This is a genomic window from Pseudomonas sp. B19125, assembly GCF_044218855.1.
GTDB classification, from domain to species: domain Bacteria; phylum Pseudomonadota; class Gammaproteobacteria; order Pseudomonadales; family Pseudomonadaceae; genus Aquipseudomonas; species Aquipseudomonas edaphica.
The window spans coordinates 4,073,449-4,131,119 of the sequence record NZ_CP162589.1; the positions used below are offsets into that span (position 1 = coordinate 4,073,449).

47 protein-coding genes (1 of these 47 running past the window's edge) are annotated in these 57,671 nt (G+C 59.8%); 25 read left to right on the forward strand and 22 right to left on the reverse strand.

Translation table 11 applies throughout. The features are described 5' to 3' along the window. The 9 genes from AB4P96_RS18370 to AB4P96_RS18410 all read left to right on the forward strand — a co-directional run. Nucleotides 1–2,480, forward strand: partial view of a dermonecrotic toxin domain-containing protein gene (locus AB4P96_RS18370; protein WP_395599904.1) — the 3' portion only. It extends 1,858 nt beyond the left edge of the window; 2,480 of the gene's 4,338 nt are visible here — the last part of the coding sequence; its start codon lies beyond the left edge, outside the window; the stop codon is at nt 2,478–2,480. Nucleotides 2,481–2,797: 317 nt separating this feature from the next. After that, the gene (locus AB4P96_RS18375; RefSeq protein WP_395600987.1) at nt 2,798–4,081 is read left to right on the forward strand and encodes an ABC transporter substrate-binding protein; all 1,284 of its coding nucleotides are present in this window, start codon (nt 2,798–2,800) and stop codon (nt 4,079–4,081) included. Between the two features lie 166 nt (nt 4,082–4,247). Further along, nucleotides 4,248–5,138 carry a carbohydrate ABC transporter permease gene (locus AB4P96_RS18380; RefSeq protein WP_017135054.1) on the forward strand — a complete coding sequence of 297 codons (891 nt, stop codon included), beginning with the start codon at nt 4,248–4,250 and terminating at the stop codon, nt 5,136–5,138. Nucleotides 5,139–5,148: 10 nt separating this feature from the next. Further along, nucleotides 5,149–5,979, forward strand: a complete 831-nt coding sequence (locus tag AB4P96_RS18385) for a carbohydrate ABC transporter permease (RefSeq protein ID WP_056859282.1) — start codon at nt 5,149–5,151, stop codon at nt 5,977–5,979. Nucleotides 5,980–6,001: 22 nt separating this feature from the next. Beyond that, the gene (locus AB4P96_RS18390; protein ID WP_138453615.1) at nt 6,002–7,105 is read left to right on the forward strand and encodes an ABC transporter ATP-binding protein; all 1,104 of its coding nucleotides are present in this window, start codon (nt 6,002–6,004) and stop codon (nt 7,103–7,105) included. A gap of 16 nt (nt 7,106–7,121) precedes the next feature. Next, nucleotides 7,122–8,603 (forward strand): mannitol dehydrogenase family protein, encoded by a 1,482-nt coding sequence (locus AB4P96_RS18395; RefSeq protein ID WP_395599905.1) that lies wholly within the window; start codon nt 7,122–7,124, stop codon nt 8,601–8,603. Between the two features lie 169 nt (nt 8,604–8,772). Further along, nucleotides 8,773–10,254, forward strand: a complete 1,482-nt coding sequence (gene xylB / locus AB4P96_RS18400) for a xylulokinase (protein WP_395599906.1) — start codon at nt 8,773–8,775, stop codon at nt 10,252–10,254. A gap of 12 nt (nt 10,255–10,266) precedes the next feature. After that, a complete protein-coding gene (locus AB4P96_RS18405) occupies nt 10,267–11,205 on the forward strand; it encodes a carbohydrate kinase (RefSeq protein WP_395599907.1) in 939 nt (312 codons plus the stop codon). A gap of 100 nt (nt 11,206–11,305) precedes the next feature. Next, the gene (locus AB4P96_RS18410; protein WP_099548257.1) at nt 11,306–11,566 is read left to right on the forward strand and encodes a DUF2790 domain-containing protein; all 261 of its coding nucleotides are present in this window, start codon (nt 11,306–11,308) and stop codon (nt 11,564–11,566) included. A 73-nt stretch (nt 11,567–11,639) separates the two neighbouring features. On the opposite strand, the gene AB4P96_RS18415 is transcribed toward AB4P96_RS18410, so the two are convergent. Continuing rightward, on the reverse strand, nt 11,640–11,906 hold the full coding sequence (locus AB4P96_RS18415) for a DUF1652 domain-containing protein (RefSeq protein ID WP_017135047.1): 267 nt from the start codon (nt 11,904–11,906) through the stop codon (nt 11,640–11,642). A 223-nt stretch (nt 11,907–12,129) separates the two neighbouring features. Then, nucleotides 12,130–13,152, reverse strand: coding sequence for a threonine ammonia-lyase, biosynthetic (gene ilvA / locus AB4P96_RS18420; RefSeq protein WP_177034847.1), 1,023 nt, complete (start codon nt 13,150–13,152; stop codon nt 12,130–12,132). Nucleotides 13,153–13,427: 275 nt separating this feature from the next. Here ilvA and AB4P96_RS18425 point away from each other — a divergent pair, with 275 nt between their 5' ends. Then, entirely contained in the window at nt 13,428–13,628 is a 201-nt protein-coding gene (locus AB4P96_RS18425) for a ParD-like family protein (protein ID WP_017135045.1), read from the forward strand. After that, nucleotides 13,628–14,377 carry a type I methionyl aminopeptidase gene (gene map, locus AB4P96_RS18430; protein ID WP_017135044.1) on the forward strand — a complete coding sequence of 250 codons (750 nt, stop codon included), beginning with the start codon at nt 13,628–13,630 and terminating at the stop codon, nt 14,375–14,377. The genes AB4P96_RS18425 and map overlap by 1 nt, the downstream gene beginning before the upstream one ends. Before the next feature lie 256 nt (nt 14,378–14,633). Here the strand turns inward: map and AB4P96_RS18435 are convergent, their stop codons facing one another. Continuing rightward, nucleotides 14,634–15,572, reverse strand: coding sequence for a magnesium transporter CorA family protein (locus AB4P96_RS18435; RefSeq protein ID WP_170038443.1), 939 nt, complete (start codon nt 15,570–15,572; stop codon nt 14,634–14,636). Between the two features lie 6 nt (nt 15,573–15,578). Further along, the gene (locus tag AB4P96_RS18440; protein ID WP_395599908.1) at nt 15,579–17,165 is read right to left on the reverse strand and encodes a RimK family protein; all 1,587 of its coding nucleotides are present in this window, start codon (nt 17,163–17,165) and stop codon (nt 15,579–15,581) included. 94 nt (nt 17,166–17,259) lie between these two features. On the opposite strand from AB4P96_RS18440, the gene AB4P96_RS18445 reads away from it, so the two are divergent. Beyond that, entirely contained in the window at nt 17,260–18,360 is a 1,101-nt protein-coding gene (locus AB4P96_RS18445; RefSeq protein ID WP_169988523.1) for a GNAT family N-acetyltransferase/peptidase C39 family protein, read from the forward strand. Here the strand turns inward: AB4P96_RS18445 and sfnG are convergent. After that, nucleotides 18,344–19,429, reverse strand: a complete 1,086-nt coding sequence (sfnG, locus tag AB4P96_RS18450) for a dimethylsulfone monooxygenase SfnG (RefSeq protein ID WP_395599909.1) — start codon at nt 19,427–19,429, stop codon at nt 18,344–18,346. The genes AB4P96_RS18445 and sfnG overlap by 17 nt on opposite strands. Nucleotides 19,430–19,698: 269 nt before the next feature. Between sfnG and AB4P96_RS18455 the strand changes: the two genes are divergently transcribed. Next, entirely contained in the window at nt 19,699–20,937 is a 1,239-nt protein-coding gene (locus AB4P96_RS18455; RefSeq protein ID WP_138453614.1) for an acyl-CoA dehydrogenase family protein, read from the forward strand. A 127-nt stretch (nt 20,938–21,064) separates the two neighbouring features. Here the strand turns inward: AB4P96_RS18455 and AB4P96_RS18460 are convergent, their stop codons facing one another. Continuing rightward, nucleotides 21,065–21,850 carry a sulfite exporter TauE/SafE family protein gene (locus tag AB4P96_RS18460; protein WP_017135039.1) on the reverse strand — a complete coding sequence of 262 codons (786 nt, stop codon included), beginning with the start codon at nt 21,848–21,850 and terminating at the stop codon, nt 21,065–21,067. Between the two features lie 82 nt (nt 21,851–21,932). Then, nucleotides 21,933–22,712 (reverse strand): class I SAM-dependent methyltransferase, encoded by a 780-nt coding sequence (locus AB4P96_RS18465; protein ID WP_017135038.1) that lies wholly within the window; start codon nt 22,710–22,712, stop codon nt 21,933–21,935. A 135-nt stretch (nt 22,713–22,847) separates the two neighbouring features. On the opposite strand from AB4P96_RS18465, the gene AB4P96_RS18470 reads away from it, so the two are divergent. The 3 genes from AB4P96_RS18470 to AB4P96_RS18480 are packed head-to-tail and all read left to right on the forward strand — an operon-like array spanning nt 22,848 to nt 24,628. After that, nucleotides 22,848–23,369, forward strand: a complete 522-nt coding sequence (locus AB4P96_RS18470; protein ID WP_017135037.1) for a DUF3455 domain-containing protein — start codon at nt 22,848–22,850, stop codon at nt 23,367–23,369. Between the two features lie 60 nt (nt 23,370–23,429). After that, nucleotides 23,430–23,957 (forward strand): sigma-70 family RNA polymerase sigma factor, encoded by a 528-nt coding sequence (locus tag AB4P96_RS18475; protein WP_395599910.1) that lies wholly within the window; start codon nt 23,430–23,432, stop codon nt 23,955–23,957. Then, on the forward strand, nt 23,954–24,628 hold the full coding sequence (locus tag AB4P96_RS18480) for an anti-sigma factor domain-containing protein (protein WP_017135035.1): 675 nt from the start codon (nt 23,954–23,956) through the stop codon (nt 24,626–24,628). The genes AB4P96_RS18475 and AB4P96_RS18480 overlap by 4 nt, the downstream gene beginning before the upstream one ends. Here AB4P96_RS18480 and AB4P96_RS18485 read toward each other — a convergent pair whose 3' ends face one another. Then, a complete protein-coding gene (locus AB4P96_RS18485) occupies nt 24,629–25,930 on the reverse strand; it encodes an ATP-binding protein (protein ID WP_099548239.1) in 1,302 nt (433 codons plus the stop codon). A 3-nt stretch (nt 25,931–25,933) separates the two neighbouring features. Next, on the reverse strand, nt 25,934–26,635 hold the full coding sequence (locus tag AB4P96_RS18490; protein WP_017135033.1) for a response regulator transcription factor: 702 nt from the start codon (nt 26,633–26,635) through the stop codon (nt 25,934–25,936). Between the two features lie 351 nt (nt 26,636–26,986). Here AB4P96_RS18490 and AB4P96_RS18495 point away from each other — a divergent pair, with 351 nt between their 5' ends. The 3 genes from AB4P96_RS18495 (at nt 26,987) to AB4P96_RS18505 (ending at nt 32,025) form a co-directional block, all read left to right on the forward strand. Further along, on the forward strand, nt 26,987–28,141 hold the full coding sequence (locus AB4P96_RS18495) for an efflux RND transporter periplasmic adaptor subunit (protein WP_026013522.1): 1,155 nt from the start codon (nt 26,987–26,989) through the stop codon (nt 28,139–28,141). A gap of 6 nt (nt 28,142–28,147) precedes the next feature. Next, nucleotides 28,148–31,240 (forward strand): efflux RND transporter permease subunit, encoded by a 3,093-nt coding sequence (locus tag AB4P96_RS18500; RefSeq protein ID WP_017135031.1) that lies wholly within the window; start codon nt 28,148–28,150, stop codon nt 31,238–31,240. A gap of 143 nt (nt 31,241–31,383) precedes the next feature. Continuing rightward, nucleotides 31,384–32,025 carry a DUF1345 domain-containing protein gene (locus AB4P96_RS18505; RefSeq protein ID WP_017135030.1) on the forward strand — a complete coding sequence of 214 codons (642 nt, stop codon included), beginning with the start codon at nt 31,384–31,386 and terminating at the stop codon, nt 32,023–32,025. A gap of 114 nt (nt 32,026–32,139) precedes the next feature. Here the strand turns inward: AB4P96_RS18505 and AB4P96_RS18510 are convergent, their stop codons facing one another. After that, nucleotides 32,140–34,098 carry an autotransporter outer membrane beta-barrel domain-containing protein gene (locus AB4P96_RS18510; protein ID WP_017135029.1) on the reverse strand — a complete coding sequence of 653 codons (1,959 nt, stop codon included), beginning with the start codon at nt 34,096–34,098 and terminating at the stop codon, nt 32,140–32,142. 241 nt (nt 34,099–34,339) lie between these two features. On the opposite strand from AB4P96_RS18510, the gene AB4P96_RS18515 reads away from it, so the two are divergent. Continuing rightward, nucleotides 34,340–34,480 (forward strand): hypothetical protein, encoded by a 141-nt coding sequence (locus tag AB4P96_RS18515; protein ID WP_158235122.1) that lies wholly within the window; start codon nt 34,340–34,342, stop codon nt 34,478–34,480. A 150-nt stretch (nt 34,481–34,630) separates the two neighbouring features. Here AB4P96_RS18515 and AB4P96_RS18520 read toward each other — a convergent pair whose 3' ends face one another. Both AB4P96_RS18520 and AB4P96_RS18525 read right to left on the reverse strand, forming a co-directional pair. After that, nucleotides 34,631–36,649, reverse strand: coding sequence for a hypothetical protein (locus tag AB4P96_RS18520; RefSeq protein ID WP_395599911.1), 2,019 nt, complete (start codon nt 36,647–36,649; stop codon nt 34,631–34,633). A 135-nt stretch (nt 36,650–36,784) separates the two neighbouring features. Further along, nucleotides 36,785–38,758: a hypothetical protein gene (locus AB4P96_RS18525; protein ID WP_099548231.1), complete on the reverse strand. Its 1,974-nt coding sequence runs from the start codon at nt 38,756–38,758 to the stop codon at nt 36,785–36,787. Nucleotides 38,759–39,004: 246 nt separating this feature from the next. Between AB4P96_RS18525 and AB4P96_RS18530 the strand changes: the two genes are divergently transcribed. From AB4P96_RS18530 to AB4P96_RS18550, 5 genes are all read left to right on the forward strand, one after another. Beyond that, nucleotides 39,005–40,063, forward strand: coding sequence for a LacI family DNA-binding transcriptional regulator (locus AB4P96_RS18530; RefSeq protein ID WP_170038455.1), 1,059 nt, complete (start codon nt 39,005–39,007; stop codon nt 40,061–40,063). A gap of 87 nt (nt 40,064–40,150) precedes the next feature. Further along, complete coding sequence (locus AB4P96_RS18535; RefSeq protein ID WP_176992308.1) at nt 40,151–40,933, forward strand: sugar phosphate isomerase/epimerase; 783 nt, start codon at nt 40,151–40,153, stop codon at nt 40,931–40,933. Next, nucleotides 40,926–41,867: a sugar kinase gene (locus tag AB4P96_RS18540; RefSeq protein WP_170038457.1), complete on the forward strand. Its 942-nt coding sequence runs from the start codon at nt 40,926–40,928 to the stop codon at nt 41,865–41,867. The genes AB4P96_RS18535 and AB4P96_RS18540 overlap by 8 nt, the downstream gene beginning before the upstream one ends. 45 nt (nt 41,868–41,912) lie before the next feature. After that, on the forward strand, nt 41,913–43,205 hold the full coding sequence (locus AB4P96_RS18545; RefSeq protein WP_176992309.1) for an MFS transporter: 1,293 nt from the start codon (nt 41,913–41,915) through the stop codon (nt 43,203–43,205). Further along, the gene (locus AB4P96_RS18550; RefSeq protein ID WP_176992310.1) at nt 43,202–44,176 is read left to right on the forward strand and encodes an NAD(P)-dependent oxidoreductase; all 975 of its coding nucleotides are present in this window, start codon (nt 43,202–43,204) and stop codon (nt 44,174–44,176) included. The genes AB4P96_RS18545 and AB4P96_RS18550 overlap by 4 nt, the downstream gene beginning before the upstream one ends. Before the next feature lie 377 nt (nt 44,177–44,553). On the opposite strand, the gene AB4P96_RS18555 is transcribed toward AB4P96_RS18550, so the two are convergent. The 10 genes from AB4P96_RS18555 to AB4P96_RS18600 form a co-directional block, all read right to left on the reverse strand. Further along, a complete protein-coding gene (locus AB4P96_RS18555; protein ID WP_395599912.1) occupies nt 44,554–44,709 on the reverse strand; it encodes a hypothetical protein in 156 nt (51 codons plus the stop codon). 527 nt (nt 44,710–45,236) lie between these two features. Next, nucleotides 45,237–46,940: an AMP-binding protein gene (locus tag AB4P96_RS18560; protein WP_099547839.1), complete on the reverse strand. Its 1,704-nt coding sequence runs from the start codon at nt 46,938–46,940 to the stop codon at nt 45,237–45,239. 31 nt (nt 46,941–46,971) lie between these two features. Beyond that, nucleotides 46,972–48,270, reverse strand: coding sequence for an acetyl-CoA C-acetyltransferase (locus tag AB4P96_RS18565; RefSeq protein WP_395599913.1), 1,299 nt, complete (start codon nt 48,268–48,270; stop codon nt 46,972–46,974). Continuing rightward, entirely contained in the window at nt 48,267–49,157 is an 891-nt protein-coding gene (locus AB4P96_RS18570) for a MaoC/PaaZ C-terminal domain-containing protein (RefSeq protein WP_395599914.1), read from the reverse strand. The genes AB4P96_RS18565 and AB4P96_RS18570 overlap by 4 nt, the downstream gene beginning before the upstream one ends. Before the next feature lie 3 nt (nt 49,158–49,160). Next, nucleotides 49,161–50,504 carry a 3-oxoacyl-ACP reductase gene (locus AB4P96_RS18575; RefSeq protein WP_395599915.1) on the reverse strand — a complete coding sequence of 448 codons (1,344 nt, stop codon included), beginning with the start codon at nt 50,502–50,504 and terminating at the stop codon, nt 49,161–49,163. A gap of 168 nt (nt 50,505–50,672) precedes the next feature. Next, nucleotides 50,673–53,198 (reverse strand): acyl-CoA dehydrogenase, encoded by a 2,526-nt coding sequence (locus AB4P96_RS18580; protein WP_395599916.1) that lies wholly within the window; start codon nt 53,196–53,198, stop codon nt 50,673–50,675. 272 nt (nt 53,199–53,470) lie between these two features. After that, the gene (locus tag AB4P96_RS18585) at nt 53,471–54,916 is read right to left on the reverse strand and encodes an outer membrane protein transport protein (protein ID WP_017136808.1); all 1,446 of its coding nucleotides are present in this window, start codon (nt 54,914–54,916) and stop codon (nt 53,471–53,473) included. A 123-nt stretch (nt 54,917–55,039) separates the two neighbouring features. Next, nucleotides 55,040–55,552 carry an alkane oxidation protein activator PraB gene (praB, locus tag AB4P96_RS18590; RefSeq protein ID WP_017136809.1) on the reverse strand — a complete coding sequence of 171 codons (513 nt, stop codon included), beginning with the start codon at nt 55,550–55,552 and terminating at the stop codon, nt 55,040–55,042. 134 nt (nt 55,553–55,686) lie between these two features. Beyond that, nucleotides 55,687–56,181, reverse strand: a complete 495-nt coding sequence (praA, locus tag AB4P96_RS18595; RefSeq protein ID WP_017136810.1) for an alkane oxidation protein activator PraA — start codon at nt 56,179–56,181, stop codon at nt 55,687–55,689. Between the two features lie 134 nt (nt 56,182–56,315). Then, nucleotides 56,316–57,596: an alkane 1-monooxygenase gene (locus AB4P96_RS18600; RefSeq protein WP_395599917.1), complete on the reverse strand. Its 1,281-nt coding sequence runs from the start codon at nt 57,594–57,596 to the stop codon at nt 56,316–56,318. Nucleotides 57,597–57,671 lie beyond the last annotated feature (75 nt).

Here is a 57,671-nt window from a genome sequence, read left to right on the forward strand (position 1 = left end):
GCCGCAGCTACAACAGCGGCATTGAGGACATTCGCAGTTTTGCGCAGCATCGATTTGACAGCCTGCCCGAAAACCAAAAGCTGACGGCGCACGCGGCCGCCAACCTTGAGGTGGTCTTCAAAGTGCCTTATGGAACGCTGAACTCCGGCTTCATTGACCGGCAAACCATGAGCCTGACGGACATGCTCCTCAATAACTTATCGGGGCTGCCTAATGGCCAGATAGAAGTCTTTTTCAAGACAGGGCTCAAAGATGAGAACGGTGCAGAAATAAAAGTCAGAGTGCCCACACTGGAAAAAGAAGGTGTGCTCAAGCAGCTAGTTGACGAGCTCGATATTGGCAAAACCTATACGGATTTGCTCAAAAAACAATTGCTCGACGACCCCAGCGAAAAAGCGCAGCGCCAGTCACTTTTCGCTCAGCAAGTGCCGCTCGAACTACAGTTCAAAGCCCTGGAACTGAGCATCAAGGGAGCGTCCGGTTTCAACGCAACAGGTTTCAGGTACATCCAGGAAGTGTTCAAGCCTGGCCTTGGCCCCAGGGTCGTTGATGGCAAGGAAATCGTCATCCGACCGCTGGCGTTTGATAATCAAGCCAATGGAAAGCCCGATGGGGTGGAAGGTGCCTATCTGATCGAACCCAAAGACACTACGACCGGCCCGCATATTCTGTATAGGCCGCTGATCAGCGATGCTCCGCTGCTGCAATTTCCAACCCGCCAGGCACTGCTGGAAGCCATACAGAACAAAGGCAAGCTGCAAAATGACATCCTCGCCTGGCTCCCGGATGAAAACACTCGAAAACTCTACAGCGGCGACGGTTTCAAGCATCCCAACCTGGTGATATTCGGTTTGAACCTGGGGTCCGTTCCCCTTAACAAGGCCCACCCTCTGGCCATCGATACCCGACTGCAGCAAACGTTACAGGAGGGAAAATTGCTGGAGCATCTGTACGAGGCCAATGCCCGGAACTTGATCACCCTGGCTGAGCACCAATCAACAACAGACGCTCAAAGCCGGTGGGCATCCCTCAAGGAGGGTGGTTTCCTGCTGCTCAATTCAGTGCTGCCTGTGCTGCGCGGCCCCGGCGCCATACTCGGCTTGATGATGCAGGCTCAAGGCATTATCAGCGACTTGGGCATCCTGCTCGACGATGACGCACAAAAGAAACAAGCAGCCCTGACCGATCTGCTGGTCAACCTGGCAACGTTGTTTATCCACTTCAAGGCACGCTCATTGTCGGAGCCCTCTTCCGTTACGTCGACAAGCCCGGCAACCGGCGCCAGCGTGATGGTAGATGAAGCAGTACCGCTCACCCCGCCCCTACAGCGCTTTCGGATGGGGGGGCCGCTGGAAAGGATCATACCTGTGGACGGGGAAATCCAAACCAACGTAGACACTTACAATCGTAAAGGCCAGGAAGTGAAGCGGCTGAATATCATTGGTCATGCCGCTAAGCCTGAGGGAGAGCAATCAGCGGTGATTGTCGCTGAAGGTGAACAAGTCTATACGGCTGAAAAACTCGATAATGAACTCTTTGGGCGGGGCATTAATATTCGAGATTACCCGGAAGTTCGCTTGCTGGTGTGCTACTCCGCCAAAGGGGGTGACAACTCTCTGGCGGCACAACTGCACTCGCTCACTGGCGTCCCGGTAAAGGGATATGAAGGCACAGTCGACGTAGGGTATATATCTGGTGTAGGCGTGGACCCGGAAGATATATACAAAACAGCCCTTGAAAAACTCAGAACCCAGCGTCCAGAATTTTCTGAAGCCGCCAGGAAAGAACTGGCAGAGATAGCGCTGAACAACCAATTAAGAGACATTGATATTTTTAACCATGTGGAAAAGAAGAGTGGTAAAAAAGTAAAAGTAAACTGGGGAACGATTCAAAATCCAATCTATGAAGAGGTGTCAGTCGACTACCGTCCCAAGCGCTTCGGACCGTCAAAGACCCGAACAATTGCGGGCACTGCAGAGGTTCAAGACACCTCAAAAGAACTGCATAACATGGGTGAATATAAAGCCTTCAAGGCGTTGCCCGAGGCTGACAAACTGAAAAACAGCATTGCTTTTACGACCTCGGAAGACGGTCAGTATGAGTACTTTCTGGACCGGACAGTGGGCAGCACGGAAATCAGACTAAACATCATCGGGCATGGTGATAAAGGCGGCGCTACATTCAAAAGCGATCTGAAAGGCGCAGCGTCCCACTCGCCTGAAGCATTTGCAAAATTGATTGCCCCCATGCTGAAAAAGACCGGGGCTACCCATATCAGGATGATCAGTTGCAAATCAGGCAGCACCGGCTTTTCGGAAGAACTCTCAAAACGCTTGAACGTGCCCGTCAAAGCGCCTGTGGGCACCGTCACTCAATTTGAAGTCATGAAAGACAGGTACTGGATTCTGGAGAAATTCCCGAACCCACGTCGCCCGCACGATCATGAGTGGAAGACATTTACACCTGCCACACCGGCCTAGTAGACCTCAACGCGCCAGTCCCCACTTATGCCAAGCCGTTGAATCACCCGGTTCAAGCCCCTGGTGGTTCAGCGGCTGACCAGGCCGGGCGTTGCTGAAAGGTTTCATGCAATCGATTGCCGAGTGCAAAAAAGTATCAGCTCAAGTGTGCCCAAGGATTTGTCACACGCCCATTTCAAGGCTGTAATCAACGCACACTCTTCCTGACACCTTGTGGGAAGACACAACAACAATAACTGTCATTCTGTAGCCCTCTGGGCACGGAAATGGAGTGCGCGATGAAGTTCACAGCAAAAGCACTGCTTGTCTCCACCTGCATGACCACCTGCATGACCCTCAGCGCCGTCAGCTTTGGCGCGCAAACCCTGACCATTGCCACCGTCAACAACAGCGACATGATCCGCATGCAGAAGCTCTCGAAAACCTTCGAGACCGAGCACCCGGACATCAAGCTGAACTGGGTGGTGCTTGAAGAAAACGTACTGCGCCAACGCCTGACCACCGACATCGCCACCCAGGGCGGCCAGTTTGACGTGTTGACTATCGGCATGTACGAAGCTGCACTGTGGGGCGCCAAGGGTTGGCTGGAGCCGATGAAAGACCTGCCGGCGTCCTACGACCTCGACGACGTGTTCCCTTCGGTGCGTGACGGCTTGTCGGTCAAAGGCTCGTTGTATGCCCTGCCGTTCTACGCCGAAAGCTCGATCACCTACTATCGCACCGACCTGTTCAAGGGCGCCGGGCTGAGCATGCCCGAGCACCCGACCTGGACTCAGATCGGTGAATTCGCCGCCAAACTCACCGACAAGAGCAAAGAGCAATACGGCCTGTGCCTGCGTGGCAAAGCCGGTTGGGGTGAGAACATGGCGCTGATCACCACCCTGGCCAACGGCTACGGCGCGCGCTGGTTCGATGAAAAATGGCAACCGGAATTCAACGGCCCTGAATGGAAGGACGCGTTGAACTTCTACGTCGACAACATGAAGAAATCCGGCCCGCCGGGTGCTTCCAGCAACGGTTTCAACGAGAACCTCGCGCTGTTCAACAGTGGCAAGTGCGCGGTCTGGGTGGACGCCAGCGTGGCCGGTTCGTTCGTCACCGACAAGTCTCAGAGCAAAGTCGCCGACAGTGTCGGCTTCACCTTCGCGCCGCACGAGAAGACCGACAAGGGCACCTCGTGGCTGTACTCCTGGAGCCTGGCCATCCCGACCAGTTCCAAAGCCAAGGATGCCGCCAAGGTGTTCACCACCTGGGCAACGTCCAAGGAATACGGCGAACTGGTAGCCAAGACCGACGGCATCGCCAACGTACCGCCTGGCACGCGCAAATCGACCTACAGCGACGAATACCTCAAAGCCGCACCGTTTGCCAAGGTGACCCTCGAATCGCTGAAAGTCGCTGACCCGACCAAACCGACGCTCAAGCCGGTGCCGTATATCGGTATCCAGTTGGTGACCATTCCTGAATTCCAGGCGATTGGTACCCAGGTCGGCAAGTTCTTCTCGGGCGCGCTGACCGGTCAGCAAACGGTGGACCAAGCCTTGACCGCCGCGCAGACCACCACCGAGCGTGAGATGAAGCGGGCGGGTTATCCCAAATAACTCAGCATCACCGCGATAAATGCTTTGTGTGGGAGCTGGCTTGCCTGCGATGCGGGCGACTCGGTCTGTCAGCCAGACCGATGTGATGCCATCGCAGGCAAGCCAGCTCCCACATTGAGCGCGCTCCGATTCTAGTTTTGCATGCCCCCGACTGGTCTTGATCCTAATGAATACAACACCCAAAAACCGCCTGGCCAACCCCGGCTGGTTCCTTGTCAGCCCCTCGGTGGCCATGCTGCTGCTGTGGATGATCGTGCCACTGGGCATGACCCTGTACTTTTCGCTGATCCGCTACAACCTGCTCTACCCTGGCGAAAACCAATTCGTGGGGTTGGAAAACTTCACCTACTTCATCACCGACTCGGGCTTCCTGCCTGGCGCCACCAACACCCTGTTACTGGTGGGCAGCGTGTTGCTGATCAGCGTGGTGTTCGGCGTGTTGATCAGCGCGTTGCTGGAGGCCAGTGAGTTCCTGGGCCGCGGCATCGTGCGGGTGATGCTGATTTCGCCGTTCTTCATCATGCCCACCGTCGGTGCGCTGATCTGGAAGAACCTGATTTTCCACCCGGTGTCGGGGATTCTCGCCGCCGTGTGGAAGCTGTTCGGCGCCGAACCCGTGGACTGGCTGGCGCACTACCCATTGCTGTCGATCATCATCATTGTGTCGTGGCAGTGGCTGCCCTTCGCCATCCTGCTGCTGATGACCGCCATGCAGTCCCTCGACCAGGAACAAAAAGAAGCCGCGCGCCTGGACGGTGCCGGCGCCATCGCGATCTTCTGGCACCTGACCCTGCCCCACCTGGCCCGCCCGATTGCCGTGGTGGTGATGATCGAAACGATCTTTTTGCTCTCGGTCTTCGCCGAAATCTTCACCACCACCAACGGTGGCCCCGGCTACGCCTCGACCAACCTCGCCTACCTGATCTACAACCAGGCGCTGGTGCAGTTCGACGTGGGCATGGCCTCGGCCGGCGGCTTGATTGCCGTGGTCATCGCCAATATCGCGGCGATCATCCTGGTGCGGATGATCGGCAAAAACCTGACTGACAAGCCTTGAGGGCCGCGCCATGACGCTTCAACAATCCCGCCGCCTGCAAAGCCTGCTGCTCGGCACGTTGGCCTGGGCCATCGCAATCCTGATTTTCTTCCCGATCTTCTGGATGGTGCTGACCAGCTTCAAGACCGAAATCGACGCGTTCGCCACGCCGCCGCAGTTCATCTTCACGCCGACGCTGGAGAACTACCTGCACATCAACGAGCGCAGCAACTACTTCGCCTACGCCTGGAACTCGGTGGTGATCTCGTTCAGCGCCACCGCCCTGTGCCTGCTGATCTCGGTGCCGGCCGCCTACTCCATGGCGTTCTATGAAACCAAACGCACCAAGGGCACCTTGCTGTGGATGCTGTCCACCAAAATGCTGCCGCCAGTGGGCGTTTTGATGCCGATCTACCTGCTGGCCAAGAGCCTTGGCCTGCTGGATACGCGCATTGCGCTGATCATCATCTACACCCTGATCAACCTGCCGATTGTGGTGTGGATGGTGTACACCTACTTCAAGGACATCCCCAAGGACATCCTCGAAGCCGCGCGCCTGGACGGCGCCACCCTGTGGCAGGAAATGGTCCGCGTGCTGCTGCCGATCGCCAAGGGCGGCCTGGCCTCTACCGTGCTGCTGTCGCTGATCCTGTGCTGGAACGAGGCGTTCTGGTCGCTGAACCTGACCTCCTCGAATGCCGCGCCGTTGACAGCGCTGATCGCCTCTTACTCCAGCCCCGAAGGTTTGTTCTGGGCCAAATTGTCCGCCGTTTCGACCCTCGCCTGTGCGCCGATCCTGATCTTTGGCTGGATCAGCCAAAAACAGCTGGTGCGTGGCTTGTCCTTCGGCGCAGTTAAATAATAATTCCAAGCGGAGGCCCATCATGGCCAACCTGAAAATCAAGAATTTGCAAAAAGGCTTCGAAGGTTTCTCGATCATCAAGGGCATTGACCTGGAAGTGAACGACAAGGAATTTGTGGTGTTCGTCGGCCCGTCGGGCTGCGGTAAATCCACCCTGCTGCGTTTGATCGCGGGCCTTGAGGAAGTCACCGAAGGCACCATCGAACTCGATGGCCGCGATATCACCGAAGTCACCCCCGCCAAGCGTGACTTGGCCATGGTGTTCCAGACCTACGCGCTGTACCCGCACATGAGCGTGCGCAAGAACATGTCGTTTGCCCTGGACCTGGCCGGCGTCGACAAGAAGCTGGTGGAGAGCAAAGTCAGCGAAGCGGCGCGCATCCTCGAACTCGGCCCGTTGCTGGAGCGCAAGCCCAAGCAGCTTTCCGGCGGCCAGCGTCAGCGCGTGGCAATCGGCCGTGCGATCGTGCGTAACCCAAAGATTTTCCTGTTCGACGAACCGCTGTCCAACCTCGACGCCGCCCTGCGCGTGCAGATGCGCCTGGAACTGGCGCGCCTGCATAAAGAGCTGCAAGCCACCATGATTTACGTGACCCACGACCAGGTCGAGGCCATGACCCTGGCCGACAAGGTGGTGGTACTCAACAGCGGCCGTATCGAGCAGGTCGGCTCGCCGCTGGAGCTGTACCACCAGCCGGCCAACCTGTTTGTGGCGGGCTTTCTGGGCACGCCGAAAATGGGCTTCCTCAAGGGTAAAGTCACCCGTATTGAAAGCCAGGGCTGCGACGTGCAATTGGACGCCGGCACCCTGATCAGCCTGCCATTGAGCGGTGCCAGCTTGAGCGTGGGCAGCGCGGTGACCCTGGGGATTCGCCCCGAGCACCTGGAAATTGCCGCGCCTGGGCAAACCACCCTGACCGTCACCGCCGACGTCGGCGAGCGCCTGGGCAGCGACACCTTCTGCCACGTCATCACCGCCAACGGCGAGCCGCTGACCATGCGGATTCGTGGCGACATGGCCAGCCAATACGGCGAAACCCTGCACCTGCACCTGGACCCGGCGCACTGCCATCTGTTCGACACCGATGGCGTGGCCGTGGCTCGTCCACTGCGCGCTGCCGCCTGATTTCGCGAGACTTGTGATGAAACTGAATAAACAGAACCTCACCCAATTGGCGCCGCAAGTAAAAATTCCGGCCTACGCCATTGCGAGCACCTCCCAGGGCATCGCGCATATCGGCGTCGGCGGTTTCCACCGTGCGCATCAGGCGTATTACACCGATGCGCTGATGAATACCGGCGTTGGCCTGGACTGGAGCATCTGCGGCGTCGGCCTGCGCAGCGAGGACCGCAAGGCCCGCGACGACCTGGCCGGCCAGGATTACCTGTTCACCCTGTATGAACTGGGCGACACCGACGACACCGAAGTGCGCGTGATCGGCGCCATCAGCGACATGCTGCTGGCCGAAGACGGCGCCCAGGCGCTGATCGACAAGCTGGCCAGCCCTGAGATTCGGATTGTCTCGCTGACCATCACCGAAGGCGGCTACTGCATCGATGACAGTAACGGCGAGTTCATGGCGCACCTGCCGCAGATCCAGCACGACCTGGCGCACCCTAATGCACCGAAAACCGTGTTCGGGTTTATCTGCGCCGCACTGACCCAACGCCGCACCGCCGGGACCCCGGCGTTTACCGTGATGTCCTGCGATAACCTGCCGCACAACGGCGCCGTCACACGCAAGGCCCTGCTGGCATTTGCCGCCCTGCACAACGCCGAGCTGCATGACTGGATCAAGGCCAACGTGAGCTTCCCGAATGCCATGGTCGACCGCATCACGCCGATGACCAGCACCGCCCACCGCCTGCAACTGCACGATGAGCACGGCATCGACGACGCCTGGCCAGTGGTGTGCGAGCCGTTCGTGCAATGGGTGCTGGAAGACAAATTCGTTAACGGCCGCCCGGCGTGGGAAACCGTCGGTGTGCAGTTCACCGATGACGTCACGCCTTACGAAGAAATGAAGATCGGCCTGCTCAATGGCAGCCACCTGGCCCTTACCTACCTGGGTTTTCTCAAGGGTTATCGGTTTGTGCACGACACCATGAATGACCCGGTGTTTGTGGCCTACATGCGTGCCTACATGGACCTGGACGTCACGCCAAACCTGGCGCCGGTGCCGGGCATCGATTTGACCCAGTACAAGCAGACGCTGGTGGATCGTTTTTCCAACCAGGCGATTGCCGACCAGTTGGAGCGTGTATGTTCCGATGGCTCGTCGAAGTTTCCCAAGTTCACCGTACCGACCATCAATCGCTTGATTGCCGATGGGCGTGAGACTGAGCGCGCGGCGTTGGTTGTCGCCGCCTGGGCGTTGTACCTCAAAGGCGTTGATGAAAACGGCGTGACTTACAAGATCCCCGATCCACGCGCCGAGTTCTGCCAAGGGCTGGTGAGTGACGATGCGCTGATCAGCCAACGCCTGCTGGGTGTGGAAGATATTTTTGGCAAGGCTATTCCCAACTCGGCTGAGTTTGTGGCAGCGTTTGAGCGGTGCTTTGTCAGCTTGCGCGACAACGGCGTCACCGCAACACTGCAGCAACTGCTGAAAACACCCGATTAAAAATGTGGGAGCTGGCTTGTGTGGGAGCTGGCTTGCCTGCGATAGCATCACCTGGGTTTGACTGATAGACCGAGGTGCTGGCATCGCAGGCAAGCCAGCTCCCACACAGACCAGCGTCCACATTTAATCGGGCTATCAATCCAAGAATAATACTGCTGAGCACTCCTTCATGACCCAGCAAAACCTGTACCTCGGCATCGATTGCGGCACCCAGGGCACCAAAGCCATCGTCCTCGACGCGTCCAGCGGCAAGGTCCTGGGCCTGGGCGCCGCCGCGCATACGCTGATCAGCGGCGCCAATGGCCGTCGCGAACAGCACACCCAGGAATGGCTGGATGCCTTTACCGAAGCCACTCACCGCGCCCTGCAACAGGCTGGCGTGGACGGCCAGGACATTCTCGGCATCGGCGTCTCCGGCCAGCAGCACGGGCTGGTGCTACTGGACGAGCACGGTGAGGTGCTACGCCCGGCCAAACTCTGGTGCGACACCGAAACCGCCCCGGAGAACGACCGCCTGCTGGCGTACCTGGGCGGCGAAAGCGGCTCGCTGGAACGCCTCGGCGTGGCGATTGCGCCGGGCTATACCGTGTCGAAACTGCTGTGGACCCGCGAACAACACCCGGACGTGTTCGCACGCATCGCGCATATCCTGCTGCCCCACGACTACCTCAACTACTGGCTCACCGGCCGCGCCGTGGCGGAATACGGCGATGCGTCGGGCACCGGCTACTTCAACGTGCGCAGCCGCGAGTGGGACGTGGCCCTGCTTACGCACATCGACCCGAGCGGGCGCCTGGAAAAAGCCCTGCCCGCGTTGATTGCGGCGAATCAAGCTATCGGCAGCATCCTGCCGGCCATCGCCGAACGCCTGGGGATCAACCCCAATGCCAAGGTGTCCAGCGGCGGCGGCGACAACATGATGGGCGCCATCGGCACCGGCAATATCGCTCCCGGCGTGATCACCATGAGCCTGGGTTCGTCCGGCACCGTCTACGCATTTGCCGACCAGCCGAATGTCAGCCCGCAAGCCTCGGTCGCGACCTTCTGTTCGTCCAGCGGTGGCTGGCTGCCGTTGATCTGCACCATGAACCTGACCAACGCCACCGGGGTGATTCGCGAGCTGTTCGAGCTTGACCTTGCGACCTTCAACAGCCTGGTTGCGCAAGCGCCGATTGGCGCCGATGGCGTGAGCATGCTGCCGTTCCTCAATGGCGAACGCGTGCCCGCCCTGCCCCACGCCACCGGCAGCCTCCACGGGCTGACCATGACCAACCTGACCCGCGCCAACCTGTGTCGCGCGGTGGTCGAGGGCACCACCTTCGGCCTGCGCTACGGCCTCGACCTGCTGCGCCAGACCGGCCTGCAAAGCCACAGCATCCGCCTGATCGGCGGCGGCTCGAAAAGCCCGGTGTGGCGGCAAATGGTCGCCGATATCATGAACACCGAAGTGGTGTGTACCGAACAAAGCGAAGCCGCTGCCCTGGGCGCGGCGATCCAGGCGGCGTGGAGCCAGTCCGGCGACACCCTGGCCAGCCTGTGCGACAAATGTGTGAGTGTCGACCCAAGCAGCCGCACGCTGCCGGTGGCGGCCAATGTCAGTGCCTATCAACAGGCTTACGAGCGCTATCAGCAGCTCGTGGCAACCCTTTAAGAGCGAACGACTATGTATCTGGTGTGTGGCGAAGCGCTGTTCGATTTTTTCAGCGAGGAGGATGCCAGCGGGCAGGCTTCCAGGGTCAATTACAAGGCCATTGCCGGTGGTTCGCCGTTCAACGTGGCCGTGGGTTTGCGCCGCCTGGGCATTGAGTCCGCGCTGTTGGGTGGCGTGTCCAACGACTTCCTTGGCCAGCGCTTGCTGCAAGTGCTCAAGGACGAAGGCGTCAGCCAGCAGTTTCTGCTTGAGTTTGCCGCGCCAACCACCCTGGCGATGGTTGCCGTGGGCGCCAACGGCTCACCGCAATACAGCTTTCGCGGCGAAGGCTGCGCCGATCGGCAATTGACGCTTGAGCATCTGCCGACCTTGGGCGATGAGGTTCGTGGCGTGCATATCGGCTCGTTTTCGCTGGTGGTGCAGCCGATCGGCGACACCCTGCTGAGCCTGGTCAAACGCGAAAGCGGCAAACGCCTGATCAGCCTGGACCCCAATGTGCGGCTCAACCCGCAACCGGATATCCAGCTGTGGCGTGAACGCGTAGCCGAGTTGGTCAAGCATGCCGACATGATTAAAGTCAGCGATGAAGACCTGCACCTGCTCTACCCCGACCAGTCGCCCGAGAGCGTGCTGCAAGGCTGGTTGCAGCACCGTTGCCAATTGGTGTTCCTCACCCGTGGCGGCGATGGCGCCAGCGTGTTCAGCCGCCAGCACGGCAGTTGGTCGCAACCTGCGGTCAAGGTGGAGATGGCCGATACGGTGGGCGCTGGCGACACCTTCCAGGCCGCGTTGATTGCCTGGTTGACCGAGCAGCAGCTGGATTCCATTGACGGCCTGCAACAGCTGACACGCGCGCAGATCGACAGCATGCTGGGCTTCGCGATCCGCGCCGCCGCGCTGACCTGCAGCAAGACCGGGCCGGACCTGCCATATCGCCAGCAGTTGGGCTGAAGCCTGGGTTTCATGAAGGTTTTGTCAGCCAAGGCAAAATTAATCGATGGTTAATCCCGCAAGCCGAGAGTGAATTCGAACTCACTTGCGGAGCACCACCATGAAACTGCGTACCTTGTTATTCACCGCCACCTTGGCCCTTGCCGCGGTGTCGGGGATGGCCCAGGCCGACACCGCCGCCAAGCCTGTGCAGTATCAATACGGCATGCCCTTGAACGTCGACAAAGTGATCGCCATGCACGAGGAAGACACCGACGTGTGCAAGGTGATCAACGCCGATATCAAGTTCGTGGACAAAGCCGGGAAGATCGAAGATGTGGGCTACCGAAAAATGTCCGAAGCCTGCGATTTTCAGAATTGAAACACACCGCATTGGGCCTGGCGTTTACCAGGCCCACAGGTCGTCGGTGAATCACTCTCAAACACTTGGCTGACTAGTAGCCGCGCCCCGCCACTCTTTGCTGAGCAGGCGCTTGAGTGTGCTTGAGGTCTTCGCGCAACCCGCTGATCAGGTTGCAAATGGCTCGACTGCTGTCGAGTTTTTCCGCGTTGATACCTTTGACTTCCAAATCCACCCGGTCACGGTCGCGGTCGTCATACACCTTGATCGTCAACGAGGCGTCTTCGGCTTTGGTGCATTCGCACCGCTTGGGCAGGAAACTTCCTTCAATAATACTGCGTAGCTCTAGTTCCGAAAGCATGGCCAACCTCTCCTTTTTTGAGACTGCCAACAGATTTTTGTGTGTCCGGCAGGCGCAGGCCCACCACGTCTTACCGACCTTGGCAGACGTTTATAGTCAATAAGCCTACTCGGCAAAGTCCGTTGCTGTTGTAACTTTTCCTCATAAGCACAACGGCGCGTTATATAAGCCGGTTCGTGTAGCCAGCATCCTCGTCGAACCGCGTCGATTAAACGTTTATGCACTAAGTTACACTTTGCGCCGCTACTCTCTCCGCAACATGTCGCAAACTATCAAAGTTGATATTGGCCCCTGAATTCACTGCCACCAAGGTCTGCCCGCGCACGCCGTTTTGGGTGACGTACTTGCGAACGCCCGCCACCGCCAGTGCGCCTGAAGGCTCAGTGATGGAGCGCGTATCGTCGTAGATCAACTTGATGGCGCTGCACAGTTCGTCATTGCTGACGGTGATCACTTCATCGACCCAATCGCGGCAGATCTCAAAGCCATAGGCGCCGATCTGCGCCACCGCGGTGCCATCGGCAAACCCGTCGACACTGGGCAGCACCACCCGCTCACCGGCGCGCAAGGCAGCCAGCAGACAACTGGAACCCTCGGGTTCGACGCCGACAATGCGCACCTCGGGCCGCAGGTATTTGACATAGGCGGCAATCCCGGCGATCAGGCCGCCGCCGCCCACCGGCACGAAGATCGCGTGCAGCGGGCCTTGCTGCTGGCGCAGTATTTCCATGGCCACTGTGCCTTGGCCGGCGATCACATCGGGGTCATCGAACGGCGAAACAAAGGTGCAACCCGACGCCTCGGCCAACTGCAATGCGTGGGCCAGGGCAAACGGAAAGCTTTCGCCACGCAATACCGCCTCGGCGCCACGGGAGCGCACGCCCAGCACCTTCAATTCCGGCGTACTGCACGGCATGACGATGCGGGCCTTGATGCCCAGTTCCCGCGCCGCCAATGCCACGCCCTGCGCATGATTACCCGCCGAGGCGGTCACCACCCCACGGGCTTTCTGCTCATCGCCGAGTTGCACCAGTTTGTTGTAGGCGCCACGGATCTTGAAGGAAAACGTCGGCTGCAAATCTTCCCGCTTGAGCAGCACTTGGTTGCCCAATAGCGCCGACAACGCAGGCGCCGATTGCAAGGGCGTGCGCACTGCCACGTCGTAAACCGGAGCGGCGAGGATCTTTTTCACGTAGTGCTCAAGCAGCCCGTTATTGGCGGTTTGCGCGGCGCGGTGGGTACTCATGGGCGTCTCCTGGTGTTGGTGTGCTGCCCAGGAGTCGGAAAAACAAAACCCGCCTCTAGGGCGGGTTTGGGTGCAGCCGTGTGCTATCCCGCCAAATGAGGAATGGCGGTAATAATAGTGCTCGGCTGGCGGCGCAAGGCTGGAAAGGTCATGCACCGAAATTAACCGGCGGTGGCTGGGCAAGTCAATGGCCTGTGGCCATTTAGCGGGTTGGGGTTTACGAGAGATATACGAAACGTATACGCTTTGTATATCCATCTAACACAGTGAAACCCATGGGCATCGTCAAGATTACCGACCAACTGCACGAACAGCTTCGCCTGGCCAGCGCCGCCATGGACCGCTCCATCAATGCCCAGGCCGAGTTCTGGATCAAGATCGGCCTGTTGGCCGAACTCAACCCGCACCTGCCCTACAACGAGCTGATCAACAAGCTGTTGCTGGACAAACCCGACCTGATCCGAGGGCGCGGCTGATGATCAAGACACCCGCACAACTGGCCGTGATGCGCGAATCCGGACGCCTGCTGGCCCAGGTATTCAGCATGCTCGACGGCTTTGTCGCCGCCGGACGTTCGACCCTGGAGCTGGACAGCGCCGTCGAAGCCTTCATCCGCAACGAGCTCAAAGCCCGGCCGGCGAGTCTTGGGCAATACGACTACCCCTTTTGCATCAACACCTCGATCAACGAAGTGGTGTGTCATGGCATGCCCAGTGCCAAGGATGTGTTGAAAGACGGCGACATCATCAACATCGACATCACCCTGGAAAAAGGCGGTTTTATCGCTGACTCCAGCAAGATGTACATGATTGGCAGCGTGGCGCCCAAGGCCCGGCGCCTGGTGGAACAGACCTTCGAAGCCATGTGGGCCGGCATTCGCCAGGTCCGCCCCGGCGCACGCCTGGGCGATATCGGCCATGCGATCCAGAGCCATGCGCAAGCCAACGGCTACAGCGTGGTGCGTGAGTATTGCGGCCACGGCATCGGCCGGCAGATGCACGAGGAACCCCAAGTGCTGCACTTCGGCCGCCCCGGCACCGGGCTGGAACTGCGCGAAGGCATGGTGTTTACCATCGAGCCGATGCTCAACCAGGGCAGCGCCAAGGTGCGCGACCTCAAGGATGGCTGGACGGTGGTGACCAAGGACAACAGCCTGTCGGCGCAGTGGGAACATACCGTGGCGGTGACGGCGGACGGCTTTGAAGTGCTGACGCTGCAACCGTAAACCTGTGGGAGCTGGCTTGCCTGCGATAGCATCGACTGTGTGTCACTGACACACCGCTTGCACAGGAGCGCTGTTGTGGCGAGCGGGCTTGCCCCGCGTTGGGTTGCGCAGCAGCCCCAGTAATGGCACAGGGATGTTTCCTGAAAGAACTCAGCGCCTGGTTTGGGGCCGCTTCGCAGCCCAACGCGGGGCAAGCCCGCTCGCCACGAAGGAGTTTGGCCACCTTACCTGTCAGTTCCCACAAACTGCAATGTGTTCACGCGCGGCTGGCGCCGCCTGCGATGCGCTTGAGCCCGAACACCATCAACCCCGCCCCAACGCCCATCGCCACCATCAACAGCGGGTATGACACCCACCACGGCGTGCCCGCCGTCATCATGCTGAACTCCGACATGCCGCCCACGCTGGCGATCAGGTTGAGCGGCAGAAACACCACGTTGATCAACGTCAGCTTGCGCAGCAGGTTGTTCATGCTGTTGTTCATCAGGTTGCCGCGTGCATCGATCAGCCCGGAAAACACGTTGGAGTAGATCTCCGCCTGCTTGTAGCACTGGTGGTTCTCAATGATCAGGTCATCGATCAACCCCAGCACCTCGGCGCTGAAATGCTCCTTTTCCGCGTGGTTGCGCAACCGCGACAACACCGCGCCATTGCTGTGCAGCGCGTTGATGTAATAGATCAGGCTTTCACTGAGGTTAAACATCTGCATCAGGTGCTGGTTGCTCATCGACGCATTGAACTGTTGCTGCAACTCCCGCGCCACCAGCTTGATCACCTTGAGGTGGCCCAGGTAGTGGTGAATGTTGTTAAGCAGCAGATCAAGCAGCACATCCAGCGGCGTATGCAACGGCCGACGCGCGCCGAGCCCGGAGAGTGGGGTGTCATCCGTGGCGATCACCAGCAGGCGGCCGGGTGAAAACAATAGCCCGCAGGAGGCCACTTCGAACATCAGGCTGCCGCCGCCCGAGTAGTTCTCCGGGCGTTTCCAGATCAGGAACAGGTTATCGGGGTGAAACTCGATGCGTGAGACTTCATCTGGGTCAAGCGCCGAAGCCAGGGCGTGCTCGTCGAGTTTGTGATGGTCGCGCAACCACTCGCGCTCGGCCGCGTCCGGGTTGTTGAACAGCATGATTGCAGCGTCGTCCTTGTCCGCCTTGCACAGTTTTCCGTCGGTCAGTTCAAAGCGCTGAATCATCGCGCGTCACCAGCCCTGGCCCTGGCGTTTCAACTCCAATCGCCGTACAAACTCCTCGAGCACCAGCGCATACAGGTCGTCTTGCAAATAGGCATCTTCGATACCGGCGTCCATATTGGGGTTGTCGTTGACCTCGATCACCACCACTTTGTCGCCGGACTGCTTGAGGTCGACACCGTAGAGGCCGTCGCCGATCAGGTTGGCGGTTTTGACCGCCAGTTCCACCACTGCCTTGGGCGCTTCATGAACCGCCAGGGTGCGGCATTCGCCGTTTATGTCCTGGCCGATAGCCTTGTGGTTATAAATCTGCCAGTGGCCCTTGGACATGAAGTATTGGCAGGCAAAGATCGGCTTGCGGTTGAGCACACCGATGCGCCAGTCGTACTCGGTGTAGAAAAACTCCTGGGCCAGCAGCAGCACAGAGTGTTCGAACAACTCGGCGGTGGCCTTGAGCAGGGCTTCCTGGCTTTCCACCTTGATTACGCCGCGCGAGAAGCAGCCGTCGGGGATCTTCAACACCAGCGGGAAACCCAGGCGCTCGCCGACCCTTTCGAAATCTTGCGGTCGCTCCTTGTAGAGAATCTCGGTGGCGGGCATGCCCAGTTGATGGCTGTTGAGCAGGTCAGTGAGGTAGACCTTGTTGGTACAGCGCAGGATCGATGCCGGGTCGTCCATGACCACCAGGCCTTCGCTTTCGGCTTTTTTGGCGAAGCGATAGGTGTGGTTGTCGACACTGGTGGTCTCGCGGATCAGCAAGGCGTCGTACTCGGCCAGCCGTGAGTAATCCTTGCGCTCGATCAGTTCCACATCGATGCCCAGCCCTTTGCCGACCCGCACGAAGTTTTCCAGGGCGCGAGCATTGGACGGCGGCAGTTGCTCCTGCGGGTCGTGAAGAATCGCCAGGTCATACCGCGCCAAGCGGCGTGAGCGCGGCTGGCGCCAGATCTTGCGGCTGAAGTTGTCGAGGGCGTGGGCGAACTGGTCTTCCTGGTCATCGCGCAACTTGTGCAAGACCCCGGACTTGACCCCGTCGATGTGCCAGCCATTGTGTTTGCGAAACTCAACTAACAAGATCGGGCACGGGAAGGTTTCAAATAACTGGCGGGCCAACTCTTGCAGCGGCTCTATATTGGTTCGACCAAAATAAAGTGTCAGGGTAAAGCCTTCGGTATTGCTGTAAAGGTGATGACTCAAGGCTTTATCGAGGGTTTTATCCAGGTCATCCAGTGACAAGCCATACAGCGACTTTTTAGTCAGTTCACTGATGGTGCGTACCGACGGAATCACCTTGTGGCCGCGCGCTTCGGCCAACAACGAGCAGTAGTAGCCGTGCCCCAGATACTTGTAGCTGCGGCACAGGTTGATCACCTGCACACGCTTGCCCGTCTCGCTTTCACGGGTTTGTTCAAGGTATTCCTGGGCGGTCACGATGTCTTCGCTGGGGAAGTAAGAGGCCCAATCTTCCTTGCGTTCGACAATGATCACCACTTGGCTGGAACCTTTGCTTGCGACCGAAAAATAACCGCTGGAAGTTATTGTCGCCGCGACGTTTTGCTCGGATACTTCACGCCAATGACCTTGTACCGCTGACATAATATTTGATCCGCTTTAGAGAACTCGACCTTTTCTATTAAGCACGATCTTTTAGAGAAGTCCCGTTTCGTTACGCAACTTTTACGGCGGTTATATGGCTCTTTCCTTTCGCGTTGCAACCCCTGCTGATGTGCCTGAATTGGTCGCACTGGAACAGCACTGTTTCACCACCGACCGGCTCTCGTTGCGCAGTTTCCAGTGGATGATCAGCCGTGCCCATGGCCAGTTGCTGGTGGCGGAAAATGATGCGCAGTTGCAAGGTTATGCACTGGTGCTGTTCCATCGCGGCACTTCATTGGCGCGCCTGTACTCCATCGCCATCGCCGAGCGTGCGCGCGGCATGGGCTTGGGCAAGCAATTGCTGACGCGCATCGAGGCCTGCGCCCTGGAACATGATTGCGCCTATCTGCGCCTGGAAGTACGCACCGACAACCCCGGCGCCCTGGCGCTGTACGAGCGCAACGGCTATCGCCGCTTTGCGCTGATCAATGACTATTACGAAGATCACACCGCCGCTATTCGACTGGAAAAACGCATCCTCCAGCACCAGGTCGCACGCCCCCAGAGCGTGCCGTATTACCAACAGACCACCGACTTCACCTGTGGCGCCGCGTGCTTGCTGATGGCCATGGGCGCGTTGCTGCCTGGGCGCGTGGCCGGGCGGCGCGAAGAACTGCAGATCTGGCGTGAAGCCACCACCGTGTTCATGACCGCAGGCCATGGCGGCTGCAGCCCGCAAGGCTTGGCGTTGGCGGCCTGGCGCCGGGGTTTTCGGGTGCGTATGCAGGTGAATGTGCGCGGGCCGTTGTTTCTGGATGGCGTGCGCGACCAGCACAAAAAGGACGTGATGCGCTTAGTGCATGAGGCGTTTGAAGAGGAATTGGTCGGCAGCGACGTCGAACAGGTATTCGGCGGCGCGCTGGATTTACCGCAGGTATTGCAGGCCGGCGGGCAGCCGCTGGTACTGATCAGCAGCTACCGCCTCACCCGTTCCAAGTCGCCACATTGGGTGATGGTCACCGACTGCGATGAAGAGTTCGTCTACCTGCACGACCCCGACGTGGACCACAGCCAGCATCGCCAATCCCTGGACTGCCAGCATCTGCCGGTCAGCCATGGGGAGTTCGAGCGCATGTGCCGTTTTGGCAATAACAAATTGCGCGCGGCCGTCGTGTTGTTTAAGCCACCTGCTTGACGCCGGCCTTGGCTTCCAGCTCGCGCACCAGCGGCAGGACGCGCTGGCCGAAGTATTCGACCTCTTCCTGAAAATGCAGGAAGCCGGCCAGTATCAGGTCCACGCCCACGGCCTTGAGCGCGACAATGCGCTCGGCGATCTGCTGCGGCGTGCCAATCAGGTTGGTCTTGAAGCCGTCGTTGTATTGCACCAGGTCTTCAAAGCTGGACTTGGCCCAGTTACCCTCGCCTTCCGGTGAGGCCTTGCCCGCCTGTTTGGCCGCATCGCCAAACGCATTCACCGCTTCGGGGTCGGCCTTGTCGATGATTTCGGCGAGCACGGCGCGGGCTTCTTCTTCGGTGTCGCGGGCGATCACAAACGCGTTTACACCCACTTTCACCGAGTGGTGATTGGCCGCGGCCTTGATGCGGAGATCGTCAACCTGGGCCTTGATGCCTTCGGGCGTGTTGCCGTTGGTGAAGTACCAGTCCGACACGCGTGCCGCCATGTCCCGCGCCGCCCGTGAGCTGCCGCCCTGGAACACTTCCGGCTGGCCGAGTGGCTTGGGTTTGAGGCTGTAATTGTTGAAGCGGTAGAAGTCGCCCTTGAAAGTGAAATCGTCCTGGCTCCAGATGCCTTGGAGGGCACGGATAAACTCCTCGGAACGGCGATAACGTTCGTCATGTTCCAGCCAGGGTTCGCCGATGGCCTGGAATTCGCCCTTGAACCAGCCACTGACGATATTCACCGCGATGCGCCCATTGGTGAGCTGGTCGATGGTCGCCAGCTGCTTGGCCGCCAGCGCCGGCTGCCAAGGGCCAGGCAGGATCGCGGCGATCACCTTGAGCCTAGTGGTCGCCGCCAGCAACGCATGGCTGAACGCTACAGACTCATGCTGATTGTCGGCACCGTAGCCGGCGGTGAAGCGAATTTGCGTCAGGCCATATTCGAAGCCGGCCGCCTCGGCCAACTGCGCGAGCTTGCGGTTGTAGTCGATGCCCCAGTGCGTGCGCTGTTCGATCTTGCTGACCACCAGCCCACCGCTGACGTTGGGCACCCAATAGGCAAATTTCACGGCTTGCTGACTCATCTGGCAGTACCTCGCACGAAAGAAGGATGTAACCAGGCTTGAGCAGCAAGCGTGCCAGACATCATCAAAGCGCCACCCCACGGGCGTTGCGGCGTATATCGCTGTGGTTTTTGCCAAGCCGGCGAATGTCGCGGATGGCCTTGTTTTGTCGATTTACTGTTGCTGGGGCAACAGCAGTTTGGATCCATCCCCAGTAAATACGGGCTGCGCCGCCCGGCACGGACTGTGCAATCAGCTCACCATTGATCACTGCCCAGGAGCCGTATCCCATGACCGAGCAACATGTCATCAACCCGCTGTCCATCGGCGTCGATTACCCCACACTTGCCGCGCGCTTTCGGCCGATCTTCCAGCGCATCGCCGAAGGTGCCGTGGCACGTGAACAAGCGCGCGCCCTGCCCTATGAGCCGATTGAGTGGCTCAAACACGCAGGGTTCGGCGCGGTGCGGGTGCCGGTGGAATACGGCGGTGGCGGCGCGTCCCTGCCGCAATTGTTTGAGCTGCTGATCGAACTGGCGGCGGCCGACTCCAATGTGCCCCAGGCGCTGCGCGGGCACTTCGCCTTTGCCGAAGACCGCCTGAACGCGCCACCCAGCGCGGGTCGCGACCTGTGGTTCAAGCGGTTTGTCGACGGCGATATCGTCGGTTGCGCCTGGACCGAAATCGGCACTGTGGCCATCGGCGATGTGGTCACTCAGGTCAGCCCGGATGGCGATCACTGGAAGCTCAACGGCGAAAAGTTCTACAGCACCGGGAGCATTTTCTCCGACTGGATCGACGTGTACGCCCAGCGCAGCGACACCGGCGCCGACGTGATCGCCGCCACCCGCACGCACCAGCCCGGCGTGGTGCAACGTGATGACTGGGACGGGTTCGGCCAACGCACCACGGGCAGCGGCACCACACGGTTTACCGATGCGGTGGTTGAGGCTGACAACGTGATCGACTTCGCCACCCGCTTCAAATACCAGACCGCGTTTTACCAGTTGGTGCTGCTGGCAAGCCTGGCCGGTATTGGCCGTGCGGCGCTCAACGACGTGGCGCAGCAGGTGCGCAGCCGCAAACGCATCTACAGCCATGGCAATGCCGCACATGTCAGCCAGGACCCGCAGGTGCAGCAAGTGGTGGGCGAAGTGGCCGCGCTGGTGTATGCCGCCGAGGCCAGTGCGTTGAAAGCTGCGGTGCCGGCGCAACGGGCTTACTTGGCAAGATTTGCCGGGGATGAGGTGGCTGAGCGTGAGGCAAACGTGGCTGCCGAGATTGAATCGGCGACAGCGCAGGTGGTGGTGTCGGAGTTGATTCAGCGGGCTACCAGTGAGCTGTTCAATGCACTGGGGGCGTCGGATGTGCGCCAGGGTAAAGCGCTGGATCGCCATTGGCGCAATGCGCGGACCGTGTCGTCGCATAACCCGGTGATCTACAAGGCGCGGATCGTGGGGGATTGGGTGATCAATGGAACCGAGCCGCCGTTTGTGTGGCAGATCGGGAATGGGCCTGGCAAAGCGTAATTGATCGTTCCCACGCTCTGCGTGGGCATGCATCCTGTGACGCTCCGCGTCACGGCTTCAAGAGCGGGACGCAGAGCGTCCGGGGTGGCATTCCCACGCAGAGCGTGGGAACGATCCTGTGTACCACTCAGAACGCGAGCTTATACCCGATGGTCATCAACATAATCGCCAGACACGGTCGCAACACGCCGTCCGGGACTTTGCCGGTCATGTGGCTGCCCAGGTAAATCCCCGGCAACGACCCCATCAGCAAAAAGCCCAGCAAGTGCCAGTCCATATTGCCCATGCTGGCATGCCCCAGGCCCGCCACCAGGGTCAGCGGCACGGCGTGGGCGATCTCGGTGCCGACCAGACGCCGCGTGGCCAGGAACGGATACAAGATAAACAACGCCACAGTCCCGAGGGCACCCGCGCCGATAGAGGTCAACGCAACCATGGTGCCCAGGATCGCGCCGGTGACGACTGTGAGTGCGTTGAGGTTGCGCGGGCTCATGTGGTAATCATCGCCCGCATGCCGCTGGGCGAACGCCAACAGGCTTTTCTTGAACAGGATTGCCAGCGCCGTCAGCAGCAGCACAAAGCCCAGCGCCTGCTTGATCACCGCATTCATCGCGCTGGGATCAGTGTGCAGGCTGGCCAGGAACCACAGCGTCAAAAGCACCGCCGGCACGCTGCCCAAGGTCAGCCAGCCAGTGATGGTCCAGTCGATATTGCGGTTTTTGCTGTGTACCAGCACCCCACCGGACTTGGTGATGGCGGCGTATAACAAGTCAGTGCCCACGGCGGTGGCCGGGTTGATGCCGAACCACAACAGGATCGGCGTCATCAGGGACCCGCCGCCAACACCGGTCATGCCGACGATAAAACCAACGATCAGGCCAGCGACTACAAAACCAAAATTGCCCACATCCATTACAACTACCCGCGGCCTTATAAAATTCTGGCCGCAGGATAGCGATTTTTCTTATAACGACTTATATCAATATGATCTGACTTTATGCTTTTTCTGTCAGACGATGGCAGACATAGGCCTGGGTCTGATACGGAAACGCCACAGTGTCACGCCCGCGCAGCGCCGGGTGAGTGTTGATCAGCCCGCGTAATTGCTCGGTCACCGTGGCCTTTTGCGCGGCCGGTAGCGCCGCGATAAAGCTCACAGACAGAAAGCGATCCATGATCACTTCCTGGGGGCTGCCCACATGCTGATAGGCAAAACAGCTCATTTGCGGCGCGGAAAAATACCCACCGGTGAAGGCTTCGCGCCAATGCCCTGTATGAAAACGCGGCGTGTCGCCTTCATAGGGCGTAATGATTTCGGTGATGGCCGCAACCCAGTCCACCGACTCATCGCGCACATTCCACACCAGCCCCAGGCGCCCGTCAGGCTTGAGCACGCGGTGGATCTCTGCCAGTGCGGCCTCGGTTGCGAACCAGTGGAAGGCTTGCGCGCACACCAGCGCATCGGCGCTGGCCTCCGGCAAAGGGATAGCGTCAGCGGTGCCGCTGAGCAGGCGTACATCCGGCAACAGTTTGCTCAGTTGCGCGCCCATGGCCTCGACCGGCTCGACGGCAATCAGGCTGGGCGCCAGGGTGCTGAGCAAACGGGTGAACTTGCCGGTGCCGGCCCCCAGGTCGATCACGGTCGACTGTGCGTTGATACCCAGTGTATCGGTCAGCCAGCCGGTGAGTTGGCGTGGGTAGTCCGGTCGACCTTGGGCGTAGGTGGCGGCCTGGGTCGAGAAACCTTGTTGAGCAGACGTGTGAACACCAGTCATTGCGAGTTTCTCCTCGGGGGCGGGCGCACAGTGTGCGCCCTCTGAGGTTTATTTTCTAACCCGTGCATCCAATCGTGCGCCTCGCGTGTAGTCCTTGCAGTCACCCCGCTGTTTTACTCAAATGGAGCACTACCCATGAACGCTAAAACACTGTTCTGCCTTGCGGCTGCACTCACCGTTGCGCCTGCGGCTTTCGCCCAGACCGGCTTGCCGGACAGCATCAAGGTGCCGGACGGGCACAAGATTGCGATGGAAACCACCGGGGTCGGCGAAATCACCTACGAATGCCGCGACAAAGCCAACGCCGTCGGCCAGACCGAATGGTTCTTTGTCGGCCCCAAAGCCGTGTTGAATGATCGCAGCGGCAAGCCGGTGGGCAACTACTTCGGCCCGCCCGCCACCTGGCAGGCCCAGGATGGCTCGAAAATCACCGGCACCCAACTGGCGGTAGCGCCTTCGAGTGCAGGCAACCTGCCCTATCAACTGGTCAAGGCCAACCCGGCCGAAGGTAAAGGTGCCATGAGTGGCGTCAGTTACATCCAGCGTGTCGCCCTTAAAGGCGGCGTGGCGCCGAGCAGCGAATGCACGGCGGCGAACAAAGGCCAGCAGGCCGTGGTGAAGTACCAGGCCGACTACATTTTCTGGGCAGCCAACTGAGTAAACTCGGCTACGCTGCCTGTGGCGAGTGCGCTCGCCACAGGACTCAGCCCTTTAAGGATGCCGTGTTTGTTTGATTACGAAACCTGCCTGGCGGCGTGTGCCCGTGGCGACCAACGCGCCTTGCGCCAACTCTATGCCGAGGACAGCAGCCGCTTGCTCGGCGTGGCGTTGCGCATTGTGCGTGACAAAGCCCTGGCCGAAGATGTCGTGCATGACGCGTTTATCAAGGTCTGGCGCGGCGCCGGCAGTTTCGACCCAAGCCGTGGTTCGGCGCGGGGCTGGGTGTTCAGCATCACCCGGCACCTGGCGCTCAATGCCGTGCGCAATCACTCCCGGGAGGTGGCATTGGGCGACGAACACGAGCAGCTCGCCGCCCCCAATGACAGCTTCGAATTCAACGCCCGAGAAGGTCAGGTGTACCGCTGCCTGGAACAACTCGACCCGACCCGTCGCTCGTGCATCCTTCACGCCTATGTCGACGGTTATTCCCACAGCGAAATCGCCCGGAAACTGGACACGCCCCTGGGCACCGTCAAAGCCTGGATCAAACGGAGCCTCGTCGCGCTGCGCGAGTGCATGGCATGAGCAACCCACTGGATGAACTCGCCAGCGAATACGTGCTGGGCACCCTGCCCGCCGAGCAACGCGCCGAGGTCGAGCAACGCTTGAAACATGACAGCGAGCTGCGTGCGGCGGTGGATGCCTGGGAGCAGCGCCTGCTGCCGCTGACCGCCTTGGCCGAACCCGTGCCGCCGTCCGCGCAACTGTGGCGGCGCATCGAACGCAGCACGGCAAATCAGCCAGCCGGCGTGCCGTGGTGGAACCTGCTGGCGTTCTGGCGTGGGTTGGCCGGCGCAGGCCTGGTGACCACACTGGTGTTGGCGGCCCTGCTGTTGACCCGCCCGCCCGTAGCCGACCCGACGTTTGTGGTGGTGTTGGTTGCGCCACAGAACCAGGCACCCGGCTGGGTGATCCAGGCCAGCCATGACCAGCAGATCCAACTGATTCCGTTGGGGGTGATGGAGGTGCCGAGCGACAAAGCCCTGCAATTCTGGACCAAGGGCGATGGCTGGCAGGCTCCGGTGTCATTGGGGCTGGTCAAGCCTGGGCAAACGCTCTCGGTGCCGCTGGACAAGCTGCCGCCGCTCACGCCCAACCAGCTGTTCGAGCTGACCCTGGAAGACCCTCGCGGCTCACCGACCGGCAAGCCGACCGGGCCGATCCAGGCCATCGGCCGCGCGGTCAAAGTGCTCTGATCAACCTGCGCTGGGCAACCACACCCTGAACCGTGCCCCGCCCAGGGGCGACGCCAGGGCCGTCAATGTGCCGCCCTGGGCTTCCATGGCGCGCCGGCTGATCGCCAGGCCAAGGCCAAAGCCGCCAGTGGCGCGGTCGCGGCTGCGGTCCAGGCGATAGAAGGGTTCGAAGATACGCTCGCGCTGTTCCACGGGAATGCCGATGCCGTCATCGTCCACCCATATTTCACAGCCATCGGCACACACCTTGACCCCAACCTGAATGCGCTTGTCGCAATAGCGCGTGGCATTGCGCAACAGGTTCTGCAATGCCCGGGCCGTGAGGCGCGGGTCGAGGCTGAAACGCTCCACCGCGCAGTCAAGCGCCACGTCGATGACGATCTCGGGGTTTTCCAGTTCGTCATCGACGCTGCCCAGCACGCTGTCGATAAACTCGTCGAGCACCACGTCCACCCGCTCCGGCAACTGCGCCGGGTTTTGCAAACGGCTGTAGGAGAGCAATTCCAGCACCAGCTCGTCCAGTTCGCGTATATGCGCCACCAGGCTTTGCAGGCGCTCGCGGCTGGCCTGGGGCAAGTCTTCGGACAGCGCCAGGGCCAGGCCGAAGTCCAGGCGCGTCAGCGGCGTGCGCAGTTCATGGGACACCGCGTTGAGCAAGTCGCGCTGCTGGTTGAGCAGGCCTTCGATGTCGTCGGCCATGGTGTCGAACACCGACGCCAGGCTGCCGATGTTGGAGCTGGCGGGAATCTGTGTGCGCTCGCTGAGGTTGCCCCGGCCCAATTGCGCGGCGGTGCTTTTCAGGCGCTCCAGGTCACGCCAGTGCGGGCGCAGCCAGAACAGCAGGCAGGCGAGCAAGGCCGCGCCAATCAGCACGTTCATCGACCAGTACAGCAGGTTCATGTCCAGCGGGTCCGGGGGGATGCTCAGTTTCACCGCAAACTGCTGGTTGATCGGCGAACTGATGTCTTCCATCCAGCCCCACTCGCCCAGGCGGATCACCGGCTTGCCGTGCTCCAGCAGTTGCTCCTCCTCGGGGGTATAGCTGGCGTCCTGGCGCAGCAGCAACTTGACTTGCAGCGGCGCGAAATCCCGGTTCAGTTGCTCGGTCACGTGCGACCAATGCTCCACCGGCGCACGCAGATACTGCTTGACGATAAGCTTTTGCAGGCCACGGGTCTGCTCGATGTTGTAGTCCATGTAGCGGTGTTCAAACAGCTGGATCACCAACTTGGGAATCAGGAATATCGCGGCACTGAAGGTAATGATGGTGACCAGGTAGAGGCGCAGCAGTACACGAAACATGGATCAGCATTCCCACTCGGAACGGCTGAACAGGTAGCCCTTGCCCCATACGGTCTTGATCTTGCGCGCCTCCCCGGCGTGGTCGTCAAACTTGCGGCGCAGCTTGGAGATGGCCACGTCCACCGAACGGTCGGTGCCGTTGAACTCGATACCGCGCAAACGTTGCAGGATCTGGTCGCGGCTGAGCACTTCACCGGCGTGCCGGGCCAGCACCACCAGCAGGTTGTACTCACCGCTGGACAGCTCCACCGCCTGTTCACGCCAGGTCACGGTGCGTTCCGACAGGTCGATGCACAGGTTGCCCATGACGATCTGGTCGTTGGCCACCTGTGGCTCGGACAAACTGCTGCGGCGCAGCAAGGTGCGTACACGGGCGAGCAGCACACGTGGCTCGCAAGGCTTGGTGACATAATCGTCGGCGCCCATCTCCAGGCCCAGCACCTGATCGTGGCTGTCATCGCGGGCGGTGAGCATCAGAATCGGCAGGCCCGCCGAGTCGGCACGCAGCAGGCGGCACACCTGCAAGCCGTCGAGACCGGGCAGCATCAGGTCGAGGATCACCAGGTCCGGCGGGTTCAGGCGCGCCCGTTCACGCACATGGTCGCCGCGGCTGAGCACATTGACGTGGTAGCCATTGCGTTCCAGGTAGCTGGCAATCAGCTCGGAGAGTGCGGCGTCGTCTTCCACCAGGAGGATGTTGGGCATGGTGTTTCCAAATAATACTGTTTGTCGGCGGTACGCAGACCCTTGTGGGAGCGGGCCTGTGTGGGAGCTGGCTTGTGTGGGAGCTGGCTTGCCTGCGATAGCATCGCCTCGTTCTCTATGAAAGACCGAGGTGCCTGCATCGCGGGCAAGCCCGGCTCCCACATAAGCCCGGCTCCCACACAGGCCCGGTTTTCACATTTGATCTTTGCTGTTTGCAGGATTGTGCAAGGATATACGCCCTCAAGCGACTATGGGCCGCACCTTACACTTCTTCACACACGGCCTACACAGCTTCACAGCACCACGGCGCAGGTGTCTTTAGGATGCGCCAGTCAATATTGGGATATGAGCATGTCGAAGAATCTGTTTGCGCCGTTTTGCCTGCTGGCCCTGACGCTGGCCCTGAGTGGCTGTGGCCAGTCGGCCGATGAAGCGCCAGAGGCGCCACTGGCCAAAGTGCGCATCGAAACCCTGCAGGCCAAGCCTCTCTCGATCACCAGCGAATTGAGCGGGCGTATCGCCGCGCCGCGCATTGCCGAAGTGCGCGCACGGGTCGCCGGCGTGGTCATGCAGCGGGTGTTCAAGGAAGGCCACGACGTAAAACAGGGTGACGTGCTGTTTCGCATCGACCCCGCGCCGTTCAAGGCCGACCTGGACAGCGCCCAGGCCAACCTGAGCAAGGCCGAAGCCAACGCATTCCAGGCGCGCCTGCAGGAGCAGCGCTACAGCCAGTTGGTCGAAGGCAACGCCATCAGCGGCCAGGACTACGACAACGCCCGCGCCGCCGTGCGCCAGACCAACGCCGAAGTCGCCGCCAACAAGGCCGCAGTCGAACGCGCCCGGTTGAACCTGGGCTACGCCACCGTCACCGCACCGATTTCCGGGCGCATCGGCCGTGCGTTGGTGACCGAAGGTGCGCTGGTCGGCCAGAACGAGGCCACGCCGCTGGCAATTATCCAGCAACTGGACCCGATCCACGCCGACCTCACCCAGTCGACCCGCGAACTCAATGACCTGCGCCGCGCCTTCCGCGCCGGCAGCTTGAAGCAGGTCGGCCAGGACCAGGCCAAGGCCACGCTGATCCAGGACGACGGCAGCCTGTACCCGTTGCCGGGCAAGCTGCTGTTTGCGGAAATCAGCGTCGACCCGGGCACCGGGCAGATCATCCTGCGCAGCGAGTTCCCCAACCCGGACCTCGACCTGTTGCCGGGCAGCTTTGTGCGTGTGCGCCTCGAACAGGCCGTGGACAAGCAAGGTATCAGCGTGCCGCAACGCGCCATCACCCGTGACAGCGCCGGCATCCCGATGGTGCTGCTGTTGGACGCCGAGCAGACCGTCAGCCAGCAGCCGGTGGAACTGGGCGCGGTGATCGAGGACCGCTGGATCGTCAGCAGCGGCCTCAAGCCCGGTGACCGTATCGTCGTCGAAGGCCTGCAACATGCGCGCCCCGGTGAAAAAGTCGAGGTGGACGACAGCCCCGCCTCCGGCCAGCCAGTCAAGGAATAACCCGCCATGCCGCAGTTCTTTATTGACCGCCCGATTTTCGCCTGGGTGGTGGCCCTGTTTATCCTGCTGGCCGGCGCGCTCGCCATCCCGCAGTTGCCGGTGGCCCAGTACCCCAACGTTGCGCCGCCGAAGGTGGAGATCTACGCGGTGTACCCCGGCGCCTCGGCCCAGACCCTGGATGAAAGCGTGGTCAGCCTGATCGAGCAGGAGCTTAACGGCGCCGATCACTTGCTGTACTTCGAATCCCAGAGCAGCCTGGGTTCGGCCACTATCACCGCGACCTTCCAGCCGGGCACCAACCCGGAAATGGCCCAGGTGGACGTGCAAAACCGTCTTAAAGCGGTAGAACCGCGCTTGCCGCAAGCGGTGACCCAGCAAGGTTTGCAAGTGGAGAAAGTCTCCGCCGGCTTCCTGCTGCTGGTGACCCTGACCTCCAACGACGGCAAGCTCGACGACGTAGCGCTCAGCGATTACCTGGCGCGCAACGTGATGAACGAACTCAAGCGCCTGGACGGCGTGGGCAAGGCCCAGCTGTATGGAGCCGAACGGGCCATGCGCATCTGGATCGACCCGCAGAAGCTGATCGGCTTCAACCTGACGCCGGCTGACGTGAACGCCGCGATCAGCGCGCAAAACGCCCAGGTCTCGGCGGGCAGCATTGGCGATTTGCCGGGCACCAAGACCCAGGAAATCACCGCCGCAATCCTGGTCAAGGGCCAACTGTCGACCCCGGCGGAATTTGCCGACATTGTGCTCAAGGCCAACCCCGACGGTTCCACCGTGCGCATCGGCGATGTGGCGCGGGTGGAAGTCGGCAGCCAGGAATATCAGTTCTCCACGCGCCTGAATGGCAAACCGTCCACCGCCGTCAGTGTGCAACTGTCGCCCGGCGCCAACGCGCTGAACACCGCAACCTTGGTGCGGGCAAAGATGGACGAGCTGTCGCGCTACTTCCCGGCCAACGTTGAGTACAAGATCCCTTACGACACGTCGCCGTTCGTCAAAGTCTCGATCACCAAAGTGGTCTACACCTTGCTGGAGGCGATGGCGCTGGTGTTTGCGGTGATGTTCCTGTTCCTGCAGAACGTGCGCTACACCTTGATCCCCACACTGGTGGTGCCGATTGCACTGATGGGCACCTTCGCCACCATGCTGGTGCTGGGTTTCTCGATCAACGTGCTGACTATGTTCGGCATGGTGCTGGCCATTGGTATCCTGGTGGACGATGCGATTGTGGTGGTCGAAAACGTCGAGCGCATCATGGCCACCGAAGGCCTGTCGCCCAAGGACGCAACGAAAAAAGCCATGGGCCAGATCACCGGCGCCATCGTCGGGATTACGTTGGTGCTGGTGGCGGTGTTCCTGCCGATGGCGTTCATGCCGGGTTCGGTGGGTGTGATCTACCAACAGTTTTCGCTGTCGATGGCCACCTCGATCCTGTTCTCGGCGTTCCTGGCCCTGACCTTGACGCCGGCACTGTGCGCCACCTTGCTCAAGCCGATCGCCAAGGGCGAGCACCATGCCAAGGGCGGCTTCTTTGGCTGGTTCAACCAGCGCTTTGAGCGCCTCACCGATCGCTATGAAGGCTGGGTGGCGTATGCCCTCAAGCGCAGCGGCCGCTACCTGTTGATCTATCTGGTGCTGTTGGTGGGCCTGGGGTGGATGTTCAGTCGCCTGCCCTCCTCGTTCCTGCCGGTGGAAGATCAGGGTTACACCATCACCGATATCCAGCTGCCGCCGGGCGCGAGCAAGAACCGCACGGTGCAAGTGGCCGAGCAGATCGAAGCGCACAACGCCGGCGAGCCTGGGGTGGGCGATACCACCATGATCATGGGCTTCAGTTTCTCCGGGTCCGGGCAGAACGCGGCGCTGGCATTTACCACGCTCAAGGATTGGTCGCAGCGCAGCAGCGAAGATTCGGCCTCGGCAATTGCCGAGCGTGCCAACGAAGCGTTCAGCGAGCTCAAGGATGCGATTGCCTACGCGATCCTGCCGCCGCCGGTGGACGGCCTGGGTACTTCCAGCGGCTTCGAGTTCCGTTTGCAAGACCGTGGCGGCGTCGGCCATGCCGCGTTGATGCAAGCACGTACCGAGTTGCTGGCGGCCGCCGAAAAAAGCCCGATCCTGGCCAACGTGCGCGAAAGTGCATTGGCTGAAGCACCGCAAGTGCAGTTGCAAGTGGACCGCAAGCAAGCCAATGCCTTGGGCGTGTCGTTTGCCGATGTGGGTAATGTGTTGTCGTCGGCCATCGGCTCGGCCTATGTCAACGACTTCCCCAACCAGGGCCGCATGCAGCGCGTGGTGGTGCAGGCCGAAGGCGACCAACGCAGCCAGGTGGCGGACTTGATGAAGATCAACGTGCGCAATAACGCCGGCAAGATGGTGCCCTTGTCATCCTTTGTTGAAGCCAGCTGGACCCAAGGCCCGGCGCAGCTGACGCGCTACAACGGCTACCCGGCCATCGCCATCAGCGGCGAAGCGGCGCCGGGGCACAGCACCGGTGAGGCCATGGAAGAAATCCAGCGTCTGGTCAGCCAACTGCCGGCGGGCCTGGGCCAGGAATGGACCGGGTTGTCGTTGCAGGAACGTTTGTCCGGCTCCCAGGCGCCGTTGTTGTTGGGCCTGTCGCTGCTGATCGTGTTCCTGTGCCTGGCGGCGCTGTATGAAAGCTGGTCGATACCCACCTCGGTGTTGCTGGTGGTGCCGCTGGGTGTGCTCGGCGCCGTATTGGCGGTGGGCTTGCGTGGCATGCCCAATGACGTGTTCTTCAAGGTCGGTTTGATCACCATCATCGGTTTGTCGGCAAAGAACGCGATTCTGATTATCGAGTTTGCCAAGGACCTGGTTGACCAAGGTGAGGATCTGATCGACGCCACCCTAAAAGCCGCGCGGCTCAGGTTACGGCCGATCATCATGACCTCGCTGGCGTTTATCCTTGGCGTGGTGCCCTTGGCGATTGCCACCGGCGCCAGCTCGGCCAGCCAGCAGGCGATTGGTACAGGCGTGATCGGCGGGATGATCACCGCGACGCTGGCGGTGGTGTTTGTGCCGGTGTTCTTTGTGGTGGTGATGAAGCTGGTGCGCAGACGCAGCGACTAGCATTAAGCGGCAAGTGGCAAGCTTCAAGCGGCAAGTAAGAGCTGGCTTGCCTCTAACTTGCAGCTTGCCGCTTGCCGCTTGCACCTTGTAGCTTGCAGCAGCGCAACATAAGGTGCTCACAACCTCCCCTGTTGTGAGCACCTATGGCCTTCCTCGCCCGCACCCACCCTCGCCTCTCATCCGCCGCCGTCCTTGGCCTTGCCGTGGGCATCCTGGCGCCGGCCGATACGCTGATCAGCAAAATCCTGATTGGCTGGAACGCCGGGGTCTGGACCTACCTGGCGCTGATGCTGTGGCTTACCAGCCGCTCACGTGCCGATGACGTAAAACGCATCGCCGAGATCGAGGATGAAAACGCCGGGCTGGTGCTGTTCATGGTGTGCATTGCCGCGATAGCCAGCCTGGCTACCATCACAGTCAACCTGGTAGGCAGCAAAGACCTGGACAGCACGGCGCGCCTGCTGCACTACGGTTTTACCGGCATGACGGTGATTGGTTCATGGTTGCTGACCGGGGTGATTTTCAGCGTGCATTACGCCCGCCTGTTCTACACCTGGGAAGGCGACGAGCCGGCGCTGCGGTTTGCCGAGGGGCTGCGTAACCCCAATTACTGGGACTTCCTGTACTTCTCGTTCACCATCGGCGTGGCGGTGCAAACCGCGGATGTGGGGGTTGCTACACGCGCAATGCGCAAAGTCGTTTTGGGCCAGTCGTTGATTGGGTTTCTGTTCAATACGGCGATTCTGGGCTTCTCGATCAATATTGCTGCCGGGCTGTTCAGTTGAACCCTGATATGGCGGCAATCCTGATCTAACCGAAAAAGGCTATTGAAAAGCGCTTTTGCGTTCAAAAAAAAAGCCCTGATCTTTCGATCAGGGCTTTATAGGGCGCCGGTTTATTTAGAACGCATAACGCAGGCCAACATTGACAGCGGCTTTTTGCTTGATTTTGTCACTGGTGCTGGTCTCCAGGTCGACATGCGCCTGCAGGTCCTGGGTAAACGACACCGCCACACCGGCACCGTACTTGGTGCGCGAGCCCGACAAATCATTGTTGAAGGTCTGGTTGTTGACCGTGACCTTATTGTTGTTGGCAAACTCGTGGACCATTGCCGCACGCAGGTAAGGCTTGATCAGCGTGCCATCATCGAGTTGGAACTCATGACCAACGGTCGCACCGGCCTCGGCGGTCCTTGAGCGGGTGCGCTCACCGTCCACTTGCAAACCGTTTTTCAGGCTGTACGTGCCACCCTGGACCACAATGGTCGACAGTCGGCCGTAAGGTTCAATAAAGGAACTCTCACCGAACTTGATATGACGGCCGAGTTCAGCCGATACACCACCGCCTACGTTGTTGTAGCCACCCTTGGTCGACGTGTTGTCACTGAGTGTTGCCTTGGCCTGGTTCTGGAACCGGTTGGCTTTGGCCACGGCATCAAAATAGAAACCGCTTTCTTCGTCCATCCAGGTGGCATAGGTACCCAGGAAGTAGCTCTTGACGGTACCGGCAGCGCCGCGAGCCGGGTTTACGTCAGAGTTACTGTGGCCGCCAAATACACCCACCTTCCATTGGCTGTCGCCCAGCGGCGTATCAGCACCGATGGAAAAACCTCGCAGGTTCTGCGAGTAGCCGGTGCCCGAACTCTGGGACACATCATATTGACTGCCGATACCACGGACCCAAAGACCGGTGCTTTTCGAGTAACGCAACTCACCCATACGTTGGCGCAATGAGCCCTCTTCGGCGGTCATGATGGTCACCGGGGTGTTGAACAATGCCGTCACCACGCGGGCACTGCGGCTGATCACACGGGTTTGCGTGTCCAGAAACCAGTCATTGCCTTCCTGTTTCAGGTTATAGGCATAGGCACCCATGTCGACCGGGCCGCCCTCCAGGGAGAACGCCGCGTCACCGCCGCCGGTGTGCACAACCTGGGTTTTGACCAGTTCGCTGCCGCTGGCTGCGAGTGCCAGGCTGTGGTTGCCCGTGGCTTCGCCGGTGACATTGATAAAGTCGGTTTTGCCTTGGTCGAAATCGGTGCCCATGACAAAGGTGCCGTTACCCGAAAGCGTCTGAAGGTTCAGTTGGTAAAACTCATTCGCCGCGCCCATGGTCACCGTACCACCGGCCATGTTCAGTGCGCCCACCTGGCTGTCACCGGTCATGTTCCAGTTGGAAGCATTGCCTACGCTCAGGGTGGAGACGTTCTGCAACTGGCCCGTCAGCTCGGCGTTGTTTTGCAGGTTCAAATGCACGGTGCTGGTGGCATCGGCGATTACATTACCGGCCAGGTTTCGGCTGTTATCCACATTCATCGTTGCCGTGGCACCGCCAGACACCGACAGTAGATTGCCATTACCGCCTTTCAACGTAGAACCGTTGAGTACATCGATAGACACCACTGGCACTCGATTTGGCGTGCCCCTGACCGAGATGGCCGAACCGCTGCGACCCTCAACCACGGACTGGTCCAAAACCAGTTTGCCATCCGTCAGGTCCCCCCGATTACGGGTGAACGACACGCCATGACCATTGCCGATGATAGTACTTTGCGTGGCAGTCGCCGTGGCACCTGCGAGGGAGAGCCCAAAGGCCCCTACTCCCGTGCCCTGCACCAGCGAGTTTTGTTTAAAGTGTAACTGACTGCCGGTGAATGCTTCCGCACCGCCGATAGCGCCACTGATCGTAGAGTTGCTGACCTCAGCGGACGAGCCGCTCGAAGTGCCTACAAAACCAAACGCCTGCAACCCTACGCCGCTGGTATTGGTGAGGGTACTGTTATTAATAACCGCCTTACTGCTGTCCAGCCGCACGGCGCCGTATAGGGAATCGCTCGAAGTAACACGTGCAGCGTCCATGTTTACTGTGGAGCCCTGCACAGCATGTACACTATTCGCCATACTGCCGCTGTTCATGTTCAACGTGGAATTTGAAAGGTTGATCGTGGTGGCTGTTGCACGGTTCATCGTCAACGCTGATTGGCCCGACAATTGCCAATCCGTTGTTTGCTCAGTTGCGTCAATGGTTCTTTGCTCACCGCTACCTATCACAACCGCCTGAGCTTGCCCCTGCATCGCGGCAAACAAACAGAATGTAATGGTGGGGACTTTCATCATTGCACTCAAGGGTTTGAGTTCGAACGTGTTCAGTGCCGACATGGTCAATCACTCTTTTGGTAAGGCCTACAAAAGCGGTTCGGCTCACTTCCTGAAAGTGACGCCTTACCTGTGCGGCACGTAGAGTAAGTATTAAACACTCACTCTTATGTAGGATTAATCTGCAACCTATTGGTAAGTAGGCAGCACTTTGGGTCATCCAATCGGTAGGGCACTGTCAGGGAAACCCCCTCTCAGAGTGAGAGGGGAACCCTGCAGCGTATCAATGACGCCTCTAAGGGACGATGATTGGTCCCACGTTATCGCACCGTGTGAAACTCAACGTCGTACGTACGTTAACGCCCGCAGTACCACGCCCCAGCGTGCCGTTGTTCAGCGGCACGGTGTAAGTCGCCTCCGCACGCCCTACTTGGGCATGTTCAAGGAAACCCGCGTAGGGAATCCGGAAGATATGGCCGTTATCTCTAATGGTAGGGGTAACGAGTACGTTGAAACTTTGCGTTTGGTCAAAAAGCCGAGGTGTGCCCGTGCGAGGTCTGAACACCTGCAGTACCAAGGTCAGTAGCTGACCAACCACCATTCTCGGGTCCGGATCCACAGCTACCCTGCCTTCCCATTTTGTCGGCTCCGGTGCTAATAGCGCTTGGCAGGCCCATTGACCAAACGGCCCCCCCGTCGCATTGACATATTTAGCCGCCGGCAGGGGTGTAGTTACCGCATCCCGCACGTCAACCTCTCTAGGTAACGCGCGATTGAGGTTAGTGGCAGACGTTGGCGTTGCCGTTGGTGATACGACATAGCTGATGTTATGTTTGCCATTGCCCAGTTTTTGAAAGACACTCCAGTCGATGTCCCAGGTGACAAAGTCTCCAGGTATCTCATTGCTTATTTCCTTAGCGGGCGCGATGAACGTACCGTCAGGGTTGACAAGGATAAGAAACATGCCTGGCGCCGGCAGTTCAGCAGGGTCAGAGGTTCGCCATAACTCGACCGTAACGGTGACCGGCTTGCCAGCCTGTGCAAACTCCATTATGTTCGGTGCCGCCGCGTCGGTCCCAAGGAACGATGCAGGAATCAGTCGGGTATTGATACTGCCTGGTATTCCCGGATTGCTCGGCCCCGTCACACTAAAGTCCACTCTGAACGGCGTGGTCGGGCCAGGGAAAGTGTCACCATTTTTGCGTATTTCATAGGCGATACCGACCGATTTCGGACCTTTTGCATTGGCATAGTCCGCTACAGCCAGGGGGCTCAGAAAGGCCTGATCCAACGTGATTGGAACCGAGAGAACGCGAGACCATGGGCTCCAAGCTCCATTGTTGTATCGAACCCGATACTCGTCCTTGGTAGTGTCAACGTTCGTATAGGTCGGTATTTCGCCCGTTGGGCCTGATTTCAAGTCTTCAATAGTGACCAAGTCATCAACGAGGTCTGGCGCCTGGTGAATGATAATCGGCTGTAAATTTTCGGGTGCCGGATCCAGCGCGATAGTGAAGGTAATCGAAGGCGCAGAGACCAAACTTGCATTGCCCTGCGAGTCCCTGATTTGGTAAGTAAAGAAGCACGGCCCCCCTTGCGTAATCTCATTGGCGAGCACTGTCAGCATGTTGCCGGTTTGGGCCATGGGCCGGGGTGGAGTCTGTCGGGCTACTTCTGTGGCTGTCACGGGGGTGCCGTGGTTATAGAAGAAGGTCAGCTCATCTCCTGGCTTCCAAGCCCCGAGGCCCGTCGTTACGTTGTCAGGAATAGAGAATGGCAAATTGAACTGCGTCAGTTGTGCCAGACTAATAACCTGGCCCGGCGGAAAGGCCCCCGTGTATTGCGGCGCAGGTGGCTGAACCCTTAAATAGGGTGGATCCAAGTCTATTTTATACGTCGAAATGGGTGAGGACTGGCCGAGAGAACCAGGCCTGTCTACGGAGCCTGGAATAGTTGGATCCGCCCCCTCATTCTGGTGCAAGTCAAAACGTACTTGAAAATCACCCGACTGCTGCACTCCCGAGCTCGTAACGACAGGAATACTCGCCGAAAATTTGTCACCTGGGGCGTTGATTACAAATTGCACTTGAGCCACTAACGTCCATGAGTCAGGCAAGTCATTAATGACGTCTCTTCGATAGACTCGAACCCAGTCACCCGCGTCTGAACCTGGGCCGGAAGTGATGATCAACACCACAGGCTTGTTCCCGTCAGCCGCTGAAATATACCCTGTTACAGGGTCTACTCCTTGGATTTCGGGAGCAACTGCTCCAGGGCTGGGATCTGCCTTTACCGTAATTTTTTTACCGATCATGTCCTATTCTCCATCCGCAATTATATTTTTACCGAATAAAACCAAACGACCAGGGACCTCTGGATACTGAAGCCCTCACGCCACTTACCTCACTGCCACCTACACTTCGATCTTCATGAATGGGTTTATGCAACGCTAGGCCGGCCCACAATACTTCCCAGTCGGATATTTAAGGTCAACTTGCACATACCCGACTTTCGATACGCCTTTTAATCCGTGGTTTCGAAAAACACTATATTTCGCAGAGGCGCCGGCATAGTCCCTCAGCGGTTTGATTATGTTTTGATAATCTGTAATTTCAAAAGTATGGGACATTTGATTGACGCCCCACGTATGACTCAGGATAAGAGCTGTCGACGCTATCGGGTTGCGATCCGGGTAATTAGCGTACCCCTGGAACGACAGCGTACACACATCCCCTGGGGCTATACCGACTCCGGGCGTCACCTGAATCTGAAATACCTCCCAGGGAAGCGGGATCGATTTGCCGTCGGGGCCAAAGCCAGGTGTGCAACTAATAATTTTATTAGGATGATTTATATTTTGAGGGAACGTGGGTTTTGGAAAACTTATAGGCGGCGTGATGGTTACGACAACACTTTGATTACCCGATTGTTGCTCGTTAACGCCGTTGGTGCTCACGTAATACACGGGGGCAGTCGTATTACCACCGCCCTGTATGATCGACCAGCTAATGCGATTGTCAAAAACGATAAGGGCGCCAGCGGTGTCACCCAACTTGACGGTATAGGTTGCCACCGGCGCTGCCTGCCCCGGCCAGTACAGCAACAGCATGTCACCGACTTGCGGGTTACCGGACAGGCGCGCTTCCACTCTGACAGCGTCGATACTGTCGCGACTGTCCAGTTTATTGGCTGTATTGGACACCGCGCCATAGAGATTGGCCAAGTCCAACAGTGGGTTAAGTAACGCTGGCGCCTGATTGTGATCGCGGCCGAATACCGTGAAATCCATATTGAGCAATTTCAGCGGAGACAGCGTCCCAGGGCCCACCGTGTCGGAAGCACGTCTAATGTAATAGCGAAACGGCACCTTGTCCTTTCGCTGCAGGTCGGAGCCGTTGGCAATCAGCTGCTGCCAGGTCAAGGTTCCGGTAAACGGAAATGAAGTGACAGGTATCGGCGGAAGTTTAACACCCGCCAATTCAGGGATACAGAGATCCCCAGGTATAAAATTGGTGTAGCTGCTGATGCCAAACGAGACGATATTACGCGCATCGTCACGTTTGATGAGTTGATCAAAATCAAACGCAGGCACCGTAGGCACGGGCAAATTGCCGGGCAGTGGCGTTAGACTCAGCAAGACACTTCCGGGCGTGGAAAGTTGACTGATGTTACCCCCCTCATCCTTGACCCGGTACACCGCAAACAATTCTTGCGCACCTGAAAACTTGCGAAATTCCGACACCAGCACCTTCAAAATAATTGCGCCTGCAATAGCAACTATTTTTTCAACGTGAATCGGTAAGCCAGTCGGATTTGAATTGCTGCTCATAAACCACAGAAATATTTCGTCAAGCGTGGCGCGAACCTTATAATCGCCCGGCACCACGACATCCAGTGTCAAATTATTATCCAGATCAGGATTAGTAATAACTGCACTTGAAAACACCGGCGCCTTAAGCACCTCGCCTTTACCCGGCGCACTGCGGTCGATAATAATCCTGACTGGGGGCGAGAAATTGGCCACCGGTGCGTCGGGCTGGTCAATGTGTATGCGATAAGAAAGATTGAAGACACCGTCATTCATCAGCAAACTGCTAGGAATATACGTCGGCAGTGGAAAGTCGCCGGGAAACAACTCTCCCACGACCGGTATCGGTTCAACGTAAACAGGCAGCGCTAATCCCTCCTGATGCAAAACATGAACAATATAATCAACGGCCCCCGGCTTGGTCAGTTCAATCCATGGGCCGGGTATCCATACGAGAAGATCATCATCCAATAAGCGTTTTGGAATCACACCACTTGCCAATCGTCCCTCAACGATTGGCAAGGGGGCTTGAGGCACGGCGGTCACAACTGTGCCGTCGGGCAAACCTGTGGCGCTATTGGTTTGAACATTGCTATTAGTTGGGGGGGGGCTCATATCATTCTCCGTAACAGCAACATTACGCCGGTCACTGGTTTTTATTGAAGGCTGTGACGTTGATTGAATACCCGTTAGTAACTTCCCGATACTGTCAGAACTAACAGGTCTTACCGCCATTCGTCGGTTGCACGCGCGAATGAGCGCTTGCCGCGCGCTGAATGACACTTGACGTTGTTTCGTGAATGAGGTCTCCTGAAACCGGTTTCAGAACGTCACCACCTCCAATAAGAAAGGCCTGCCACCGTGACTCCTTTTTCCGCCGCCCAGCGCAGCCGCGTGACCATGCTCGACGTCGCCGAACGCGCCGGCGTGTCCAAAGCCAGCGTGTCGCGCTTTATCGGCGAGGACCGCGCCCTGCTCTCCGACGCCATTGCCTTGCGCATCGAACAGGCGATCAGCGAACTCGGTTACCGCCCCAACCAGATGGCGCGCGGTTTGAAACGCGGCCGCACGCGCCTGATCGGCATGCTGGTGGCCGATATCCGCAACCCCTACTCCATTGCCGTGATGCACGGCGTCGAAACCGCCTGCCGCCAGCATGGCTACAGCCTGGTGGTGTGCAACACCGACCGCGATGACGAGCAAGAGCGCCAGCACCTTGCGGCGCTGCGTTCGTACAACATCGAAGGGTTGATCGTGAACACCCTTGGCCACCACCTTGACCAACTGCTGGAGTTGCAGCGCGAAATGCCCCTGGTGCTGGTGGACCGCAAGGTCGAGCCGTTGCACAGCGATATGGTCGGCCTGGATAACCCTGCGGCGGTGCGTGTTGCCGTGCAGCACCTGGCACAGCAGGGTTATCGCGACCTGTTGCTGGTGAGCGAAAAGGCCGATGGCACCAGTTCACGCCTGGAGCGTCAGGCGAGTTTCAATGCCGAGATTGCGGCACGCCCAGGGTTGACCGGCGCCGTGCTGGAACTCGATGGCACGCTGGAAAACCGCCTGCACAGCTTTCTTGCCAAGCCAGGTCCCAAGGCGTTGTTCTGCGCCAATGGTGTGGCTGCGCTGGCCTGCACCCACGCACTCAAAACGCTGGGCTGCACGCTGTTTGATGATGTTGGCCTGATCGCCCTGGATGACCTCGACTGGTACCCGCTAGTGGGCAACGGCATCACCGCCCTCGCCCAACCCACCGACGCGATTGGCGCCAGCGCCTTTGACTGCCTGCTTAAACGCTTGCGCGGCGATGACGCACCACCGCGTACCCTGGATTTTTTGCCCGAACTGATCGTCCGTGGCTCCACCCAATCCCTTGTGGGAGCTGGCTTGCCTGCGATGGCGGTCTGTCAGGCGAAGCCGTAGTCGCCTGACACACCGCCATCGCAGGCAAGCCAGCTCCCACATTGGTTTTTCGTATAAAAATGAAACCGGTTTCAGAGGTACATAACAATGCATAAATACCCCGTTTCCATCAGCCTATCCAGCTACGGTGCCGACCTGGTACGCACGCTTGGCCAATTGAGTTTTGTCGAACTGCTCAGTGCCGCCGGCGCCCAGCGCATCGAGTGGCGCGAAGAACTGCTGACCACCGAACAACCCACCGACCTCGCCCAGGCCGCTGCCGAAAACGGCCTGGAATCGGTGTACTCATCGCCCCTAGAACTTTGGATCGCCGGGCGCGCCCAGCCCAACGCTGAACTCAGTGCAACCCTGGACCGCGCCCAAGCCTTTGGCTCGCGCTGGCTGAAGGTTTCCCTCGGTTATTTCACCGACACCAACGACCTGCAAAGCCTGCACGCCCTGCTCAACCGCCACCCAGTCAAACTCCTGGTGGAGAACGACCAGACCCTGCACGGTGGGCGCATCGAGCCGATGCAACGCTTCTTCACTGAGGTGGAACGCCTGGGCTTGCCGGTGAAAATGACCTTCGACATCGGCAACTGGCAGTGGCAGGACCAATCCGCGCTCACTGCCGCGCGGCTGTTGGGCCGCCATGTGGATTACCTGCACTGCAAGGCCGTGGCGCGTCGCCCGGACGGCAAGCTGGTGGCCTTGCCGCCCGGCGCTACCGACCTGCATCTGTGGGAACAACTGCTCAAACATATGACTCAAGGTATTACCCGGGCCGTGGAATTCCCGTTGCAAGGCGATGACCTGGTTGCAGTCACCGCACAGCAGGTCGCCGCCCTCGCCCTCCTTGGCCAGCCCCGCGCGGAGAATGCCCATGTCTGAGATCGATATCCTTTCGTTTGGTGAAACCATGGCGATGTTTGTCGCCGAACAGACCGGCGACCTGGCCCAGGTGGCGCAGTTTCACAAGCGCATTGCCGGGGCCGACAGCAATGTCGCCATCGGCCTGTCGCGCCTGGGTTTCAATGTGACGTGGCTAAGCCGTGTCGGCGACGATTCCCTGGGGCGCTTTGTGGTCGACACGCTGAAGAACGAAGGCCTGGATTGTCGGCATGTGGCGGTCGACCCGCTGCACCCGACCGGCTTTCAATTCAAGTCCCGCGAAGAAGCCGGCGCCGACCCGCAGGTGGAGTACTTCCGTAAAGGCTCGGCGGCCAGCCACTTGTCGATTGCCGCGATCAGCCCCGCCTTGCTGCAAGCGCGTCACCTGCACGCCACCGGCATCCCGCCCGCCTTGTCCGCGGCCACCCGCGAGCTGTCCGTGGAACTGATGACGCAGATGCGCAAGGCCGGGCGCAGCGTGTCGTTCGACCCGAACCTGCGCCCGTCGTTATGGGCCAGCCAAGCGCAGATGGTCGGCGAAATCAACGCCCTCGCCGCCCTGGCCGATTGGGTGTTGCCGGGCCTGGGCGAAGGCCGCCTGCTCACCGGCTTTGACGACCCGGCCGACATCGCCGCGTTCTACCTCGACCAGGGCGCCGAAGCCGTGGCAATCAAGCTGGGCGCGGACGGCGCCTACTACCGCACCCACATGGACCAAGGCTTTATTGCCGCCGTGCCGGTGGAAACCGTCGTGGATACCGTGGGTGCCGGTGATGGTTTTGCCGTCGGCATGATCAGCGCCCTGCTCGAAAACCTGAGCTTCCCCGAGGCGGTACAGCGCGGCAACTGGATCGGCAGCCGCGCCGTGCAAAGCCGGGGTGATATGGAAGGTTTGCCCACCCGCTCTGAATTACCCAGCCGATCTGTTGCATGACCCACTCCCTGTTGCCACAACTACAACAAGCTCAGGAGCAACCCCATGGAAACTGTGAAACTCGCCACCCGCCGCTGGTGGTACATCATGCCTATCGTGTTCATCACCTACAGCCTGGCATACCTGGATCGTGCCAACTACGGCTTCGCCGCTGCCTCCGGCATGGCCGAAGACCTGATGATCACCCCCGGCATGTCGTCGTTGCTGGGCGCGCTGTTTTTTCTTGGCTACTTTTTCTTCCAGGTGCCAGGTGCGATCTACGCGCAAAAACGCAGCGTTAAAAAGCTGATTTTCGTCAGCCTGATTCTGTGGGGCAGCCTGGCCACACTGACCGGCGTGGTCTCCAACGCTTATATGCTGATCGCCATTCGCTTCATGCTCGGCGTGGTTGAAGCCGCGGTGATGCCGGCGATGCTGGTGTACCTGTGCCACTGGTTTACCCGAGCCGAACGCTCACGGGCCAACACCTTCCTGATCCTCGGCAACCCGGTCACCATGATGTGGATGTCGGTGGTCTCGGGCTATCTGGTGCAGCACTTCAGCTGGCGCTGGATGTTTATCATCGAAGGCCTGCCGGCGGTGATCTGGGCGTTTATCTGGTGGAAGCTGGCGGATGAAAAACCCGCCGACGCCAAGTGGCTGAGCAAGCAGCATAAACAAGACCTGCAAAGCGCCCTGGCCGCCGAACAGGTCGGGATCAAGGCGGTGAAGAACTACGCCGAAGCCTTTCGTTCGCCCAAGGTGATCATCCTGGCGCTGCAGTTTTTTTGCTGGAGCATCGGCGTGTATGGCTTCGTGTTGTGGCTGCCGTCGATCCTCAAGGCCGGCTTGCAGATGGACATGGTCGAAGCCGGTTGGCTGTCGGCTCTTCCCTACCTGGCAGCGGTGATCGGCATGCTGGCGGTGTCGTGGGGCTCGGACAAGCTGCAAAAACGTAAACGTTTTGTGTGGCCGCCGCTGCTGATCGCGTCTATTGCGTTTTACGCGTCCTACGCGCTCGGCGCTGAGCACTTCTGGTGGTCCTACACCCTGCTGGTCATCGCCGGGGCCTGCATGTATGCGCCCTATGGTCCGTTCTTTGCCATCGTCCCGGAAATCCTCCCGGCCAACGTCGCTGGCGGCGCCATGGCGCTGATCAACAGCATGGGCGCGCTCGGTTCGTTCGGCGGTTCGTACCTGGTCGGTTACCTCAATAGCAGCACCGGCTCACCCGGCGCCTCGTACTTGCTGATGAGCGGGGCGCTGATGTTTGCCGTGGTGCTGACGATTTTCCTCAAGCCCGGCGCCAGTGATCGCGTGCCGGTGCCAACCCTGGAGTTGAAGGTAAAAACCTCATGAAAAAGTCTGTGGTCCTGTACAAAAAACTCTCCGCGCCATTGATGGCCCGCCTGCACGAACACGTCGACGTGACCCTGATTGACGCCCTCGACGAACCCGGCCTCGCCCGGCTGCGTGACGCCTTGCCTGGTGCCCATGGTTTGTTGGGTGCCAGCCTGCGCCTGGATGCCAGGCTGCTCGACCTGGCGCCCAAGCTCGAAGCGGTGGCCAGTGTGTCGGTGGGCGTCGACAACTACGACATCGACTACCTGACCCAACGCGGCATCCTGCTCAGCAATACGCCGGATGTGCTTACCGAAACCACGGCGGATACCGGCTTCGCGCTGATCCTGGCCACCGCTCGCCGGGTGGTCGAGCTGGCCGATATGGTGCGTGCCGGGCAGTGGAGCAAGAACATCGGCCCGGCGCATTTTGGCACCGATGTGCATGGCAAGACCCTGGGCATTATCGGCATGGGGCGCATCGGCGAAGCCCTGGCTCAGCGTGGGCATTTCGGTTTTGGTATGCCGGTGATTTACCACAGTCATTCGCCAAAACCGCGGGTAGAGGAGCGCTTTGGGGCGCAGTTTCGTAGCTTGCCGGAGTTGTTGCAGCAGGCTGACTTTGTGTGCCTGACCTTGCCACTCACGGCTGAAACCGAAAAGCTGATTGGCGCGCGTGAGTTTGCGTTGATGGGGCCGGAGACGATTTTTATCAATATCTCGCGTGGCAAGGTGGTGGATGAGGCGGCGCTGGTTGAGGCGCTGCAACAACGCACGATTCGGGCGGCGGGGTTGGATGTGTTTGAGCGCGAGCCCTTGAGTCATGACTCGCCGTTGTTGCGTTTGAACAATGTGGTGGCTACACCGCATATCGGTTCGGCGACCCACGAGACGCGGGAGGCGATGGCCGCTTGCGCGGTGGAAAATTTGCTGATGGCGCTGGCTGGGGAGCGGCCGGACAATCTGGTTAATCCGAGTGTGTATGCTTGAGCTTGCGGTGGGTCCGTTGGCGGGTTCGGTGACTGGCGTCGCTGCTGTGTACATATCCGTTGCTGCGGTAACGGCCACTTAGGGTTCCGCCCTTACGGCGGCTCACTTTTTGAAGGACCGGAATGCCGGCCCAGCAAAAAGTAAGCAAAAAGTCCTCGCCCCAACACTCGGTGCCTCGCTGTGGCTCGGCATGCCCGCAATCCGCCAGTGATTTGGGGGGCCGCCGCGATGGGCCATCCTTGGCCCAGCGCGGCTAAACCGGCATCCCTGCCGGTTTACCCCCCAAATCACTGTCAGATTCCGGCCATCGTGTTTGACGGGGCGATTTCAGATCAAGATCAAGATCAAAAGCGCAGATCAAAAGACCGCTGACTTCGTCATCGAAAAGGATGTAAGGGCCGGAGCAACAGCAACAGCAACAGCAACAGCAACAGCAACAGCAACAGCAACAGCAACAGCAACAGCAACAGCAACAGCAACAGCAACAGCAACAGCAACAGCAACAGCAACAGCAACAGCAACAGCAGAGCCATACTCGGTCAACTGTGGGAGCTGGCTTGCCTGCGATAGCATCAACTCGGTGTGCCTGATGTACCAAGGTGTCTGCATCGCAGGCAAGCCAGCTCCCACAGAAAATCAGATCTTCGGTGTATGCGGATCCGCTTTCGCTTTTGATCTAACCACTCAGGTCGGCTTTCAGGCCGCCGTGCTCTGCTTTTGATCTTGCTTTTGATCTGAGGCGCCCCGTTAACCACGATGGCCGAACGCAGGCCTGAATCCGTGGGTAACCCGGCAGGACGCCGGGTTAGCCGCGCTGGGCCAAGGATGGCCCATCGCGGCGGCCCACGGATTCAAGCCGGAGTGAGGGCATGCCGAGCCTAAGCGAGGCACCGAGTGGTGGGGCGAAGACCTTTTGGTTACTTTTGGGGCGTTTGCCAAAAGTGACCCGCTGTAAGAGCGGAACCCTACTCAGCCGTTACCGCAGCAACGGATATGTACACCGAAAAACCACCACAGCAGGCAACCCAGCTCCCACACTTAAAACACCCAAACCCTCAGATCAACGCAACGCCCGCCGCAGTACCTTACCCACCGTAGTCTTGGGCAACTCAACACTGCGAAACTCCACATACTTGGGCACCTTGTACCCCGTAAGATACTCCCGGCAATGGGCCAGAATCTGCTCCTGGGTCAAGCTCGGGTCCTTGCGCACCACGATGATCTTGACCTTCTCCCCCGTCACCGGATCCTCCACACCAATCGCCGCCACCTCCCCCACACCGGGATGCAGGGCCACCACGTCTTCAATCTCATTGGGATACACGTTAAACCCCGAAACCAGGATCATGTCTTTCTTGCGATCCACCAGACGAATATACCCACGCTCATCCATCACCCCAATGTCCCCGGTGGACAACCAGCCCTCGGTATCCAGCACTTCAGCCGTTTCCTTGGGCCGCTTCCAGTACCCCTGCATCACCTGCGGGCCACGCACTTGCAGTTCACCTTGCTCACCAATGTCCGCCAGTTCCCCATCCTCACGCATAAACCGCACCCAGGTCGACGGCAACGGCACACCGATGCTGCCGGTGAATTCCATCTCACGCATGCGAGCAATGTTGATCGGGCTGATGCTCACCACCGGCGAGCACTCGGTCAGCCCATAACCTTCAATAATCGGCAACCCAGTGACCTCCTTCCAGCGCTTGGCCACCGCCGTGTGCGTGGCCATGCCGCCAGCAATCACCATGCGCAGGTCAGAGAAATCCCGCGCACAGAACTCTTTGTTTTCGAGCAAGCCGTTAAACAAGGTGTTGACCCCGGCAATGCCGTTGAAACGCTCCTTGCGCAAGATCATCTGCACCCGTTTCACATCCCGTGGGTTGGCAATCAGGATGTTGCGCCCGCCCAGGCACATGAACATCAGGCAATTCACCGTCAGCGAAAAGATGTGATAGAGCGGCAGCAAGGTCACGTTGGTTTCCTGCTTGTCCTGGTCCAACTGATCCCCGACCCAGGCCTTGGCTTGCAGCAAATTGGCGATGATATTGCGGTGGCTGAGCATCACGCCCTTGGCGTCCCCCGTGGTGCCGCCGGTGTATTGCAAAAACGCCAGCTCATCGAGGTGCATCGCCACCGGAAAATGGTTCAGCGCCCGTCCCTGTTTCAACACGTTGTTGAAGCGCACCGCGCCAGGCAGGTGAAATTTTGGCACCTGTTTTTGCACGCGACGCAGGATGAAGTTCATCGCCGCGCCCTTGAAGGTGCCGAGCAGATCGCCAATGGCCGCCACCACCACGCGTTTGACACGGCTGCCCTGCGCGACTTTTTCAAAGGTGTGGGCGAAGTTTTCAAAAATCACCAGGGTTTCGGCTTCGCTGTCCTTGAGCAAATGCTTGAGTTCATGGGAGGTGTACAACGGGTTGACGTTGACCACCACCGCACCGGCCAGGATCGTGCCCAGCAGGCAGATCGGGTACTGCAGGCAGTTGGGCATCATCAGCGCCACCCGGTCGCCCTTTTTCACGCCTTGGCCCTGTAGCCACGCGGCAAACGCCTGGCCTTGCACCTGCCAGTCGGCATAGGTCATTTCGGTGCCGATGCTGACGTAGGCGACCCGCTCGCGGAATTTTTCCAGGTGCTCCAGGAACACCTCGCGCAGCGACGGGTAGGCCTCGATACCGGCCTCGATGTCCGCCGGCACGCCCGGCAAGTAGGCGTTCAACCAGACCCGTTCGGTGTGTTCCTGGCTTACAGCGTTCATGGCAGTCTCCTTATTGTTGTTTTTGATCAGGCTATTTTTCGACGATGGCGGTGATGCCCAGCCCGCCTGCTGCACAAATCGAAATCAGGCCGCGCCCACCACCGTTCTCATGGATGGTTTTGGCCAGCGCCGCCAGTTGCCGGCCACCGGTGGCGGCAAACGGATGGCCACAGCCCAGGGAGCCGCCATTGACGTTCATCTTGCTGCGATCGATGGCGCCCAGTGGCGCCTCCAAGCCTAGACGCTCGCGGCAATACTCGGGGTCTTCCCACGCCTTGAGCGTGCACAGCACCTGGGCGGCAAAGGCTTCGTGAATTTCAAAAAAGTCAAAGTCGGCAAACCCCAGCCCCTCACGCTTGAGCATGCGTGGCACGGCATACGCCGGGGCCATCAACAAGCCTTCGGTGCCATCGACAAAGTTCACCGCAGCGGTTTCGCCGGTACGCAGGTAAGCAAGCACCGGCAAACCCTGTTCGGCAGCCCAGGCTTCGCTGGCCAGCAAGACCACTGAGGCGCCATCGGTCAGCGGCGTGGAGTTACCCGCCGTCAGCGTGCCGTTCTGGCGATCATAGGCGGGCGAAAGGCCGGCGAGTTTCTCCAGGCTGGCATCGGCACGCAGGTTGTTGTCACGCGCCAGCCCGCGATAGGGGCAGATCAGGTCATCGAAAAAACCGCGTTTATAGGCCGCATCCAGGCGCTGGTGGCTGGTGAGGGTCAGCTCATCCTGGGCCAGCCGTTTGATCTGCCAGCGCCTGGCCATTTCTTCGCAGTGTTCACCCATGGACAAACCGGTACGCGGCTCGCCATTGCGCGGCAGCAGCGGTTTGAAAAACATCGACGGGCGCACCTTCAGCAGGGTCTTCAACTTGGCGCCCATGCCCTTGGCGCGATTGGCCGCCAGCAAGGTGTGGCGCAGCGATTCGTTGATGCCGATGGGCGCATCGGAGGTGGTGTCGGCGCCACCGGCGATGCCCACTTCGATCTGGCCGAGCGCGATCTTGTTGGCGACCAGCAAGGCCGCTTCCAGGCCAGTGCCGCAGGCTTGTTGTACATCGTAAGCGGGCGTTTCGGACGACAACGTGGTGGACAGCAACGCCTCACGCGCCAGGTTGAAATCCCGCGAGTGCTTGATCACCGCGCCCGCAGCAAACTCGCCCAGGCGCTGGCCGTGCAGGTGATAGCGCTCCACCAGGCCTTGCAGGGCAGCCACCAGCAGGTCCTGATTGCTGTCGTGGGCATACACGGTGTTGGAACGGGCAAACGGGATACGGTTGCCGCCGATAATCGCCACGCGGCGGGTCGGGGCCGGGTTGAAGCTGTAGTCACTCATTGATGGCTCTCGTTCCAAATGAATAGCCCACGCATATGCGGTTTATCACCGGCACCATTGCGCACTTCAAACTCACGGCGCGGCCCGGTCACCGGGCGGCTCCATAGCGCGACCTGGCCGGGCAGGAAGATCGGCAGCTTGAAGTCGCAATGCGCTTGCGCCTGATCCAGCCCGCCCGGCGGTTGTTGCGCCGCCAGTGCGCGGCCCAGGGTCCACATGCCATGGGCGATGGCGCGGCGAAAGCCGAAGATCCTGGCGCCGATCACCGAGGTGTGAATCGGGTTGAAATCCCCCGAGACCTTGGCAAACCGGCGCCCCAGGTCGGCCGGCAGCATCCAGCGCTGGGTGCGCAACAGGCCGTCTTCCTGCAAGGGCAGCGCGTCGTCCCAGGGTTCGCCGAGCGGGTCTTTGACGTCGCGGCGCAGGTACAGGCTGTCGCTTTCCCACACCAACGTATCCGCCGCAAAGGCGCGGGTGGCGATGCTCAGCGCCTGGCCCTTGGGGTGCGCCACCCAGCGCTCGCAGTACACTTCCAGCCGCAGCGCCTGGCCTTCGCGCAAACGCTGGTGCTGTCGAATGCGATTGGCCAGGTGCACCATGCCACTGGCCGGGTACGGAAAGCTCGGCCGGGTCAGCAGCATCAAATGCAGTGGGAACGCCAGCACATGCGGATAGGACAGCGGCACGCCCTGCTCACGGCGAAAACCGCAGGCGCGGCCATAGCCGGCGATGCCAGCAGCGCTCAGCTCCACCGCCGAGCGCACCAGGCGCGCGGTGGGCAGCGGCGGCGGCCCGTCAAGCTTGGGTTTGCGCAGTGCGCGCACGCCGTCCAGCAACAGCTGGGTGCGCGACGGTGGCGGGTCGATGATCTGCGTCACATAGTCCATGGTTCAGGCTCCCAGCAGGCTTTGGCCGCACACGCGTACCACCTGGCCATTGACCCCGCCGGACGCCGGGTGCGCCAGCCAGGCGATGGTCTCGGCCACATCGATCGGCTGCCCGCCCTGGGACAGTGAGTTCATGCGCCGCCCGGCCTCACGGATCATCAGCGGGATTTTCGCGGTCATCTGGGTTTCGATAAACCCCGGCGCCACCGCATTCACCGTGACTTGCAGCGCGGCCGCCTGGGGTGCCAGGCCCTCCACCAGGCCAATCACGCCCGCCTTGGAGGTGGCGTAGTTGCTTTGCCCGAGGTTGCCAGCGATACCGGAAATCGACGACACGCACACAATCCGCCCGCCAGGGTTCAAGCCTCGCCCCTCCAACAGTGCGCTGCTGAGCTGCAACGGCGCTTCGAGGTTGACCGCCAGCACACTGCGCCAGGCGGCTTCGGTCATCTTGGCGATGGTTTTGTCGCGGGTGATCCCGGCGTTGTGCACCACCACGTCGAATGCGCCGTATTGGCTGACATGCGCCTGCAACAGCGCGGCCGCATCGGCTGCGGTGATGTCCAGCGGCAAGGCCGAGCCGTTCACACTGTCGGCGGCTTGAAGCAGCGCTGCCTGGGCCTGGGGCACGTCCACGCACACCACATGAGCACCGTCGCGGGCCAGCACCTGGGCAATTGCCAGGCCAATGCCACGTGAGGCGCCGGTGACCAGGGCACGGCGACCGGCGAAGGGTTTGTCCCAGTTCACCGCCACCTGGGCGTCCACGGGTTTTTCCAGGCGCACCACCTGGCCCGACACATAGGCCGAGCGGCGCGATAAAAAGAACCGCAGGCTGCTGTCCAGTGCGTCTTCGGCGCCCGGTGCCACGTAGATCAATTGCACCGTAATTGCACGGCGCAATTCCTTGGCCAGCGAGCGCACCAGCCCTTCAAGGGCACGCTGGGCGATGGCCTGGGGCAAGTCCTGGCAATGTTCCGGCGCCGTGCCGAGCACTACCACGCGGCCGTGCTGGCCGAGGCGCTTGGCATTGGCGTGGAAGAACAGGTAGAGCTCGTCGAGTTGTTGCAGGTCGAGCACGGCCGTGGCGTCGAACACCGCGCCCTGCACCTTGACCGTGGACGGTGCCTTGAGGGTTGCCGGCGTGGCGGCGACGGTATCGGTGTCTTTGAAGAGCTGTTGCACCTGCGCACCGAGGCGCCCTGCCCCGGCGACAATCACCGGGTTGGCAAGGCCTTGCTGGCCGCTGCGGTGGCGTTGCAAGGGCAAGGGTTGCGGCAGGCCGATGGTTCGGGCCAGGCGCCGGCCCCAAGGGGAATTGACGAAGGATAGGTAGTTGTCACTCATAAAACATTCTTTCCCTGTGAACCCGATCCAGTGTGGGAGCTGGCTTGCTGTGGCGAGGGAGCTTGCTCCCGTTCGACAGCGTAGCTGGAGCCCGCTTTTGGGGGCGCTTCGCACCCCAGCGCAAGCAAGCTTGCTCGCCACAGCAAGCCAGCTCCCACACTGACCGTGTTAACTAACTGAGGTGTTTTCGCTTTGGCTGCTGCGGCGTTTGGTCGTCGGCTCCAAGGCTTGCTTGCGCTGCTGCAAAGCCTCCAGCAAGCCAAAATCCTGCGGGAAGTCGTCAACCTGAATACCGTGGTCGGCATATTCCACGTAACGCCCGAGCAAGCTGTCTTCCTCATCACTGATCAGGTCCAGCGCCCGCGCCTTGACCCGCCAGGTGGTAAAGGCCGTGGCGGAAATCGGCATCGGTTCGATCAGGCCCTGCTTGATCGCGGGCTTGAGCCGCGCCTCGATCAGCTCCACCTGCGGCAACAGTCGGAAGCCCAATTCGCCATAGGCGAGCTTGTCGATTTCCGGGCGCGGAATGTAGGAATTGGCCAGCAAGCGGTCGCGGGTTTCTCCGGGGGTTTGCACCACATCGGCCACCTGGGCCAGCAGGCGGTCCGAGGGTTTGTGCTGGGGAATACCGAACGGGAAACTCAAGGCACGCACCACGGCTGCCGCCGGTTTCGACGGGTAGTTGTCGAGTACTTCGGCAAAGGCTTCATGGGCGCGCAGCAACGCGTCCTGGGCCGACCAGTGCACCAGCGGCAAGTCGGCCTGGGGCCGCCCGTCGTCCTCAAAACGCTTGAGCACGCAGGACAAGATGTACAGCTGCGACAGAATATCGCCCAGGCGCCCGGTGATACTTTCCTTGCGCTTGAGCGCACCGCCAAGCACGCCCATGGACACATCCGAGATCAATGCCAGCACCACCGACAGCCGATTGGCCTGGCGGTAGTAGGACGCCAGCGCCGGGTCGGTCTTGGCCGGTGCGGCAAGCAGCCGCCCGCCTGTCAGCGAATGCACCGCAGCGCGCACGGTATTGGCCAACACGAAACTCAGGTGGCCGAACATCGCGCTGTCGAAGGCTTCCAGGGCTTTGCGTCGATCCGGGTTGTGCGCCGCTTCCATCTCGCGGAACACATACGGATGGCAACGAATCAGCCCCTGGCCAAAGATGATCAGGCAGCGGGTCATGATGTTCGCGCCTTCCACGGTGATCGCAATCGGGCTTTGCTGGTAAGCGCGAGCCAGGAAATTGTTTGGCCCCATGCAGATGCCTTTGCCGGCCACGATGTCCATGCCGTCGTTGACGATCATCCGCGCGCGCTCGGTGACGTGGTACTTGGCAATCGCCGAGATCACCGAGGGCTTTTCACCAGCATCCAAAGACGCCACCGAGACCTTGCGCACCGCATCGCAGGCATACAAATGCCCGGCCATGCGCGCCAAGGGCGCCTGTACGCCTTCGAACTTGCCGATGGGCAGGCCGAACTGCTTGCGCATCGCCGCATAAGCCGTGGTGCCACGTACCGCGACCTTGCCCAGGCCGACGTTGGCCGACGGCAGCGAAATGGCGCGCCCGGCTGCCAGACATTCCATCAGCATGCGCCAGCCATTGCCGACCTGTTCGCGGCCGCCGATCACCCATTCCAGCGGAATAAACACATCCTTGCCGGTGGTCGGCCCGTTCTGGAACACCGCGTTCAGCGGCCAATGCCGACGACCGCTGTTCACGCCCGGGTGGGAGGTGGGGATCAACGCACAGGTAATGCCCAGCGAACCAGCCTTGCCGAGCAAGCCATCCGGGTCTTCGGCACGAAACGCCAGGCCCAGCACCGTGGCAATCGGGCCGAGGGTGATGTAGCGCTTGTCCCAGGTCACTTTGAAACCCAGCACTTCCTCGCCCTCATGCACGCCTTTGCAGACGATGCCCAGGTCTGGAATCGATCCGGCATCGGAACCGGCATACGGGCTGGTGAGGGCAAAGCACGGGATGTCTTCGCCGCGTGCCAGGCGCGGCAAATAGTAATTGCGCTGCGCATCGGTGCCGTAATGCAGCAGCAATTCAGCCGGGCCAAGGGAGTTGGGCACCATCACCGAAATCGCCGCGGCCGAGCAACGCGTCGACAGCTTCATCACCACCTGCGAATGCGCATAGTGGGAGAAGCCTTTGCCGCCGTACTGCTTGGGAATGATCATGCCCAGGAACCCGGCGTCCTTGGTGTACTGCCAGCCTTCGGGGGACATGTCCTGCCAGACTTGGGTGGTTTCCCAGTCGTTGGCGATGTCGCAGAGGGTTTCCACTTCGTTATCGAGAAACGCCTGCTCTTCGGCGCTCAGGCTGGCAGGCGCGGCTTGCAGCAAGCGCTGCCAGTTGGGCTTGCCGCTGAACAGCTCGGCGTCCCACCACACGGTGCCGGACTCGATGGCCGCGCGCTCGGTGTCAGACATCGCCGGCATGATCGTGCGAAACAGGCCCAGGGCCTTGCTGGTCAGCAGCGTGCGGCGCAGCGGCTTGATCGTCATCAGCACGGCGGGCAGTACCACCAGAATGGCCGCGACGCTGGCGCCAAAGCCTGCGACCACATTGAACAGATAACCAAGCGCCAGCCAGACCAGGCCGACGCCCAGCCACAGGGCAGCAGCGGCTTGTCGATAGGCCAGGGCAATCGCGGCGGCGACACCCAACAATAACCAGATAACCATGGGGATACCTCTACTCAATTCAGGGTATGGCATGCGCGTCGCTCGTTCGGGATGAACGAGGGCGTAAAACCACACTACAAACTTGAAAGGACAAATTCAAATTTTGTTTTGAAATTTTTATTTAATGCTTTGACGAAAAAAATAGGCTGATCGAGTCAGCCAGTTTCTGCATTGGGAAAACATTAAAACCAGTACATTTGCAGCACGGGTGTGAAGCGCCAGAAAGATGCGCTGACTGACCACTTCACACCTGAGCACGCACAGATTGTGGGTTAGAACTTATACGTGGCCGACAGGCTTACCACCTCCCCTTTGCTGTCCACCTTTCCATCCAGGCGCGCAGCCCCAAGGCGATCTTCGTTGACGGTCTTGAGCTTGACCTCCTGTACAAACTGCCGCGAGTAGGCGCCGTCCACACTCAAGCCTGGAACCGCTTTGATGTTGTAGCCAAAACCCAACGAGGCAAAATAACGATCACCGTCAGGAATGCGCGGGTCACGCGTGGAGTCACGGGTAGGCGTCTGATCATAGGCAACACCGGCACGCAGGGTGAAATCGTCAGTGAGCTTATAGTCGCCGCCCAGCGAGTACATCATCACGTCTTTGTACTTGTAAGGAATCGACACAATGGTATTGCCGTCAGACTTCAACGTCAGGGCCTTGAAGGACGACCACTGGGTCCACAAGGCACTGGCGCCCAGGGTGAAGCGGTCATTGAACACGTGTACCCAGTCGATGGCAGCAGTCGCCGGGATGTCCAGTTGCGTGCTGGCGTTGGCACCGTCCGGGAACAGTTTCAAGCCTGGGTAAGCGCGCTCAACCAGCGTCAAGCCGTCGCCGCCTACGTCAGTCATCAGTAACCGACTTCCTGGGTCGGCATTGAATTTGTACTTGCCCTCCAGCTTGTTCTTGATTTTGGCGTGGTAGTTGAAGCCAACGGTATCCTGGTCGGTGGGTTTCCACGCCATGCCGCCAAACCAGCCCACAGACGTATTATCGACCTTGACCCGAATCAGCGATTGGCCCACTCCGGATGGAAAGGGAATACCAAAGCCGCCCAGCCCCGGTGAAACTGCCGCTGCTGCGTACAAGTCGACGTTCTGGCTGACAAACCCACTCGTATGCTGAACGATGGCGCCGCCACCGATAGAGAACTGGTCGTTAACTTTGAAGGACAGCGAACCGGTCAGTCCCACGGTTTCGATTTTGGTGTCTACGGCAAAATCGCGGCCTTTCCAATCCGGGTCCCAGGTCGACTTCATCCCCTGGGGCACCACCTGGCTTAGACCAACACTGAAACGATCGTTAATGGGTATCACCAGGAACCCGGTCGGCAGCCAAGCGGTGAACCCGCCTTCGCCACCATCACCCGTACGCGGCGTAGAGGTAACGCCACCAAACTCGTCCAATACCCCTACAGAAGCTGGGTCGCCTTTGTAATCAGTGGCATTGCCTTTGAACTTGATATTGACGCGCGCATAAATGACGTTTTGCTGCGCGATAGTTTGATCGATAAACGCCATGGCAGCCGGGTTGTTGTACGCCGAGGACGGGTCGTCCTTGAACAACGAACCACCACCGAACGCACGACCCCAACCTTGGGCACCAAATGTAGGAGTCGAGAAGCCACCGGCCTGCACCGAACCGCCCGCGACCATGAGACCGCCCAACAATGCCAGGCCGATAAACGTCTGGGCCGGTTGTTTCTTATTATTCATGCTCCACTCCTTATTATTTTTATCCACCACGGCCGGGCCTACCGTCCCTGGTTTTCCTCAACAGGTGCCCCGAGAGGGGCACCTGCATTTCAACGTGTGATCATCACGTCCAACGCGTTGCTATCAAGGATTTACAGTGAGTGCTGGGCTTGGAGCGGCGTTCAGAGCAGTGATTTTGCAGCTGCCGACCGTTTGAGCAGATGGAACGGTGATGGCGTGGGTGTTGTTGTTGTAGAGCACGTTGATAGTGACTGGGCCACTGGCGCAGTTGCTGACAATCTTGAAGTTGACGCCGGACACGGTACCCGCATACACACCTGCACCGGTGCTCGTGGAGGTTGGCGTCAAGGTCCAAGGCAGACCCAACAGCACCGGCACGCCACAGAGTGGGTTGGCACCACTGACAGTCGCGCCCGTAATAGCAGCGGCGGAACCGTCGGCGGCCACACTACCGGTGAACACGATATTGCAGGAAACAGGCGCACCGAACGACGCTGGCGACGACACCGCAATGGTCCCGGCAGGCGTGGAAAAGCCCGTGCCTGCAGGAGAAATAGTGGCTGCACTCGCCATGGAAGCAGCACCCATGCAAACAGCCAGAGCAGTCAACGACACGAGAGTTTTCAAGCTTTTCATTGTTTTTCCTCACATGTTATGGCGAGTCAGTTCGCCAGGGGTAATGGCCATGATCGAGAGGTCACGGTGAAACTGCAGAACTTCCCTTTCCAGCCAAATTTCAATACCTATACCGCTACAGTTTTAGAATTCGTTTATTCGACCACTTTGAAGTTCGGCGGCATCTTGATCGACACCGTCTTGATCTTGCAGTCTTCGCCGATTGGCACATTCGTCGCTTCCAACTTGCCGGTGGCGTTATCCCAAGTACCGTCGGCGGTCGACGGGCCGCACTTGCCGCCTAAACCGAAGGCATGCACATCCACGCTGATGTTCGACATCGAGCCGCTTTTAGTGTCTTTGGCAATCAATACCCACGGCAAGTTGATGGCCTCGACGCGGCTGCATTTCAGGCCGCCGTCGAATTCAACTTTATCGACATTCACCGACGCCCCATTGGCCGCGACCTTGCCGGCCACTTTGATGGTGCAGTCGGCGCTGATCAACGCACCCTTGGAAAAGCTGATCGGGCCTTGGGCCGTAAAGGCGCTGCCGGCCGGCTCGATACGCGCAGCCTGGGCTTGTTGGTAAACCATCAGGCCCAGTGCGGCCAGAATGACATGGGCGGTAAAGGTGGCAGGGCTTTGCATGGTGTACGTCCTTCCCTTGAAATTATTGTTGTAGGGTCAAACCACTAACTTGCAATAAAACCGATGAATCCTGGGCGATGAAGGCCTGCGCGGTACACAGACCCCGAGTTCAACCACACAGGCGTTAGTTCAGATTAAAACGGCGTCGCGCTGTTGCTGTACTTCTCCAGATACTTCAACCGCTGTGAGGGTTGAAGATTGGTCAGGGTGATATCCCCGGCATAGTGGTTCAAGACACGGTGGTCCATGCGCCGTCGCCATAAGTACGGCACATAGGCCCAGACAATCATGCTGGCGTAACCGTAAGGCAGTTGCGGTGATTCATCAAAGTGGCGCAACGACTGGTAACTACGGGTCGGGTTGGCATGGTGATCGGAGTGGCGCTGAAGTTGGAACAGAAAGATATTGGTGACAATCCGATTACTGTTCCACGAATGCCGAGGCGAACAACGCTCATAACGGCCGTTGGGCAACTTCTGGCGTTTAAGCCCGTAGTGCTCGACATAATTGACCACTTCCAGCAGCGAGAACCCGTAGATACCCTGGATGATCAGGAACGGAATCACTGCCGCGCCCAGCCAGGCAATCATCGCGCCCCACAACACCAGGCTGTACATCCAGGCGCTGAGCACCGCGTTCTTCCAGTGCAAGGCCGGCAGGCTGAGTTTGCGCAGGCGTTCGCGCTCCAGGTTCCAGGCTGACACGGCGCTGAACCACACCGAGCGCGGCAGGAACGCCCAGAAACTCTCACCGAGGCGCGAGCTGGCCGGGTCTTCCGGGGTGGCGACGCGTACATGGTGGCCACGGTTGTGTTCGGTGTAGAAGTGCCCGTAGAAGGTCGGCGCCAGGGTGACTTTGGCCAGGAACACTTCCAGCGGCTTGGGTTTGTGCCCCAACTCGTGGGCGGTGTTGATGGCAATGCCGGTGGCGGCACCGGTGGACATCGCCATGCCGAGGTAAGTGAACCAGCTGACCGCACCGTGCAACTCAGTACGCGCGGTAATGAAGGCGGCGGTTTTGGCCAGCCAGCTCGACGGGTCCAGGTGGGCGGTGGCGTTCAGCAGACCGCCGCTGATGATCCAGTCGATGCCGCCGGCGGCGAGCCAGCCGGTGATCACCACCGACGAGATGACGAACAGCACACCGGTGTAGACGATCCAGCGGTAGTAGCTTTGGGATTCGAGTTGGTTGACGGCGGATTCGGGTGGGTTGCTGACGTCTTCACCGAGCAGGCCGTCGATCAGCGGGATAAGGCCGAAGATCACCAGCACACCGACCCACCACAGTTGCTGTACGCCGGTGGTAATTGCCAGGGCGCCGGACAGCAAGGGGGTTGCCAGTGGCATGATGCCGAGCCACCAGAGGTGACGCTTGCCGTCGGTCCAGACGGTTGGGCTTGCCATAGTCTGATTCATGGCAGCCTCCGAACGAGGCAGGTTGGGTATGCGATAAAAGGCGTTTTTTTCATTATTTTATTCGCTCTTAGGCAT

Coding starts and splice junctions, on each gene's coding strand:
- praA (WP_017136810.1), bottom strand. CDS start 56,181: ATGCAAAGCCCTGCCACCTTTACCGCCCATGTCATTCTGGCCGCACTG.
- map (WP_017135044.1), top strand. CDS start 13,628: ATGATCAAGACACCCGCACAACTGGCCGTGATGCGCGAATCCGGACGC.
- AB4P96_RS18495 (WP_026013522.1), top strand. CDS start 26,987: ATGTCGAAGAATCTGTTTGCGCCGTTTTGCCTGCTGGCCCTGACGCTG.
- xylB (WP_395599906.1), top strand. CDS start 8,773: ATGACCCAGCAAAACCTGTACCTCGGCATCGATTGCGGCACCCAGGGC.
- AB4P96_RS18380 (WP_017135054.1), top strand. CDS start 4,248: ATGAATACAACACCCAAAAACCGCCTGGCCAACCCCGGCTGGTTCCTT.
- AB4P96_RS18440 (WP_395599908.1), bottom strand. CDS start 17,165: ATGTCAGCGGTACAAGGTCATTGGCGTGAAGTATCCGAGCAAAACGTC.
- AB4P96_RS18535 (WP_176992308.1), top strand. CDS start 40,151: ATGCATAAATACCCCGTTTCCATCAGCCTATCCAGCTACGGTGCCGAC.
- AB4P96_RS18555 (WP_395599912.1), bottom strand. CDS start 44,709: ATGGCTCTGCTGTTGCTGTTGCTGTTGCTGTTGCTGTTGCTGTTGCTG.
- AB4P96_RS18505 (WP_017135030.1), top strand. CDS start 31,384: ATGGCCTTCCTCGCCCGCACCCACCCTCGCCTCTCATCCGCCGCCGTC.
- AB4P96_RS18385 (WP_056859282.1), top strand. CDS start 5,149: ATGACGCTTCAACAATCCCGCCGCCTGCAAAGCCTGCTGCTCGGCACG.
- AB4P96_RS18410 (WP_099548257.1), top strand. CDS start 11,306: ATGAAACTGCGTACCTTGTTATTCACCGCCACCTTGGCCCTTGCCGCG.
- AB4P96_RS18525 (WP_099548231.1), bottom strand. CDS start 38,758: ATGAGCCCCCCCCCAACTAATAGCAATGTTCAAACCAATAGCGCCACA.
- AB4P96_RS18470 (WP_017135037.1), top strand. CDS start 22,848: ATGAACGCTAAAACACTGTTCTGCCTTGCGGCTGCACTCACCGTTGCG.
- AB4P96_RS18565 (WP_395599913.1), bottom strand. CDS start 48,270: ATGAGTGACTACAGCTTCAACCCGGCCCCGACCCGCCGCGTGGCGATT.
- AB4P96_RS18560 (WP_099547839.1), bottom strand. CDS start 46,940: ATGAACGCTGTAAGCCAGGAACACACCGAACGGGTCTGGTTGAACGCC.
- AB4P96_RS18455 (WP_138453614.1), top strand. CDS start 19,699: ATGACCGAGCAACATGTCATCAACCCGCTGTCCATCGGCGTCGATTAC.
- AB4P96_RS18425 (WP_017135045.1), top strand. CDS start 13,428: ATGGGCATCGTCAAGATTACCGACCAACTGCACGAACAGCTTCGCCTG.
- AB4P96_RS18520 (WP_395599911.1), bottom strand. CDS start 36,649: ATGATCGGTAAAAAAATTACGGTAAAGGCAGATCCCAGCCCTGGAGCA.
- AB4P96_RS18540 (WP_170038457.1), top strand. CDS start 40,926: ATGTCTGAGATCGATATCCTTTCGTTTGGTGAAACCATGGCGATGTTT.
- praB (WP_017136809.1), bottom strand. CDS start 55,552: ATGAAAAGCTTGAAAACTCTCGTGTCGTTGACTGCTCTGGCTGTTTGC.
- AB4P96_RS18445 (WP_169988523.1), top strand. CDS start 17,260: ATGGCTCTTTCCTTTCGCGTTGCAACCCCTGCTGATGTGCCTGAATTG.
- AB4P96_RS18570 (WP_395599914.1), bottom strand. CDS start 49,157: ATGGACTATGTGACGCAGATCATCGACCCGCCACCGTCGCGCACCCAG.
- AB4P96_RS18390 (WP_138453615.1), top strand. CDS start 6,002: ATGGCCAACCTGAAAATCAAGAATTTGCAAAAAGGCTTCGAAGGTTTC.
- AB4P96_RS18600 (WP_395599917.1), bottom strand. CDS start 57,596: ATGAATCAGACTATGGCAAGCCCAACCGTCTGGACCGACGGCAAGCGT.
- AB4P96_RS18575 (WP_395599915.1), bottom strand. CDS start 50,504: ATGAGTGACAACTACCTATCCTTCGTCAATTCCCCTTGGGGCCGGCGC.
- AB4P96_RS18465 (WP_017135038.1), bottom strand. CDS start 22,712: ATGACTGGTGTTCACACGTCTGCTCAACAAGGTTTCTCGACCCAGGCC.
- AB4P96_RS18475 (WP_395599910.1), top strand. CDS start 23,430: ATGCCGTGTTTGTTTGATTACGAAACCTGCCTGGCGGCGTGTGCCCGT.
- AB4P96_RS18490 (WP_017135033.1), bottom strand. CDS start 26,635: ATGCCCAACATCCTCCTGGTGGAAGACGACGCCGCACTCTCCGAGCTG.
- AB4P96_RS18435 (WP_170038443.1), bottom strand. CDS start 15,572: ATGATTCAGCGCTTTGAACTGACCGACGGAAAACTGTGCAAGGCGGAC.
- AB4P96_RS18585 (WP_017136808.1), bottom strand. CDS start 54,916: ATGAATAATAAGAAACAACCGGCCCAGACGTTTATCGGCCTGGCATTG.
- AB4P96_RS18510 (WP_017135029.1), bottom strand. CDS start 34,098: ATGGACGCTGCACGTGTTACTTCGAGCGATTCCCTATACGGCGCCGTG.
- AB4P96_RS18395 (WP_395599905.1), top strand. CDS start 7,122: ATGAAACTGAATAAACAGAACCTCACCCAATTGGCGCCGCAAGTAAAA.
- AB4P96_RS18485 (WP_099548239.1), bottom strand. CDS start 25,930: ATGTTTCGTGTACTGCTGCGCCTCTACCTGGTCACCATCATTACCTTC.
- AB4P96_RS18500 (WP_017135031.1), top strand. CDS start 28,148: ATGCCGCAGTTCTTTATTGACCGCCCGATTTTCGCCTGGGTGGTGGCC.
- AB4P96_RS18480 (WP_017135035.1), top strand. CDS start 23,954: ATGAGCAACCCACTGGATGAACTCGCCAGCGAATACGTGCTGGGCACC.
- AB4P96_RS18405 (WP_395599907.1), top strand. CDS start 10,267: ATGTATCTGGTGTGTGGCGAAGCGCTGTTCGATTTTTTCAGCGAGGAG.
- AB4P96_RS18460 (WP_017135039.1), bottom strand. CDS start 21,850: ATGGATGTGGGCAATTTTGGTTTTGTAGTCGCTGGCCTGATCGTTGGT.
- AB4P96_RS18375 (WP_395600987.1), top strand. CDS start 2,798: ATGACCACCTGCATGACCCTCAGCGCCGTCAGCTTTGGCGCGCAAACC.
- ilvA (WP_177034847.1), bottom strand. CDS start 13,152: ATGAGTACCCACCGCGCCGCGCAAACCGCCAATAACGGGCTGCTTGAG.
- AB4P96_RS18580 (WP_395599916.1), bottom strand. CDS start 53,198: ATGGTTATCTGGTTATTGTTGGGTGTCGCCGCCGCGATTGCCCTGGCC.
- AB4P96_RS18545 (WP_176992309.1), top strand. CDS start 41,913: ATGGAAACTGTGAAACTCGCCACCCGCCGCTGGTGGTACATCATGCCT.
- sfnG (WP_395599909.1), bottom strand. CDS start 19,429: ATGAGTCAGCAAGCCGTGAAATTTGCCTATTGGGTGCCCAACGTCAGC.
- AB4P96_RS18550 (WP_176992310.1), top strand. CDS start 43,202: ATGAAAAAGTCTGTGGTCCTGTACAAAAAACTCTCCGCGCCATTGATG.
- AB4P96_RS18415 (WP_017135047.1), bottom strand. CDS start 11,906: ATGCTTTCGGAACTAGAGCTACGCAGTATTATTGAAGGAAGTTTCCTG.